Raw genomic sequence first — 57,671 nt, 5'->3', positions numbered from 1 at the left:
AAATATGATACTTTTATCAAGACCGTTTTCTTATTATTACTCATTTATTCAACCTCCTTTATACTATATTTCCCTTGATAGGTTTAAAGGTTCCATCATCATATCCTCCTACAATACCCTTTTTGCTCCACTTTTCAATAGCTTCATTTACTATAATAGTTTAATCTAACCCTATTTCTTGTTAGGCTTTTTATATATCTTATGATATATATTATTCAGAGTTTTTATTCTATATAATTAAAGGCTACTTCTAATACTGGGGTTAGAAGTAGCCTTTATATCCTATCACTATCCAAGTGTGATTTCTTCGGTTTGCTGAACTACATGTTTAGTACTTACCTTAGTAGCTACTAAACTGTCTTCACCTAAAGCATTTGCAGCAATAATATCTGTCATTGCTGAAGAAATTTCATCACTTGTAAGACCTTCTTTTGGTTTAGTGATGGTTAAAATCCTGCGTGAATATCTCTTTATCTTCATCCATCACAATAACGCCATAGTTCCTTTGTATTCTCTCCATCCGCTCATTACTTCCCCCAAAAATAATTGGCAGGAGGAAACCCCTTTTCCCTCTTGCCAACTATTATGTACTACTATGAAATCACTGAGTCTGTTAAACCTTGACCCTGTTCCATATTAAGATTTTCAGCTTGTTTATATTGCTCTGCCATTGTATTTAAATCTTGTGAATGTTCTTGGATCATACGATTCATTTTGTCAATGTCCGTTTGTAAACCTTGAAACTTACGTAAATAAGTAGCTGATGCTTCCCCTTGCCAAGAACCACTTAAATTCTTTACGATTCCCATCATTTGATCCATTAACCCTTTGATTGTATTTCCTTTACCACTAAAATCACCTGCAGTTGCTTGTAACTCTTCTGGGGTTACCTTTAAAATTCCTTCCATATGCTTGACGCCTCCTTATTATTTCACGTATCTGTTATTTTTATAAACACTTCTTAGTAATTTCTATTTCTTGCAACTTCAGCGTTAGCTGATTCAGTCTTTTCATATTGTGCTGCGATTTGTAATAATGCAGCTATATAGTTCTCCACTAACTTATAGAAATTATCCATTTGTCCTTTATCTTTTACAAATGCTGCATGGAAATTGTCATTTGCTTGACCAACCCATTTACTCTTTAAAGCACCTTCAATCGTTTCTAAATTTCCCACTTCTCCTTTAAAGCTTCCATTTAATCCTTTTAGTTCTTCAGCTTTTGCTCTTAATTCTGATGCTGTTACTTGAAAAAATGCCATATTACTTTCCTCCTTGTTTTCTTTGATAACTATATACTATCACAAATTTTTAATTTTCATTATTTTTACTACCAAATGCACTTTTAAGTGTTTGAATAACCAGTTTAGATTATTAAAACGCTCTATAGCCTATCTTCAACGTCACAAAACGTTTGCCATCTACATTATTCATAATATGAAATGGTGGTGTAACCTGTTTTAGGCTTGTAGCTTTCATGAGTTCTAGTAGTGCTGAGTAAGCTTTTTCTGTATTCTCCTCAAAGCGACTTTTAATGCGGATAGACATCATATCGTCTATAGAGAAGTAACTATAAAAACGGAGATCACTAGTCTCCTGTATATCCTCATCTTTAACTGGCACAAAGAATTCTACTTTCATTATCTTCTCCTGTGGCACATTGTTAAGGGCACAAAACACATTACCATTAGGATGTGCTCCTGCTAATCTTACTTGCCTTAAAAATTCTGATAGATGTCTCCCCATATCTTTATAATAAAAGGTATCTTTTTTTGAAATAACATTTTGGTAGCATATGCTATCTCTCATCGAAATCATGTTTACTTTCACCTTCCCTTATTGGTGCATAAATATCTATAACATATTCCCCATACACAGGTAGATAGATATAGTAATAGGGCTTTTGTAACTGTACACCCATCTTCTCTGCTATAACATCTAAAATCAGCTCAGTTGACTTAACCCCTTCTTTGTCATCTTCTTCATCTCTTTCCATATGCCTTATCTTAATACCATCTGGTATGCAGAACTTGTCTTGAAAATAAAAAACTTTATCCTCCGTCAAACTAATCCTGTGATAAATAGGAAAATAAATCGTCATTTCTGTTTTCTCTGTATCCTTATTGGTTTCTTCCCATCTAATTATAAAAGGTCCTGTTACAAATAGGTCATTATCAATAATAAAGCGCTTAAACTCTTTTACTCTGTCACCCCATTCCCTTTTATAACAGTTTGTCTTCATACTTAATACATTTTGAAATTCTAACTTGCCTCTCTTGACAGCCATACTATCCCCCTCTGCTATTTGACCACATGTGTTATGTAATATGTTCTGTAATATGTATCCTTTTTACCTATTAGCCTTCTTATATTCTCTTGATTCTTTTTGTATCATACTATATGGGTTATATAATATATGTTTCTATTCTTTATGCCCCTAATATAAACTCTGTATTTATTCCTATAATATTTAAAATCAGCTTTGCCAAACATAGTATAATAATAATAGGCATATGCTTAATAAAAACACGTATAAATATCCCCCTTGACTCCCATGTAGTAATAACATTTTGTTTATATACAGCTCTAATGCTGATCATACTAATTGCATTTATAATCATCAACATATGTATAGGTGAGTAAATGACTTGCTTTAAAATCCCTCCAGTTATTACATAGGCTATTATATAGGCCATTATGTAGTCCTTATAACCTAATCCATTTTCTTTCATAAGCTTTTTTATAGTTTCTTTCACTACTTCACTTCCTCAATGTTTTTCATTTAGCTCACGTAACTCTTTTCCCTACCTTTTATCTTCCTTGTATACTTTGTATATTCCTATTACCATCCAAAGATAAGTTCTGTGTTTATTCCACCCATGCTGCAAATCATTCTAGTTCCCCACAGTACAATAGGAATTGGCATATGTTTAATAAAAACATGTATACCTATCCCTCTAGCATCCCATGTAGTCAAAACATCTTGCTTATGAATAGCTATGAGTGAAAGTGTGATCATTGTATTTATAACCCAATATATATGTGTGGGTGAGTAAATGACTTACTTAACCATTCCTATCGCTAGTGGATATCCTATTATGTAGGCTATTATATAATTCTTATAATTTAACCTATTTTTTATAGTCTTTTTCATTATCTCGCTTCCCCTTCTACTCATTTGCCTTGTATAGCTCCAGAAATAGCAACAGATTCATTTATAGTGTCTGTCACAGGACCTTTTAAAGTCTGTATTACAGTCTCTGCTTTTTTTGCTTCACTAATTAATTTATCAATATGTATAATTTCTGTTTGCAACACATATGTTTTCTTAGTTACCTCATCAAATGCAGTTACTCTCGTTACAATTTTATTATCTTGCATACTACGTGTTATTGTTTGTGGTAAACCTTCTGGCATATTAGGTTGTTTTCTAACTATATTACTACAAACCTTAGGATTTTTAGCAAAGTCTGCAATATTATAAATGTCACTACCTATACAAATGGCTCCTGTTGCTAAAGAAACATTATTAAAGTAACTTTCTCCTTTTTCTTCACCAAACACTGGTTTGTATACCCAATCCCTCAATGGATTCAACGTTTCATCATATGGTTTATCCCATATACTATTCCATATCTTATTTGCTCCTTCTACTATATTAGATGTTCCTTCAGCACATAAATAAACATTAGCAGCTTCACCTGCACATATAATTCCACTTCCTATAGGAGCTGCAGCACCACCAGTCTGTGTTGTAACATACCCCCCTGCTATCCATCCCCCTGCTTTTACTAATTTTCCAACGCCAAAGGTTCCTGCTCCACCAACAAATTGTAATACCCCTAAGGTTCCATTCTTTAATCTGTCTCCATTTCTCCAATCTTGTAGTTTTTCTTCGTCTAGTAAAATATTATATAACTCTTCTAGCCTAGCTTCTTTCTTGTCAATATTAATGTCTAGTTCATCCATCCTTCTTCCAAAAGCTTCTTTCGCCCTTCTTTTTTCCTCTTCTTCTGAGAAAACAATTTGTAGTGCTGCTGGCTGTGTTGTTTGCATTTTAATTAAATTTGGTATATATGCTCGAGGTGTCCCATATAATTTCTCTAATTCTTCTTCTAGCCTTAAAATTTCACTTATTAAAGTTGGTGGATACTTAGGATCACTAAAATCTATAACTATTGTTGCTTGCGAATTCTTTGTTTCCTCTTCTGCTGTAACACTTAATGTTTCATTATTACTCAGTTTTTGTTCAGTTACTAAATATAATTGCTTGGTATCACTCAAAGCCTTTCCCCACTGCTTTAACTGCTCTTTCTGAAGCCGCATTTCTTTCAGTACATTGTCTATTTCAACCTTTATAGATATAAAGTTCTTTCCATATATTCCAATGCAACCTCTTACTTTATCTATATTATCGATATACTCACCCAGTTGTTTAGCACATTCTGCTATGTCATTGGTACACCCATCTATTTCTCCATACTTTATATCAAAATAAGACATTCCTTATTCCCCTTTCCCCTCACTTTACATAATCCCCATCTATCTCTCTTGCTTTTCACTCTCCTGTTTTCACCAAGATGATTGATACATTATCTTTTGCCCCGGCGTGGTAAACGCTATTCATGAGTGCATCTATCCCTTCTCGTACTGATGCACTTTTATTCATTTTTTTAAGCACTTTTAAAACCTCTCTAGGTTTAATCATCTTATATAGTCCGTCACTACATAAGAGAAATAATGCATCTTCATTTAAGCAGTCTGTCTTAATGGTTATACTTAGCTCTGGGGTTGTTCCTACTGCATTAATTAATTTGCCTCGCTTAGCACTACTTATAATTTCTCTTTCTGTAAACTTCTTCTTAGTCATAATATCGTTTTCCCATACTTCATCCATAGTAAGCTGATTAAGCTTTCTCTTTTCTAACTTATAGATTCTCGTATCCCCCACTTGAAAAATCGCATAGTTTTTTTTGTATAACAATAAAGCCGAAACGGTTGATCCGCATACGGCATTATTGTTATACTTTTCATATATGTATGTATTAGCTTGTTCAATGTAATTTCTTACAGATGTCACTAGTTTGAAGAAATCCTGTTCGTAACGATTCTCTTCTATATTTCTCCACCATATGCGTAGATTTTCTGTAATAGCTCTACTTGCTTTCTCCCCCTCAACATGTCCCCCCATACCATCTGCTACTACAAATAAAGAAACTTCTCCTTTACTAAGTGCCAGTATGCTGTCTTGGTTAACTGCCCTGATTAAGCCCGTCCTTGTATCTCCTGCATATTCCATTGTTCATCTCCTTATGTCAGTGCACTATCTTACTTCTAATTTAAATTCCAATCTACCTAATTTAATAATGACACCTGACGAGATTTCAGTTTCTGTTAGTACTCTATTTCCATTTACATAGGTACCATTAGAAGACTCTAAATCCATTATGAATAGTTTATTATCGCCTCTCATTTCAATCTCACAATGCTTACCTGATACTGACTTATCATAGTCAATAACAAGAGTTGAGTTCTTGCTACTTCTACCTACAATCACACTGTGTGCAATAGGTACTTGAAAAGTCTTAGAAGGCGATTTGATATCCGTTAAGATAAGTGTCTTTCTCTTAGGCTCATCCCAAATTCTACAGGTTCCCTCTTCTCCATCATTTCCAGCCATCTCTGTTGGCTCCTGGATTTCATCTTCTTCATAATTTGCTACTACGTGACTCGAGATAGTTTCAAAGGAATTTTGCTGCTTTTTCTTCTTAAGGAATATCATGATCATGAATCCAATCCCACCAACCACTACTACACCTATTGCTATGCAAATAAGGTAGAATTGCATTTTGTTAGCTGTTTCTACCTTTGAGGTTTCATCTTGGGGAGTTTCTACTACTTCTGAAATTAATGTGGGTGTTGGTGTTACTTGCTCTGCTTCTTTTACCTTAAACGGCATTAATACATCTGCTGTTAGGCTATACACTTCACCTGAATCTTCAAATGTAAGCTTCGAATTCTTGATACTTCCATCCAATAAGTCAGCCTCTGGTATAACTTCTAATCTCGTAATCGTTCTATCTTGTGCTATCTCCTGAACAAGTAACTCTAAATCCTTTACTTCATCCATCAAATAGTACTTGACATTTGATGTTCTCGATAAGGCAAACATATTCTTTAATGTTTCCTCGTTCTTTCCATTACTACAGCCAATGGTGTAAATAGGTATGGCTTTCTCTTTCACCTTAATATAAAGTTCTTCCTTGGTATAACCTAATGCTTTATTATCTACCCCATCAGAGATAATAATAATTCTATTGTAAACCTCTTCTGGTGTAGCAAAATCATTTTTTAACACTTCATATAATACATCCGTGAGATAAGTTTCTTGATCTTTATATGTTATAGACTGTATTGTCTTTTTTAGCTCAATATAGTCTGATATATAGTCTGTTAAATAATGAATCTCCTTGTCAAAAGTCGCAATTCTAACAAGTTCATTGTCCTTTTTCTCAGCAATGAACTCAACTAACATATCTTTGGTTTTCTGCCTATCATCCTTGGATATAGAAAAGGAATTATCAACTAAGACTAAAGTCTTCATTGCTACATCTAATTGACTAATGGCACTAGGCTTTATATGGTCACATAAGTTTACACCGAGCTGATAAGTCACTTGTTCCATCTTTCCTGCAGGTGACTTTACAAATAAAAAGATACTGTCTTCTACTGTACTAGTAGATACAATTGCTGCCTCATTTGTTTTTCCGTCTTTAATTCCTGTTCCCATCACTACTGTTTGCCCACAGCCCATGAATAACATAACCGCTAATAGTAGATAGATGTACTTTTTTCTCATTATCTCACCAACCATTTTTATATTTTGTAACATTGTCTAGTAAGTACGCTTCACTGCAATTTCAATAGCCGCCTTTTCCTTGCTATAAATAAATTGTGTTCGAGATTTAAGACGTCCTGCAATATCTCTTAGATTTTGTGCTGTAGTGATAGTATTACTTTTTAGTATTTCTCCTTTTCCAAGGTACAAATTAGCATTGTCACCTTTCCAACTTGCAGCTATGCTTTGTAAGGTAGTGTCAAAAGATTTGGACCCTAATGTCTCCATCTGTTCAGCAATTCTTTCTAAAATGCTTGCTTGCATCATCATCATTTCAAAATCTACATCTATTTTGTTATATTGGCTCATAATAACCTCCTATACGATTACATTATCCGTTAATGCATTGGCTATATTTTCTACTTCTTTCTCAGTAGTCATATAGTTGCTGGCGATGATTTTTAGATCCCTTGGATGCTCATCTAATCTACGCATCATATCTTGTATATCTTCTTTTTGATCGTTATAAAGCTTTCTATGTAAATCCCCAGCTTCACCTATCCAATAAGCCTTTGTCCCCTCGACTTTTTGCTGAATAGTTTCCATCTCTTGCTTGATAGAACTGACATCCTTTATGACTTCATCTGCTTTAGCTATAAGGATTTCTGGTGTTACTTTTAACGTCATCATACTAGCCATGATTTTAGGTAAATCCATGATACCTTCCTCCTCTACATTCCCTCAATCTTAATATTCTTGATTACTGTGTTTACACTAGATTCACACTTCTCATACTCTATCTTTGCTGTTTTTATACTCTCTACTAAACCAGTCAGAATATCACAAATTTCCTTTAAGGTACTATAGTCTTTATTAAACTGCATCATAAATGCCATATTAGCCGTACCTGACCACATACCATCTAATTCTTTCATATTAGTAAACATATTATCCATCTTTGCCTTTACGGTGCTCAGTGCCCCTTCTAGTGCAGTAATGTCATTTTGCATGATTACTGTATCTGTAGCAATCTGTTTAATCCCCATTTTCTACCTCCTAATCCAACTTAATATCCTTAAGTTCATTTGCTATACTACTAAAATCGTTTTTGTTAAAAGACACTTGAAATGCCCAGCTATCGCCTAATTCACATTTTGAGATAATGCGCTTTTCCCCTTCATTATAATAGGTCAAAACTAGGTTTAGAGCTTGTAGCAGCTGTACATACTGTCTTTGCTCTGTTTCTAATTTCTTAAGCTGACTATTTAGACTATCTCTTATGTCTTCTACCCCTGATATAGATGCTAAAGTTTTCACTACCTTCTCTATTTCCATAATCATTGAATGACGCATGTTTATTTGCTTTTCTATATCTTTATAGGACAGTTGTAATTCGTCTACTACAATATGAAACATATCAAGCTCCTTTCTTTTTTGTTATTTTAACATAACTTTGTGTCATTTTATTTTTTTCAGACCAAATACACATTTAGATGTATAGAATGCATATTTTTATATCATAAACAGGCAGTCCCCATTTCTAATATGGCACTTTCTAAGGGTTAGATTCTTAGGTAAGATCCTCTGATCCTTCTCGCTACAGAGATAAAAGTTATCACTTTTACCTTCTAAAGTCACTCTCTCCTTCTGTGAAACCATCTCACTGATTTCTTCAGTTAATACCTCAATGTTGGTATCCTCATCTAAATTAAAGTCATAGGTTTTATCTATGGATACAATATAAATATCAACCATTATCATAGTGCTTCTCCCCTTGTAATAATGTAGTTATTAATCTCTTCAAGCGGTCTAACACATATACTTCTTTGTAGGTCATCGTTTCATCCCTATATACTAGTACAGCACTTAGTGATGCCATTCCTACTTGGATCTCCACTAGCCTTTCATCGGTATCAAGGTCATATACATTAAGAACTAAATACTCTTTAAGTACCGTTTCTGCTTCATCAAGCTGCACATTTTGAATGCTAACTTCATCAAGCAGTTGCTTAGGAAGCAGCTCCGCCTCTTCTCCAACTAGAATAACCTCTTCTTTATCTATACATCTTAGTCTAATACTATTAGGATCTTCCCACCCCTTTTGTAAGTTGATACACCAATCTGCATGTGGGGTATAATAAAAAGAATGATTTTCTGAAGTAACGGGATTGACAAGACTCAGTAGTCTTGTGGCACGTTTAATGCCCTCACCTATCATTTTAATGCTAGGTGTTAATACTATTTTGTCATTGTCATATACTAATAAATCCTTTTTGTAAAGCTGATAGACTAAGGCATATATCTCCTGTTTACTGAGTTTGGCTGCTCCCATTTCTAAGGTACCAAAGAAATGAGTAATACCATATAAAGCACATAACACAGCAAATTCATCATCTTTAATCACCATAAATTTTGACTCTTTCATCACTATTTCCTCGTTCCTATGCTCTTCTTAATATTACCTCTATACCCTCTAGACAAAGGAACCACTAACTCATTCGTTAATTTAATGATATTGTCTGCTAAGGCAATACTTACTATCTTTCTAGAATTAACAATAAAGCTTCTATGACAGCGTATAAACTGCTCCCCTAACATTTGCTCTAGATTATCTACTGTGTTAATAAATGCGTATTCTTCACTTACTGTACGCAAGTAGAGTTTTCTTTTCCGTGCTTCAAAATAATAGATTTTATCATAGGGAATATACTGAACCTCACCCTTTGTTTCTATTTGAAACACATGTTCAGGATTATGCTCTTCTTGTTTCTCTACAAAATCAACTAAGAACTCTTTAAGTACCCTATTCATTTTTTTGTCTTCTATGGGACGTAATAATAAGGAGGTTGCCTTAATACTTGGTTTCATATACGCCATAGGCGAAATAGTCATATTAGCAATAATAAGTAAGACAGCTTCCTTCTGCTGGTGTCTTACCCTCTCTAGCTGAGAGACTGCATCAATCCCTGTTATATCAAAGACAAGAAGATCAATCCCTTTGCTTTTTTCCATATAACACGCGAAAGATTCGAAAGTTGTATAGAAACGTAAATCCCACTTATCCTCACTAATGATGGGAATAATATCCCCTATGATTTTTCTCATTTTCTTAATCTCTTCACTATCTTCGTTGTACACAACCATAGAAATCATACTCATTTTTCTCCCAAATCTTCTATAGTTTTACCATTGGAATAACTACCTTTTGAGTCTTTTCCTCCTCATTGGTAGATGGTATCATCCCCATACCAGCCTTCTGCACTTTGCTTTGTTGCATATACGGCATATAACTAAATTCGAATACTCTTTGGGCAGATACATTACCACCTAAGTGAATACCTGCTTTAGCTCTCACTAGGTTCTCATAGAGTGGCTTACCAATAACTTCTGTGTACTGGTCTTGGTTATACGCTGATATCCAGAATACATTATGTAAGTAACCCTTGTCTGTAATGTTCTGTAAGAAGCCACTCATATCCTGTACACCTTCACTTGGTTTATAAACACGCTTAATAAATTCCACTACATCAGCTACAAATATAAATATTTTTTGATTTTCTTGCATCTTTTCAAAGATTTCTTCGTCTTCTAGCCCTTCTTTTATCCATTGATTCTTCTTTTGGTTCCTTGGAATAAATAAATCTTTTAGTTTAAGACAATAGGTATATAGCTCTTCATCCGTTGTAATATAATCCATCTCTGGGCTTTGAACCTTAAATGACTCATATTCCTTTTGATAATCTATAATGACTAGCTGAGCCTCTTTGCTTATAGCCCCTAACATGAGAAGCTTCATTAAGTTAGACTTACCGGTTCTTGCCTTACCTGAAATAATGTAGCTATAGGTATGATTCAAGGCTATGCCATAGATGCTTGCATCTGCCATATCATAGCCTAAAGGTAAATAAGCTGGATGCTCTATCATCTTTTGTACATCCTCTAAAGCTGCAAACTCTTTCCACACTGGCTTTTCTGGAATCTCAGGAATTGCCTTTGCACGTTTTCCCTTCCATTCGTTTCTTAGTTCTACACACCTAGCATCTATAAGCTCCATACGTTTATAATCATCTTCTGCTGGTAATGCCAAAGCTGTCTGGAACTCTAGGATGTCTTCTCCAACTTCTGCAAGCCCTCTACCTTTAACCCCTACTTCTGGTAATACAGGTAAATGCATATTTCTCATTACATCTGCATATTGGAACTTATCATTCATCTCTAAGCTAATCACCTTACGAATATTATCTGCTACTCTAGTAGGAATCTCCATAGCACCAAATCCAGAAGAAGTAAGGACTAAGAAAATACCATAACCCACACCATCTCTTGATAGCTGTAATAAGAGGTCGTCATACTTACTATTCGTTTTATTTCTAAAATCAGCCACATTATCTAATGCAATTATAATAGCTGGAAGCTTAACCCCCTTTGCCTTCACATATTGACTATAGCTTCCTCCTCTAAGTAGTGTCTTACGTTCCTCTAAGAGCTGCATGATCATATTAAAGAGCTTCTCTAAACGGCTCTCTTCATTTTCAAATACAATTCCCCCTACTTGAGGTGCCTTCTCAAAGGCTCCTAGCATTTTACTACTATAATCAATACCATAGATATGAATATATTCTGCGGAATAGTTATTAACTAGTTGATAAATGAAGCTTTGTAAGAACGTACTCTTACCACTGGCCACAATACCACAGATTGCTAGATGACCGATTTCAGCTAGGTCTACCTTTAATGGCATCTGAGCTTGATTAACAGGATCATCACAAAGGCCCATCTCTACTTGCAGACTCCACTTATGCTGTTCCCCATTCCACTTGTTACCTTCTATAGCCTCTTCCTTATACTTTTCTAGGTCACTCATATAAAGCTTAAGGGGTAATACAGGTAGCCAAAGCTGTACATTGTGTGTATAGCCATTTTTAGTAGCTGTCTGCTTTAAGTAATCTATAACAACATCTAACTGAGTAGGCTCTTTCATCTCTGGTAGCTTAATATTTTTAATCTCAGCAAGGGCAATGATTCGCCTTGTAACTGCTTCATCAATCTCTTCATCTGCCTTCATACTTCTAAATAAATGAATAAGCCCTATTAATCGTTGAGAGTTATATTCTGATACTGGGTAATCAATCTTTTCTTCTTGCAGCTTAGTATACATCTGTGCTATGAGCTGATCTAGATTGTTATCCATTATCTCATTTAACGAAGTCCTTAACCCATCGGCAATACCACTCATAATGGTTAATAAGGTCATAATCCATTTGACCTTCTTCTCTTCCTTCTGCTTTCTCTTTACCTTGCTGCCAACTAATGCTGCCTTTCCTGTAATAGAAATCATCTTGGCTATATCTGTCTTCTTACTTCCCATATCTTCGTCATAAGTACCACCACTATAACCAGATTGGAAAAGTTCATATAGTTCATCATTACCTACTTGCAAGTAGCAACGTCCAGCTTGGGTAATATACGCCGCATCCGGTTTATGTAGCATATCATTACTATCTTGTCTATCTTGTACGCGCAAACAAAGCCTAAACTTAGAGTTACTCCAGATATTATCATCTACTGTACCACTGGGCTTTTGCGTTGCTAAGATAAGGTGTACCCCTAAGCTTCGCCCTACTTGTGCAACGCTTATGAGTTCTCTCATAAAATCTGGCTCTTCTCTCTTGAGCTCGGCAAACTCATCTATAATGATGAATAAATGAGGGACAGGTAGTGTTGCCTCATTATTTTTATAAAGCCTTGTATAGAGATTAATATTGTTTACACCATGTTCATTAAAGATTCTCTGCCTTCTCTTATTTTCGCTTTTAATAGAAACCATAGCTCTTCTTGTCTGGTTCCCCGAAAGGTTAGAAATCTGGCCTATAAGATGTGGTAAATTAGAAAAGAGATTTGCCATTCCCCCACCCTTATAGTCAATGATAAAGAAGCCTACATCATCCGGGCTAAAGTTAATTGCCAGTGACAAAATATAAGTTTGCAACATTTCAGACTTACCTGAACCTGTAGTCCCTGCCACAAGACCGTGTGGCCCATGATACTTCTCATGTACATCTAAGTAGCAAGGTTTCCCTCCTGACTTCTGTCCTACTAATGCCCTCATATTTTCATAAGTACGATTTTTCTTCCAACGTTCTAATACCTCTAGTTCCTCTAGAGATTGAATCTGATACATATCAAAGAAGCTTAAGGCACTAGGAATCTCACCACCCACTTCTACTTCACTTACTTCTATATTTGCCAGGTTCCTAGCTAGTCTTTCTAGTTCAATTGGGGCAATCTGGTCAAATCTCACCGATACCCGTTCTTCTTGTTTCTCTGTAATTTCATAGATGCCTTTAAATGCCTCATCGTTTTGAATCACATAGGTACAAGCATTAGGAAGCTGCTCATAATGATCTACTAATAAGATAGTAGACATCCCCAAGTTATTGTCACAGTCAAAAATATACTTAGCGATGAGCTCACCTTCTAGAAACTCTGGAGATTCTATAAATAAGATATAATGGGGTTTATAAGCTTTACTCTTTCTATTAAAAGAGCCATTCTCTTCTTGCCTAAACCTTAATATCTTAGTGAGTTCATAGAAAATATCACTGGCCTCTGATTTATTAGTAGCTACAAATCTACTTCGTTTATCCTCTGACCATACATGAGGTAACCACTTAGCAAAGTTCCAGTTCTTCTCAGCCTGATTCTCACTACCATTGTATACAAAGATCATTTTTACATCTGTATAACAGTTATTGGTAGCTATCTGAGCAGCTAAGGTATGTACAACATGAATAGCCCCCTTCTTTTCCACGCCACCAATTATACCTATGAGACTCCTGCTCATCACATCAATGCATACTGGCACCTCTTTTAGCATCTCATAGTTATCTTTAATAAACTTTGGCTTCTGTGCCAAGCTATCATTAATCAAGGTAAAGCGTTCTTTAGGAATGATAATAGGTACTTGAAATGGTATATCCCCTATTCCTATTCTCTGAGTCAAAAAGTCTTGATGTGTAAAGTTTCTCTCCCACAACTTAGGCGTTGCCTCTGTATAGTGGCAACATATAGAAGGTTCAATATAGCGTTCTTTTAAAATCCTGGTGTTCTTTTCATAAGACTCTTTGATAGTCTCTGTACATTTAATGAGATATTCGCTATATGCCTCAAATCTATGTAGCTCTTCTTCTCTATTTTTCTTCTTAGCATAATTAATATTAATAAGACTCCATATGGTTGCAATAAGTGCGCAAGATATAGCTGTAACAAGACCTGTGTACATAAAAATCCCACTAGAACCCCCACTACGCGAAGAACCATAAATGGTTAAACCACATCCCAGTAACATAGGTAGTGCCATAGTCATAGATGGACCAACAATCATGGCCAAAGGTTGTTTCTGCATTTGCTTAGGTGCTGGCGGTACTTCAATTTCTACTGGTTCTGTATCTAATGTACTGATATAACGTGGGGATCTATGAAAAATCACCTTTTGTTTATCAGGCGCTATCTCATCTTCTTCCTCTCCCACTTCTGCAACAATCTCTTCCTCTAGGTGACTCAGCTTACTATCTACTATAACGTTAGGATGGCTTGTATTAATTGCTAGACGATCACCTAGAAATACGATTCTAAGCCCAAATATATCAATACAATCCCCAAAAGCCAATTGCTTACTTCCTTGTACCCGTAAGTGATTCACGAAGGTACCATTGACACTACGGTCTTCTATAACATAGTAACTCCCCTTCTTCACCAAAGTAGCATGACTACGTGAAATAACGCCTAAGTCATCAAAGCAGATTAGATTCTCTTTATTCTTCCCTATAGTCACTTGATTGTAACCCTTTAAGTCAAACTTCTCATATACACTAAAGTAATTGCTTACCTGACGTACAATGATGGTCATTGTCTGGCCATTATCAATTGTCATCTTAAGAACATCTCGGTCTTTAAACTGCTCCCCAAAGTAATCTATGCTCTCCTTAACCAAACTATAAGCATTGCTCCTTACAAATCTCCAGCTATTATCCATGACTTCAAGCTTAACTTCTAAGTTATTAGATATACAGAAAATATCTTTTTTAAGTACCAATTCATAATCTGTATTATCCAGCGAAGGTAGCAAAAATTCCTTAAATGCGTATTCACTATAGACTAATAATACTAAGCTCATTTTCTCTCTCCATATTCTCTATTTCTTAAGTATTCTGCTCACCCATAATCGTCACTTCTAAAACTGTATTACCGATTACAATCTTATCTCCTGTTCGCACTTTAATCCCCTTCTCATCTACATATACCTGCTGCTTCTTGCGGCTTAGCAATGTTCTATTACCACTATAGTCCTTTACATAAACATCATTTACATGTCTAAAGATCTCGCAATGAACAGGTAACGCCATGGAATCTTTTATTATAATGGTGTTTTCTTTGGCACGCCCTATTTTAATAACGTCTTTAAGCTCTATCATGAACTTCCTCTTGGACAACTCAGAACATGCTGTTATCTGAATCATCATCTTATCTCGCTTTGTTTGACGATTATTTAATTGACTTTGGTTATAGTCCACTTCATAAGGCAAGCTCTCTATATTCTCTCCAGCTTCTTTATCACCATATAGATCATTGGCAAGTGCTCTATTTAGGGCATGATCTCTTAGTTTGTCTTCTGCAATCATTTTTAGTTCTTTATCTTTTGCCTTCTTTACTTTTAACCAAATCATCACTATTACCAAGATGGCAATAGCAACGAGTATCTTATAATCACCTAACACAGTTCCCTCCTATTTGATTCTCATAATTTTAAATTGAGTGGCATCTGTTAGAAGGATACCATCATCACTCATACAAAAGTCCATAGGGTTAACAGTGGATAGTAATAATTCCTCACTAGCACCACTACTCATCTTAGGATTAACTGCCCCTGTAGCTTTACCTGCTATCGTCTGCCATGAACCTACTACACCTGTTGCACTTACAGAAGCTTTTCGAAGAACGTTATAGTCTAATACGTACAAGCTTCCCTTATAATATTTAAGTTTTCGTGGTTGGCAGAATAACTCCTCTTCACCATCTCTAAACTGATGTACATTATTTTTTCCTGCTACTACAATCATTGTCTTCATTTTTATATCATAATAATAGATACTTCCATTCTTACTGCTTAGGTACACTCTGTCACCATCTGCTGCTAAACAAGTAAAGGCTTCCTTCACTTCTACTTTGACGGGTTTAGTATCCTTGCTTAAATTAATCATCTCTATATACTTTTCACCTGTAGTAATATCCTCTTTGAGGATACACATGGTACTAGTAGAGGCTACGTCAAAGTCTATGATTTTAGCTTGCTTTGCATTTTGTGTATGTATTTCCTTTAGGTTATTACCTTCTATTTTAAAGATGCCATATTGCTCTTCTTTTTTAGCACTTGTGTACTTAGTACTTAATGCATAAACTTCATTATCAAGTCCCTTTAGTGCTGCTAGCTTTATGTTCTTTGGTTGCATCTGTAAGGTTTCTACTGCATCTCCACTTATCTTTCTAAGTATTCCAGAATCTGCTACATAAGTCGTCTTATCCTTAGTGGTATAGATACTTTGTGCATATTTAAACTGACTTTGTCTTAAAGTGCCATCTTGGTTACCCTTTTTGCCCATTCCTGCATAGACACTTACCGTACTACTTTGTATATAGTTAAGCTGCGCATCATGAATAATACTATAAATATTTTTTTCTCCATCCCAGCCTACTTTACCACCCGCTACTATTGTAAAATTACCAATAGGCACATAGAGCTTTCCATCTATTAACCTTGGCACCGAATTAGCATCAAATTTCAAAGTCGTCATAGTACCATTCTTAGTCTTCTTGGAATACCACTGATTATTGGCCTCAATTCCTATAATCATATTCTCATTTTTTAAATTAATTGCCTTTTTATCAGCAGCCCATTTGATTTCAAAATTGAGAGCTTTTGCTATATCTCCTAAATAGATGTAAATGGACCCATCTTTCATAATAAGCTTTTCCTCTAGCTCTAATGTTTCTCCATTGACGATTACCTTGGGCTGTGAAGCTGCAAAGCTAGTGATGCCTAGTATTGTCAGTAAAAATATTAATAAACCTACTTTTAATAACCTTTTCATATATTCCTCCTCGAACACCTACTCAAACTCTGTATAGATTTCTGGTGGTGTATTTGGCGTTGGCGTTGGCTGTACAGGTATTTCTTGTTTAGGTGCTTCTTCTTTATTTGGATTTTTAACCGATGTTTGAGTTCCAACTTTAGGGGTTGCCGTTGGCTTTGGTGTTGGCTTTGGTGTTGGTTTTGGTGTTGGTTTTGGTGTTGGTGTTGGTGTTGGCTTCTCTTGGACAGGCTTACTTTCTTCTAGTGGTGTTTGTTCTGGTTCTGCTTTTACTTCTTCGTTTTTTACTTCTTCTGGTTTGTTCTCTTCTACCTCCACTGCTTCTGGTTTTATTCCTTCTGCTGCCTTCTCTTGAGTAGTTGTTTCTTTTGGTTCTACTTTCTCAGCAGGCTCTGACTCTTTATATTCTCCCTTTTGCTGCTCTATATAAGCTTGGGTATCGGCTTCCTCTATCTTTGGCGTATGATCATTACTAAATAGGACATAGATGGTGCTAACTATACCTAATACTGCTATTACTAAACCACCTATTATAACGCCTCTTCGTTTGTCCTTAGTCGGCGCCTTAGGTAACTGAACGGGTGTCACTACAGGTAGTTCTTCTTTATCAATCAGAACAGTTTTCTCAATCTCTTCCTCTTGAACCTCCTCTTGTCCTTCTTCCCCTAATGCCTCTTCCATTCTGCTCCAGTTCCTATTATTTAATGGTGGTTCCTCTGTAGCTGGTGCCAAGATGATGGTATCTTCCTCTGTCTCAAGAAGCTTCATTAGTTCCGCCTTCATCTGGGTAGCATCCTGATACCTTTCCTCAGAATTAAATTGACATGCCTTTCTTACAATCTCCAATAGCTTCCCTGACTTTACACCCTCTGGTATAGGGAGCTTCTCTCCTCTGATCCTCTTAGCAAGGGCATTTTCTCTATCTGTATAAACAATAGGTATAGGATATGGTGGCATGAAAGGTATACGGTTACAATTCATAAATTTATACATGACGATTCCTAGAGAATAGATGTCTACTGTGGTGGTGTAATTTTCCCCCTTATAGACCTCTGGCGCCATATAAGTATAGGTCCCTTTTTTAGATAATCCTAATGTGGCCTTTTCAATACTTCTAGCAATGCCAAAATCACCTAGTTTAAAATCGCCATTAGGTGATACAAAGATGTTCTCTGGCTTTATATCTCTATGTACTATATTGTGCTTCTCACATAATTCTAGGGCCGTACAGATATCTATTCCTAATTTGATAAGATTTTTCTTAGTAAAACCATTTTTCTTAATATACTTATTAATAGGTTCTAATAATTCCATCTTCATCATAATATCCCAGCCTAATTTATCTTCATGCTCTATAACCTGATGATCTTCATAACTTACAATATTAGTATTTCCTTTTAATTTGGACATTAGGACGAATTCACTCATGATATCTTGTGCAGATTGTTTAATATACTGCTTTGTTTCCGCAACACTCATACCACTAGACATGAGTTCCTGGAGTTCTGTCTCATCTACAGGAATAACAATTATCTTTAAGGCGGCTTTATAAGTGGTTCCAAAATTAGTTCTCTCAATCTCATAAACCTCTCCAAAACTACCTTTACCGATAAGTCTACTAATTTTCCAATCCCCAAATAAAGGTTCATACTTCTTATACTGCTCGTTCATATTCCCCTCCTGCTTTTTTACAATTGACCAATACTACTCAACCAGCCTTTTCTTACTTCTAATAGCATTATTGTGATATTATCTTTTCCTTTAGCCTTTAGAGCCTGTTCTAACAAGCGTCCCATGGCTATCTCTGTACTTTTACTACTTGCTAGCACTTGGCCTATAGCTTCATTATCTAAACATCCTGTGAGTCCATCACTACAAAGTAATAAAATATCTTTATTCTTTGGTTTTAATTTGAAATAATAAGGCTCTATTACCATCTCCTCCGGTCTTATCCCTAGGTATTGTGTAAGGCCTGAATTTTGCCCACTTTGCCCTTTATTCAGATGAAGCTTCTCCATTAAGGCCTGTTCTGTATGATCTATAGATAACTGCTCTAATCTATTGTCCCTGAATAAGTAAATGCGACTATCTCCTACATTGGCCCCATAAAACAAATCTTTATAAAACCATATAACCGCCGCAGTTGAGCCGCTAGCACTCACTTTCTTTTCATCCATCATCTCACATATTTTACTATTGGCATCTTTAAAATACAGCTCCAAATATCTACTGGCGGTCTTTATCTCTTTGTCTTTCAAGTTTTTCCTATAGTATTCCGCTACCTGATTACTGATTAACGCTGCCTCATCTCCGTAGCATTCTCCGCCCATGCCGTCAAACACAGCATACATTTGAAATTTATCTTTACTTTCTAATCTATAGTCTACATCCTCTGTAAGCTTACCTATATGATGCGCACCATTTAGTAAAAAGTTGTCTTGATTATTTCTCCTAACATTTCCCTTATTACAGGTAACAATAGCAATAATTTTCACTTTATTCATTTACAATTCCTTTTACAAAACTTTTTTGGATCATTAAACCCATTGCTTGTATTATAATACTTTTTATTTTCACTATCTATAGATTTTATAGAATATTGTTTATATTAGTTTATTTTGTCTTGTTTATTCATTTATTTTTTTAATATTAACAACAAAAATATTAACAACCAAAAAGACTCTTTCAATTGAATAATCCCAAAAATATACTATTCAAACATCTAACTATGCATTTGGTCCTATAAATCATATATTAACTTTAAAAAAAGCTATAATGAATGGAGTCATATGAATGGAGGAATAAAAAATGAAAATATCACGTTCTATTTTAAAAGGTATCGCCCTGTTAGGTTTATCCACTAGCTTAGTATTTCCAGCTATGGCAGATAATAATGATGAGGCCTATCAAAAGTATCAAATCTATAATATGAAGGCAGTTCCTAATATTATTAACATTACAGTAGATGCTGTTTATCAAGATGTCAGCGTTCCACCTTATGTCCAAAATGGTAGGACCTTAGTACCTGTACGCATCGTAGCAGAAGGACTAAAGTGCAAGGTCAACTGGGATACAGCCACCAAAACCGTTACTATTGTGAGTGAAGATGAATCTAATGTCATCATTGCAAAGCAAGATAATCGAGCAGTAACCGTTAATGGTGTAGAACAAACACTAGATGTTCCTGTAAGCTATAAGTCAGGTAGGTTATTTGTCCCTCTTAGATTTATCTCTGAGACATTTAACTGCCTTGTGGTTTCAGATTTAGGAGAATACTATAAAGAGATTAAGATTATCACCCCTTCTGATCCTTCCTACGAAGCTTATAAAAATAAACTAATTGAACATTAAAGTATACTATAAAAGCTACTTTTAACACCCAGTATGACCTGTGTTAAAAGTAGCTTTTATTTTCACATTCTCTCCCAAGAAATCTCTATTACAATAGCTTTATTACAAAAAATAGTATGACACCTATGATAAGAAGCACGGCTCCTATGATTTGAAAAGCCATAATAAGTTTTCCTGTATGCTCTTTAGGCACATAAAACTCATTATAATCATTGGCGTTATAATAAATTTCAACTTCTTCTCCAGGATAAAAGGCTTGCTTTGCTTGTCCAAAAGAACTTCTTTTCCTAATGATGTGTTCATCAGCTGTGTATTCATAAACTGGATACCAGGAAAATGTAGCAACACCATCTGTATTAGATGTAGATGCTTCTCTTTGCATATCTACCACGCGTCCTTTAGTTAAAACTTTACACCTTTGGACTTTCTTTTTGTTTCCATGATTAACACCTATGGAAACGACTGTGAAAATCACACCCACTAAGACAATTACTACGTTTATTAGATACATTATACTTTTGGCCGTCAACATTTATCTCTCCTTTGGTACGATTTGTCCATTCACCACTTCTAATTCACCCAGATTTTCTAAAAATCCTTTAAAGCTCATTTCCTCTGTATCTTGGAAACCAATGAAAAATACATTTTCTATACTTTCTGTATTAAAAAAATACAGCTCAGAAGTAGTCAATATTCCCTGTGGATATAAACATCCTATATAATCATATATCTTGTTATCATCTTCCTTACAAACAACTCTTCCAACTACCATAAGCTTTTTTTGGCCGCCCTTAAGAAGTACTACTGAGCCAATTGGTAATAAGTCTTTATACATTTTATTTCCTCCTAAATAGATTATTTTTAATCTTTACCAGCCTAATTTAAAATTACTCCAGTCTATAGAGATATCCAGTCCTAATCCTACTCCTAACCCTGCACCAACGGAACCCTTAACACCTCCGGTTGTAGCAGTGGCACTTGCCTTAGCCCCTGCTCCTCCAGCTTTGCCCGTTACACCAACATCAAATTGTATACCTAGAATTTCAACCCCACCAGATACCTTCCCTGTAGCAGCATAAGCTTCTGCGCCTGCTGTTGCAGTAGCACCATAGGCTGTTGTGGTATTTCCTTCACTATCCTTAACTGTTATTTTCCCTGCAGCGACTTCTGCACTTGCCTTTGCTGTTCCTAATTCACCAGAAGCTTTGGTATGTATGTTATTATTGTCTGAACCTATACTATTTGAAACACTACCTTTTGCTGCTACCGCAGATGCTTGAACTTTTGCATATACTTGAGGACTTAACTTGCCATCTTTATAAAGATTGGCTCCTATAGCTCCAACTGCACCAACTTCACCAACAGTTGCAGACATTTCATTAGTAAAACATCCCACACTCTGCTTGAGCTTACCACTTGCTATATGAGCTTCACCAGAAATGCTAGCTTGTGCTCCTACTGTATCTAAAACATACTTGCCATTGCTATCAGGCTTATAGGTTACCCCTGTTGTTACTTTAGTGTCATATGAAGCTGAAAACAAATCCCCAGATATCTTGGAACTATAAGGGATACCTGCTATGCTCCCTGCCCCAATAATCATTTCACCTTCTGCATAGGAAACTTTCTTAGAACCTCCCGGCTCTTGTGCCTCTTCTCCATTAGGCGCACTATTCTGTGACTCCCCCTCCTCTTTTTTATCTGTAACATTCATATTACTTACTATTTTATTTTCTGTTTTGTTATACAAATTAATAACAGATACAAATCCTCCATTAAAGCCCCTAGTATCATCCGCCAACGTTAGTATCTTTTTTGTATTGGCTTCAAGGGTACTTTTAATATCTTCTATGCCAAATTCCTGATAAGCTATTTTTTTGCTTATTGAGTCAGCCTCTTCATAGAGCTGCTGTAAACACTGTTCTATTTCCTTTAAATCTGTTGTTATCGCATTTAGATTTTGAGGAACAATCTCAAACCTCAATGTGCATCACCCATCTTCTTTTTTAGGATTTTAATTACTTATATTCATTATACCTACTTAAATTCTCTTTTTCATATTTTAAGACGAAATACACATTTAGATGTCTGAATAACATTTAGACGTCATCTTTTGAAGCACTTACATTATAACCTACCTGAGTAATATAATAAACAAATCTAATCATAAAGCAGTAGATAGTTCCGTCATTGTCACAATCAATTATCCACTCATCTACACCCCATCTTTTTGCATATGCTTCCCCCTATATTTGTATTTTCTTATTACTATCTTATTATTTTCTAAATATACTTTTAATTAGAAAAATATATTCAATCAGACCTTTAACATCAATTTTTCTTGCTGACTACACAAAAAGGCTACTTTTAACATTAGCCCTTGCTAGTGTTAAAAGTAGCCCTTTGCATCTAACTATCCAAGTGTGATTGCTTCAGTTTGCTGAACCACATATTTAGCGCTTACCTTAGTAGCTACTAAACTGTCCTCACCTAAAGCATTTGCAGCAATAATATCTGTCATTGCTGAAGAAATTTCACCACTTGCAAGACCTTCTTTTGGTTTAGCGATGGTTATTTTTACTTCTTTACCAGCACCTGTGCCAAAAGTAAGTACAAGGTTTTTCTTTGTAATTTCTGCCATGAGTGTTTCCTCCTTTCTTTAAAAATGAGGTTTAGGATTACTCTTCAATAAGAGAAGTTTCCTCTACCTTCGTTACTGCTTCTAGCTCTTCCTGAAGTAAAGCTGCTACTGCTGTACCTACGCTATAAAGCCCTTCAGCTGTAGCCGTTTTGCTACAATCAGAAATAGTTTGACTGCCCTTTGCTAGATTAAGTACTACTTTGACATTTTTAACATCTGCTGTAATCGCCATGATTCTCACCTCCTTTACTACTTATTCACTTCTATATATGTAGTGGGGGAGGTGACTCCCTAAAATTATTTTTAGTTTTTTACAAAATAAAAAGGTAGGAGACTTAAAGGCTATTTTGCCTTTAAGTCTCCTACCTTTTACTGTCGCTCTTACGATGGAGCAATGACAAATATCTATTACTGAGTTAGAACAGTTCCTGCATCACTTATACAATAGAATATATCACAAGATTATATACTGCTTGAATCATTATAGTTAAACATATGGCATTCCTTTTATTACCTCTACCACTTACATATGAATAAATATAAATTAACCATAATCCTGTAATATATATTTTCTCCAATAGTAGCAAGTCTATATGAATTCCCCATATAATGCCACATAAAATAGGTACTGCAATGGTATTTTCTCTTATGAATTTTATTTTTGACATAAATTCTATTGGAATATAAATACCAAGAATAGTCCGTATTATTGGAAACATAATCCCTACAACCAGTAATGTCCATCTTCCACAAATCTTTTCTACATCAAAACGCTTAATTGGTAGTATGATTTGTTGAATTTGTGTACTAGGAAAGATTATCCCACTCATCATAGATATAACTACAAGTAGTAGCCATTGCATCATAAACATAAAAATTATAACTTTAAAACTATGTAATCTTTTCATGCTATTAATTGTTTCATTTTCTTTATGATGCATACTTTTACCTCTCAATAATACTTTAATATGTACAATAAAGTAGCTACTCTTAACTTATCATGTATATAAAGATTATAAACAATATTTATATGCTAACAAGTTAAGACTTTGCTACTATAAATAATAATTACTCCTTAAAAACTATCTATCCAATTTTCTGGTCTAGATGGTGTAGGCTCTGAAGGTCTTGGTAGAGTAGCAACATAATTGCTCACTGCCTCTGCAGCCTCTTTCACTACCACAGTCGCTATTTTCCCCAATAAAAATCCTCCAACCTTTTTAACTATCGTCGGTACCCCACCACCATTAACTTGTAATAACTGGCTTTCATTCATTTCCTTAAACATATAATTCTCTTCTAATTATTTTAAATTTTAAATAAAATCTTATTAGATTAAATATACAATAACTATTATTTTCTTTTCTACAAAACTCCTCAAGATGCCTTTGTAGGGCTATATCATGAAACTCTTAGTTTAAAAATGCTACTTTTCTATGGCTACACGCCACTACTATAACGCTCCTCATAAGCAAATACTTCATCAAAACTAAAGGCTTCTGCTTGCCACCATTTGCGCAAAATTCCTTGGGCATAGTCAAAGGATTTATTCTTAACACCAGCTAGCTCAAAAGCATAAAGCACCACAGAGTGCTCAAAACGATTGAGGAACATACGAATCACTTCTTGGGCTTTCATAGACACTTTGCCCATGCCAAAAGAACGATGAAATTCACTCAGTACTTCCCTATCTATCAAATTCCCCTCCGCTAAAACAACCTCACTTACTACTGGTAGTAGTGTAGCTTTAGCCTTATCTTCATGATTTTTAATAAAAGTATTCTTATTATGTGTCGGCTTTTCCGCTACCTGGACTTCTGTTTTATCTTCTTCAGCAATTCTATTTTCTCGCTTTCCAAAAGAAGTTCCACTGCTCCCACCTTCACTTTTATCCTCACTTACCTCTTCTAATAAATCACTTTCTAGATAATGCTCACCTAATAAATTACGCAAAATAGCATAAGTCTCTCTAGCACTCTCACTCATACCTGCATACTTAGGATGATAATAAAAGGCCTGTGGAATCTGGTAAAAGGCAACACTGTTAAGTTTTTCTACAGTAATAAGCTCTGACATCTGAATTTCCCCCTCATACTTTCATCAAACGATCTTATTTACTCCTTTATATGTTCGGAAAAATCCAATTCCCTAGAGCTATTTTAACCTTTGACAAGAAAGTGGACTAGCGCCCACATTTCTTCCGCTAGGGAACCCTAGGTTTCCTTCGGCGCTGACAAAAAAGCATGTCAGCTGAGCACTCTCCTGAATACGGCAGGGAATACTTTCCCTGCACCCCTTATAGTCTAGGAAAATTCTATTTTTATACAAAGACAGAACTTTCCTAGACTATAAAAATAAAGCGCTAACCCTGTATCCCTTATACGTGATTAGCACTTTGTTATGTTTTTAGTTTTCCTGCTCTACTTGCTTCTTAATCTCTTCTATCTGCTCACTTGAAAGCTCTGTGGCTTCACATATGAGATCTATTCCTTTTCATAGTCTTCCCATAAATGAAATGAACTATGATAGCTCTTGATACTTTCCTACTATCTACTGTGTTAAATAATCATATAGGTGGTTTGGTACACTATGTGCCATATCAAAAAGAATATTAACGATTGGCTTGTCCTCGCCCTTATCATTTTTAATGGTTGTCTGAGTAATAGCCAGGGGTTCTACATCTCCCATATAGTAAAAATCAGAGCCTTTCCCATCACTCTTTTTAACAAACAACTATACGAAGGCCTGTTTTATCATGTTCTCTAATGGCAATAGTTTCCTTTTTTCAGCTATAAACTTTTTTTAATAAACCTATTTACACTTCATAGCTGGTCTGAATATGGCAAGGAATACTTCCCCTGCACCCCTTATAGTTTAGGAAAGGGAAGGAACTATCCAGTATGCTTATTAAGTATGATTAGGCTTACAGCTTTAACCACAAAGCAGGACGGACGCCGCCTGTACATTTGCCATCACTGATATTGCCTTTCAATATATTATTACCTTGGATCCCTATATTACCATCACCATGAATATATACAGCTTTTACACTAACACGACCAGGTGACCTGAGCCACCACCAACTCCCCCATGTCTCACCCTCAAACCTTGCTATTCGCTTATTGTTATTTTCATCTTTTCTTTCAAACCAATATCTTTGATTTTTTCCTCGGTTATATAGTTTTGAACGGCTATCACCGAAATATTTGCACACTTCCTCAACGCTTAATAAAAATATACTGTCCTTTGTGTCTACTCCACCCTTTGAACCATACCACTGGTTATCAAGATTTTTATTTAACACCGATATTATTCTTGACTTATCAGCTTCGCTGAATTTGTCATAGAACTCACCGTTAAGATACTTTCTTAACGAGCAGTCAGCCCATGTTATCTCTTTATAAGCGTCATGGTAAGCACGTTGTTCTATAATATCTTCGGTTATAAGCAATGCCACATTGTCTTGTATGTCAAGTACACGCCAGTTGTAACCACCAAATGATAGAGTTGAGTCCATTTTAATATCTTCCATTGTGAACCTCTTTCTTATATGTACATCTTATTTATTTTTCCCTAATCGGAAACAACAAGTCTAGCTGCATATCTTCCATTCTAAATCCGCGGTTAGCATTACCCCAGTAATTCAACTGCTCTTCAAATCCTTGTCCTGAACCAGTTTCGTCTGGTGTCCATCTGGGCTCTCCCCATGCATTATCGTATTTGTCGCTTGAATCTACCCATTCCTTCAAAAGACGCCAATCCTGAAAGTCCCATGTCCTTAATACATGTGCAGCGTACATACCACCATTGAACTTCCGTTTTATAAGGTGCCCTGGCACTTCCATGTCATCAGGAATAGAAACCCATATTTCATAAGCCTTCGACGGCTCCCCTACACCTACTGCCCCATCAGAACAGTCAAATCCAAACTGACGTAAATCCGGTTTGATTTTTGTCAGACCTGCTTCCATTACGAACTTATTGATTACATCATTGGCCTTTCCCTCGCATCCTTCGCCCCTAGCACAATAAGCTGCTACAGTCATCGGCGGCAGAAATATAATACGCACGTCCTTGTCCATCATTTTATTAAGCGTTTCACTGGCATTGTTTAATTCTTCCATTGACAATTCCTCCTTGTTTTCCTTAATTTGATTATTAGGAAAAGAAAGCGTATCTATAATAGAAAACAAAGCTTCGTCGCCGATTAATTTTAAATTGACATCGGCTTTTTCGTTAATTTCCTCTGCAAAGCGCATTAATATGGATTTAACGGTGGAAAGCGCTGTGATTTCCTTATCAAGCTGACTTATATTCTGCCTAAAAATTTCTACAATCTCAACTGCATCGGCATTATTAAGTATGCTTATGATTTGCTTTACGGGAACACGTAGCTTACGTAGGACTATTATTTGCCGTAAACGACTTACAGCGCTTTCGTCATAAACCCGATAAGCATAATCTTCTTGCCGCAGGCTCTTTATTAATCCCACCTGCTCGTAATAACGTAGCATTCTTGTAGAAATTCCGTAATCCTTGGATACTTGACTTGCTTTTTGTAGCTCCATGATGTAATCTCCTTTCCTTTTCCTTAACCTTATCATAAAGTACGACACGGTGTCTGTGTCAAGAGCTTTTAGTTTCTTTCCCTCTTAACTAAAAATTTGACATATCTCCCTATACACTTCACCCTAAAAGGCAAAAGATCTTGGTGATGTGTGCATTCAACCAAGATCTCATCTATTGATGTATTAAATAATTTACTAAGTGCAAATAAATTGTCTACTGATGGTAAACTCTGCCCCCACTGCCACTTATAAATAGCCTGAGGACATTCAAACCCAAAATAAGCTTGTAATTCCTTTACAGATAATCCTTTTTGCTTTCTAAGGCGTAAAATATTAGCTCCTGTAGCTTCTAAATCAATGACTGGGAATATATTCATCTGCTACCTCCTAATAATTTAGATAATTCATTATATATTATCTCTAAACGCATTACAAGCCTTTACATTATATATTGCAGCTACATAGCCATGGGAAAAATCCAGCAGTAATAAGTCAGCCTGACAAAACCTTTGTCACGGATTTTATCAATCATTGACGCCTCATACCTTAGCATTCAATCAAAAGAATATTAAAGATTGAGCATTAACTCCTAAAAATTAAGCATTCAACATTTATTTGATCAGAATACTCCTATTTTAGAGCTAATCTCCATCATCACCCTTGATGGAAGGGGACTTAATTTAGGATTTACATGTAACTGCACTATACGCTATTAACTACTCATTTCTATCATAGTCGTACTATTGGAAATTTGGAGTGCTGTATCCACTTCCGACTCAAAGCTTTGGATATCATCTTTCATTCTTTTAATCAGTACCTGTATTTCTAGTGCATCTACAAGTCCATATTCATTGGCAGCTCGGTATGGCTCTGCTATGGCATGATGACTGGCTTCAGTAATCTTTTCTTTTCCTTCCTTACCATAGGCTGTATTAAGTAGTTGTTCTATACTTTCATCTACCTTTTCATTTTCTGCGGTAACCTTCTTTAATGCCACTAAAAATTGTGTACTCAGCTGTTCTAATAAAGCTTTCTCATATTCAATGCTACTTTTCTTATCAATAGCCTCTGCCACTGTCATCTGCTTTCCAGCGATATCTACCATTGTCGTTGCATTAGAAACGATAATAGCTGCCTTAATAGCATTTCTTCTTTTAATGAGGTCCGTAATAGATTGGTAATCTGCTTTGGCATTAACTTTAAATGCCTCTTTGCTAATCTTCCCCTTTACATTAGGCACGGATACCTTTGCAGCCCCTACGAATTCCCCTTCATTGATCTTGCGGTAAATGCGACTATCTAACAATTTTAGTTCATTTAATCCTTTGGTCACTAACATCTGTTCCATATAACACCCTCCCTACGCCATTACACGTTCTATACCTGACTTACTCATAAGTCTATTTTAATCAGTAGGCAAATAGGTTTCATTAAACTCTTAGTTTAATAATGCTGCTTCTCTATGGCTACACCCCACTACTATAACGCTCCTCATAAGCAAATACTTCATCAAAATTAAAGGCTTCTACTTGCCACCATCTGCGCAAAATTCCTTGGGCATAGTCAAAGGATTTATTCTTAGCACCAGCTAGCTCAAAGGCATAAAGCACCACAGAGCGTTCAAAACGATTGAGGAACATACGAAGCACTTCTTGGGCTTTCATAGACACTTTGCCCATGCCAAAAGAACGATGAAATTCACTGAGGATTTCCCCATCTACCAAATTCTCCTTGGCTAAAACCGCCTCTTTTACTACTGGTAGTAGTGTAGCTTTAGTCTTATCATCATGATTTTTAATAAAAGTATTCTTATTATGTGTCGGTTTTTCCGCTATCTGGACTTCGGTTTTAGCTTCCTTAGTAATGCTATTTTCTCGCCTTCCAAAAGGAGTTCCACTTCCTCCACCTTCACTTTTGTCCTCACTTACCTCTTCTAATAAATCACTTTCTAAATAATGTTCATTTAATTCCTTGGCATTATAAATATAGATTTCATTGCACTTATTACAGCCTATGCGTTTTTCCATAATCAGCTCTAGCTCCCTTAGTTCTTTAAAGACACTACTCATCTTGTCCTTCTTAATCCCTAAACGGCTCATTAGTCTCTCTCTACTAATCTTTACAAAGATTTCTCCCTTCTCATTCACCCAGCCACTCTTTACAGATAAGCCTAATAAATTACGTAAAATAGCATATGTCTCCCGAGCACTACCACTCATGTCTGCATACTTAGGATGATAATAAAATGCCTGTGGAATCTGGTAAAAGGCAACACTATTAAGTTTTTCTACAGTAATAAGCTCTGACATCTGAATTTCCCCCTCATACTTTCATCAAACGATCTTATTTACTCCTTTATATGTTCGGAAAAATCCAATTCCCTAGAGCCATTTTAACCTTTAATAAAAATAAAGTGCTAACCCTGTATCCCTTATACATGATTAGCACTTTGTTATGTTTTTAGTTTTCCTGCTCTACTTGCTTCTTAATCTCTTCTATCTGCTCACTTGAAAGCTCTGTGGCTTTACATATGAGATCTATTCCTTTTCATAGTCTTCCCATAAATGAAATGAACTATGATAGCTCTGGGTACTTTCCTATTATCTACTGTGTTAAATAATCATATAGATGGTCTGGTACACTATGTGCCATATCAAAAAGAATATTAACGATTGGCTTGTCTTCACCCTTATCATTCTTAATAGTTGTTTGAGAAATTGCCATAGGTTCTACATCTCCCATATAGTAGAAATCAGAACCTTCCCCATCACTCTTTTTAACAAACAAAGCTATACGAAGACCGGTTTTGTCATGATCTCTAATAGCAATGGTTTCCCTAGACTCAGTGGTTACACCACTCCTGGTCATCCAGCTAAACTGCTTTTTATTAATGAAACAATCCTCGTATTTTGTACTTTCACTAATATCATCTTGTTTATGATAGGTTACAAAAATAGGGCAAGTATTATACTTGATTCGATAACCATACATGGTAGAAGACTCATCACTTTCCCAATTTAAAATACGGCAAACATCCTTTCTAGAATACTTTTGATATCTTATAAAACCTTTTTCATAAGCTTCTAGGGTATAGGCCTTATTAAATCTATCGATTCCATAAGCGATAAGGTCTAAAAGATAGGTTTTAAAATCAGGATTCTTAAGATCACTTTTTAAGCCCTCCGTCATCTTAAAACTTTCATTTTCCACTAAAATACTCTGCGGCTTACCATACTTTTCTTGGTCCTGTTTCTTAAAAAAGTCACCATTTAAATAATGTACACTAGATTCTATAGTTGCCCGTGACATGTCATAGCCATAAGCTTCTTTGATCAGCTGCCTTAAATGACTACTTGCTAACTCCCCTTCTCTGATGAGTACATCAAGTAGCATAAGCTCCTCTATACGCTTACCACTTCCTAATTCCTTGGAGTAGAATTCTAGGTGAGCCCTTTCCACTGATGATAAACTAGACTCTAAAGTCTGTTCAACACTAGCTACAAACTGATAATATGAGCCTGAATACTCGACAAAAGCAAAGGGATCACGGCTTCCATGAATGATAAAATCCATCATCATTGGCACCCTGCCTATTTTGAATTTCAGTAGTTTATACTCTTCTACTAATGCTTTCTTAGTAGCCATATTCGACTTATTAATAGCTTCATAAATACGTTCTTTCGTAATACGGTCAAAATTCACCGTAGAAACTCCTGGTATACTACAACTACCATTACTCATCAGCTTTCTAAGTTGGTCTTTATTAAAAGAACGATCGCCATATAACGCAATAGGGACTAAAAAGTTATTGGCATAGTTGCCGATAAAGTCAATGACCACTACATATTCTTTACCTTCACTTTTTCTAAGCCCACGCCCTAATTGCTGCACAAATACAATAGAGGACTGAGTCGGACGCAGCATGATAATTTGATTAATAGAAGGAATATCTACGCCTTCATTAAAAATATCTACTGTAAAGATGTAATCTAAGTAATCCCCCTCTGGTGCATCCTTTTCCAGCCTTTCAATATCTTCTTCTCTTTCATTTTCGCTACTACTACCATCTAAGGCAACAGTTCGATAGCCTCTACGGTTAAACTGCTCTGACAGCTGCTGAGCTTCTTTAACACCGCTGCAAAAAACGAGACCTTTTATCCTACCATAATCGCAGCCATATAATTTGGCTTTATCTATAATACGCTCTACCCGTTCATCGCAAACCAAATGATTAAAGGCTGTTTTTTCATCGATGACCTGTCCATCTATTTCAAGCTCACTTACCCCATAATAATGGAAAGGACATAACATTTGCTCCTCTAAGGCTTTATTTAATCTGATTTCATAAGCAATGTTGTAATCAAAGGTTTTATAAATATCATAGCCATCTGTTCGTTCTGGCGTAGCTGACATGCCTAGCAAAAACTTTGGCTTAAAGTAATTTAAAATCTTTTCATAACTACTAGAACCCGAGCGGTGAACTTCATCAATGACGATATAATCAAAATGATCCGGCTTAAACTGCTCTAGAATATAATCCTTAGATAAGGTTTGAATCGTAGAAAATAAAAATCTAGCTTCATAATCCTTATTATTACCACTCAGTATCCCCATGGTGACATCTCTGCCAAATATTCTTTTATAACTCCTTAGAGAAGCTCTTGTGATATTTTCCCTGTGTACCACAAATAAAAGCCTTTTAGGATTCACCCTTTTGGCATCAAAAGCAGAAAAATAGGTTTTCCCTGTTCCTGTCGCTGATATTAAAAGGGCCTTATCCTTACCTTCGCTTCTTAGTTTATCAAGGGCTTCTAGCGCTTCTAACTGCATTTTATTCGGCAAAATAGTTTTAGTGGTCTGTACATCATAAACCACTTGTCTGCTAGCTTTGTACTGGTCCTTATAAAGAATTTCATAGTCTGCAAGCCACTGATCAGTAACTGGTATAGCGGACTCAAAGGTACGATTAAACTCCTTCATGGTATATTTCAAAAGGTCTCCATCCTCCGCCGACGATACCTTTAGATTCCATTCCTTATTGTAGCTCAGGGCATTTTGAGTCAGATTGCTACTACCAATGATTAAGGTAAATCTAGTTCCTTTTCTAAAAATATAACTCTTGGCATGAAAATTATCTTCTGTCACTATTTTAAGCTCTATATTAGAAAGAGCCTTTAAACGTCTAAGTGCCTGAGGCTGAGTAAAGTTCTGATACTGTGAAGCAATAATCTTTCCCTTTATCCCTCTCTCCTCAAGTTCTTTTAAAACATTAATAATAGAAGCAATGCCACTATTGGTGATAAACGCCACAGAGAAATAAAAGGCATCACATTCATTTAACTCTTTAATAAGCGTGGTTAATACTCTTTTCTCTTCTTGTCTATCATTAATTAGTAAACTAGGCTGATAGTCTTCTAATGAAGCTTTTTGAAAATTAATAAACCCTGTGTGCAAGCCTTTCTTTAATTCCTCTATGAAGTTCATTCACAATCCCCCTGTAAACGCTTAACAATAGGTAGATCTGCTGGCGCCCAGTCTAAGGTCATCAGCTCCTTTCTTGTAAGCCACTTATGATCTACATGCTCTTTTCTTACAAAGGTCTGACTTTCTACGCGGCAAATAAAACTATGCATGGTAAGAGCAAAGTCAGGATACATATGCTCTACGCTCATGTAATAATCTTCTTCCCTTATGTCTACTTCTAAATCCATTTCCTCTATTAACTCCCTTTGAAGCGCCTGAGCTCTGGTTTCTCCTGGTTCTATCTTTCCACCTGGAAACTCGTATTTATAAGACATATACTCATACTTTCCCTTGTTACGCTGCATACATAAAATTTTATCCTCATACATAATAATAGCTGCAACTACTTCAGTTTTTTTCATTAGCTTTCTTCTCCCATAACGTTCTCTTTTTATATTTATTGTAGCAGCTTATATATAAAAAGGCTATTCCCTCCTATTTTAAAACAAAAAAAGTGATAACCCTGTATTCACTATACTCGGCTATCACTTTTTACCTAATAAAATTATCTATCCCTATAATGTGATCCACATTGTATGATGATAAGTTTATTATCGGCTATTTTATAAACTATTCTATTACATTCATCAATTCGTCTGCTCCAATATCCACTAAGATTGCCTCTTAACGGCTCTGGCTTTCCTATTCCTTCGTACTTATTACGATCTATATCTTTTATGAGCTGATTAATTCTTTTTAGTGTTTTCTTATCTTGAGTTTGCCAATATAAATAGTCTTCCCAAGCCTCTTCATCCCATATTTTAATCATCATCAACCTCAATTAAGTCATGAACTACTCCCGCACCTGTTTCTACACGCTTTGCGGCCTCTATAAGACGATTTTGGTTAACCTCTGAATAAAAAGGATCATTTCCTAACCCGATTTCAAATGGTATTCTATTTTCTCTAATAACAGTTTTCACAAATAAATTAATAGCAACAGATGTATTCATACCTACAGCATTGCAAAATGCGTCAAATTGCTTTTTAACATTCTCATCCATGCGTACACTCAAAGTTGTTTGTGCCATAAAACCACCTCCTACTTTATTATAGTTAATTTTAATACATTATATTTACGTTTGCAATACATTGTTCGTACATTCAATATATTTTTTCCCCATAACGTTCTCTTTTTTTATATTCATTGTAGTAGCTTATATATATAAAGGCCATTTCTAAAATTAGCATTTGCTAGCTTTAGAAATAGCCCTCTTTGGTATAAGTCATGCCTACTCCTGTACAACTGGTGTTATAACCACCTTACCTTCAGCATCTAAAAGTGGTGTTATACCCTCACCTGCTGTACCTGAAATTACTAAATAGTTGACTCCTGTTTCTTGGTCAAGAAGAATAGTAGTTACACCACTAAATCCAAATGCTTCTTCACTGACTACCTTAAATCGTTTTGCTTTCTTATCTTTCTTTACTTTTTGCTCGAACATCATGTGTTCCTCCTTTAAAGTCTAAAACTCCTATTTTGTATTCCCCATACTACTTTATTATGAGTCTCCGAATATATCATCAATATTACAATGAAGTTTTTCACAGTTAACTTATTCTGTTTTCCCAAAACCAAACTGCCTTGCTTGTTCTATCATATGTCCAATATTTCCTTCTCCCGCGAAACGATTTATATCAAAGAAATTCTCATTCATATCAAGCCAATAAAGTGGATGGATCTCTTCTTTTAAATCCACTTCTTTTGCTAATTGCCCCACATATACTTCTACATAACAATCTTGATTGTAGTAGGTAAAATCCATCATATGAAATAACTGAATCTGCCCTTTACTAATACCTGTTTCTTCTTCTAGTTCACGATATGCTGAAATAAACCCATCTTCTTCCGACTCGATTTTGCCACCGACAAAATTATATAAGCCTTTATAAGGATCTTTTCTTCTTTTACAAAACAATAATTTATCTTTATATTGGTTATAAACAATAATGCAGTTATATCCTTGCATAATTCCTCCGTTCATTTCCTCATATGTGTATTTATCCTAGATTAAAGTTAACTGTTCTATTTGTCTTTCACAAATTGTAGGGCATGAGCCTCTCTGTAATCTTCTCATCACCGTGTAGTCTGTACATTAAAATGGGTGACTCAGGATCATATATCTCACAATTTTGTTTTACTTGTATATCATTAAAATTAGCATAACAATAAGCGCAAAAATGCTGACAAGTATTATATTGACCAATATCGATACTCTTAACGCACCCGCACTCTTCTCTTTGTGTATTATCTTTTTTAACGCTCACTTTTGAACCTATTATTTGCTGAATTAGCTTATCATCTATACATTTACTTCTATGAATGCCACATTCAGATAAATCTATTTTCTCAGAGCACGTTTCTAAAGTAATATGAAATTTACTTCCAATATCAACTAAGTTCTTAGCAATACGTGTGGTGTCTTCTTCAGTTAATATTTTTATCTTCAGTAACTTTGTATTATGTTGTGTTTTAGCATATAAATCCAAAAAACTAATAACACATTTCTCCGTACACCCCTGTAATTTTATACATAATTTCTTAAACCATTCATAATGATAAGCTTCAGTATAATAATCATTTATAAAAATAGGATCGTATCGCCAAACTACCTTTTCTTTCCCAATGCGATTTGATAAATCTATAAACGTTTTAATAATATCATTTTTCTTCCTAACGTTCTTCTCAACATCATTCCTATAAGCTGTTAATGTGAATTGAAAATAGTAGGAGTAACCCTTTAGTTCATCTAATCTTATCAGCATTGGTTTAGGATCTTTTGTCCAAAAAACAAAACAATCTATAGTTTGTGGCGTTAAATTAATGCGACTAATCTGCTTTCTGTTAAAGGGATTCATGACATATACGTAACCTACTTTTAGCCTATTATAGAACCATTCACTATAGAATGCTGGTATGTCTGTACGTCTACTCACACTCACTATCATTTCCGTGCTCCTTTTTACTAGAATTACACTCCCAATATAGATTTCTTATGGTTCTACCTTACGCTTCATATGTTTTCATTTGTTCTTTTCCCGAAACGGAAAACAATCTACTAAAAATCACCATCCACTTCTTCTAACATATAAAATGTATTATAATGCCTTTCTAAATCCTCATCTGAAACTTCATAGTTATTATATTTCTGTATTAAAGCATCTGTTTTTGGATGGGGTTGTAATGCTTTTCTTGATGGAATACTAACTCCTTTAAAGGTACTCTCTTTCATATTTCTTTCTAAATATTCCTCATAACGTGTCATCATTAGCCTCCTTTTATCTCAAATATAACGATATAGTTTTTAGCTTTTATCATTTTTATTCTAGATTTCTATTAGTATAATAAAATGCTTATATTAAAAGGTCCTAATCTGATAAGTTTTTCACCTACTAACGTAACTTACGAAACAGGATTAGTAAATTTACTGTTCTTATGTAATACTTCTATCCTTGTCATATCCTTAAAAATCTCGTCAACCTTATCTTCTTTACCCTCATTATATTTAAGACATAGCTGTTTTGCCGCAATTAAGTTTTCTTGTCTCCAATAGGCTAAATCTTTTTTAATCTCCTTTACTACTTTTTTATCTATAACTACTTGTTCTCTATCAGAACTGTAAAGAAATAATTTTTTACCACTGACTACATTTTTAATAACCCGGTCTCCTATTCGTGAATGATTTATCTTCTCTATACTATTAGCCTGCGTTACCTCTTTTTCTATAATCTGATTAACCATAGAATTTTCCGCTAGATTCAATTTGTATGTTTTCACCCATTTTTTAGCCACTAGATAGAACCTAAAAAACAAATCATCCCTACTTATCCTTATATCCTCTTGCTTTATTTCTATCTCATTAAAAATGATATCAATTACTATGTGTGGGTATAAAGATTGCGTTCTTTTATTAAATATAATTTTACTTAACTCATCTCGAATATTTTTATCTTCCCTCATTCTACATCACCCCTTGTTAATAATATTATATAACATTATCATATAATCTACATTTTTTTCTTTAATAAGATATCAACTTGCAAAACCTCCACCATACACATATAATATTTTTATATTACGTACGTAAAAGAGGTGAATTATGTCGCTAACATTTTGTTATTCTTTCCCTGCTGTAAAAGGAAATCAAGCAGGTAGAGATTATTTTGTTATTATGTGCCCACTTAAAGTTTTACCTAAATTATTTATCTTTAATGACGAAGACCTCTCCCCTGAGGCTCGTTCACAACGTACGCTTAATAAGCAACGTATCCCTGAAATATCGGATTATATCCTTCAAAATAGAAATGATTATGTTTTTTCATCATTAACTGCCTCTATGGATGGACAATATGAGTTCATTCCTTTTAACGGAGAACCGTTTCACTCTATTGGAACACTTAAGATTGACATGGATAGTCGCCTCTTGATCAATGATGGTCAACATCGTAAACACGCCCTTGATCAGGCGCTAAAAGCAGATAGTTCTTTAGAAAATGAGACTATCTCTATCGTTCTTTTTATTGATGAAGGCTTAAAACGAAGCCAACAAATTTTTTCAGATCTAAATAAACATGCTATTAATGTATCAAAATCTATTAGCATTACCTTTGATCATAGAGATCCCATTTCAACAATTACTAAAGAAATCATATTTAATAATCCATATCTCTATGAATTTACAGACCTAGAAAAATCTACTTTACCTAAGTTTTCAAATAAACTCTTTACAATTAGTAATTTCTATAAGGCAAACCAACGTATTATTGCTAATTCATCCTATGAAGATCCTCACTTTAAAACATCTATAGATAGTTTTATTACTGGTTATTGGACCTATCTAACCGATCATATAGAAGAATGGCAACTAGTATTTAATAAATCACTTACTCCATATACCATGCGTGAAGAATATATTATCTCTTATGGAACAGTCTTAGAAGCCTTTGGGATCATTGGTAATTACCTTCTTCAAAATAACCTTAAAGATTTTTCTTGTATATTTAAGGATTTAAACACTATTGATTGGAAACGAAATAACTTAACTGAATGGCATGGTCGTGTAATTGGACAAGGTGGTCGTATTTTAAGAAATACAAAGTGCATTAACCTGACTTGTATTAGAATTAAAACACTATTAGGGCTAAGCCTAACTAAACAAGAACAAGCAATTGAACAAACATACTTGGAGGAAAACAATGAATGATGGCTTAATTAAACAATTTGGTATAAAAGCAGTATTGCAAAATAAAAAAGAAGAAATTCAAAAAGTTTATCTAAACGATCAGCGTCCATGGATTTTAGGATATAGTGGTGGTAAAGACTCAACAGCCACCTTACAACTTGTATATAACGCCATTAAAGAACTTCCTAAAGAGCAACGTACAAAGAAAATCTATGTCGTTTCATCAGATACAATGGTTGAAAACCCTTTAATCCTTAACTACCTTCTTAATAATCTTAATAGTATTAATGAAGCAGCTAAACGCGATGGACTAGAAGATATCATTTCAAGTCACTTGGTTACACCAAAAGAAGCTGATACCTTCTGGACTCTATTAATTGGTAAGGGCTATCCTAGTCCACGTCAAAAATTTAGATGGTGTACTGCTCGTCTTAAAATCAATCCTATTGATGCCTTTATTGATGAACAAACCACTAAACATGATGAAGTTGTTGTTGTTCTTGGTGTGCGTCGTGCAGAAAGTCAATCGAGACAACAAAGTATTGATGCTAAAACCATTGAAGGTAAGATCCTAAAAATGCATACTAGCAATCCTAAGGCCTATGTTTATGCACCTATTGAAAACTTTTCTTTGTCTGACATTTGGACTTATCTAAACCACCCACAAATTCCAAATCCTTGGAATGGTGATAACAAGGCACTTTTAAGCCTATATAGAGATGCTAGTGATGAATCTGAATGCCCTATCCAACGTGATGTAGATGCGCCTAGTTGTGGTCAATCTCGTTTTGGATGTTGGATTTGTACAGTGGTTACTCAAGATAAATCTCTTACAGGATTTATTCAAAATGGTTATGAAGAACTCCAACCACTTCTCAAATATCGCAACTGGCTGTATAGTATTCGTGAAAATGAAAAATATCGTCAACGTTGGCGTATGAATGGTTCTATGTACTTCTTAAATACAGCTGATAATAAGAAGAAACAAGGATTAGGTCCTTTTAATCTTTGGGGACGTCAAGAAATGCTTAGGGAACTCTTACAAACAGAAATTGACTATAATAAAATGCTTGTGGATCGCCCTGCTTCTGTTTTTGATTTACCTAAACAGGAATATGTACATCTTATTCAACCTGCTGAACTTCGTCTTATTCGTGAGCACTGGGTAAAAGATGGAGATTGGGAAGATTCTCTTCCACGCATCTATAAAGAAGTAACTGGCCAAGATCTACCTGTTCCAAACTTACAAGAACCTCTACTTCGCAGTGATGAACTCCATCTACTGGAATCTCTTTGTGAGGAACACGACCTACCTTCTAATGTCATCAAAAAACTCTTACAAGTAGAAGATAAATTCTTGGACATTAAACTACGTAAAGGGCTTATGAAAGATATCGATTCTATTCTTCGTCAAGACTGGGTTCACGAAGAAATCTTACAAGAACTAATGGGAGACGAAAATCAAGATGAGACTGAATAAAATATATATTAATAACTTTGGAATCTACAATGGTAAATATGAATATGACTTTAGCGTAACTGATGATAAGAACGTCATCTTAGTAAGTGGACGAAATGGTTCTGGTAAGACCACTCTCCTTAATATCGTAAAGTTTTCTATTTATGGTCCTAAGATGTTCGGTTCTACTACTACAGAAAACAATCAATATCTTTCCTATATTAAAGCCAATCTTAATGCCTTTGCTTTACATGATCAGTCTACTGACTTTGAAATAGGAATTGACTTTAATATGTTCCACGAAACAGAACTAAAAGAATTTAAAATAACACGTTCATGGAAACCCTCTGGTAAAACTTTAAAAGAAACAACTTCTTTATATATGAATAGCCAACAAGTTTCTAGCGATGATTTTCCTATTTTATTAGACTACATCCATAGAAACGTACCTAAAACACTTCTTGAACTTTTCTTCTTTGATGGTGAAAAGATTAATGATATGTTTATGCTCAAAGAAGATTTAACAGATATGCTGAATCATGTTTATAATCTTAATCTCTTTTTAAATCTAAAAAAAGACCTTAAACAATACCGTTCTCTAAGTCGAGTTACTAAGGAACTTAATGAACATGAACTAGCACAAAATGCAGCTGAGGATGCACTAGAACAGGTAGAATCCGAACTTTCCTCCTATGCAGAGTACATCAAAAACAAGACCCTCGAACTTGATACACTTAATAATAATTTCCATATGATTAAAGAAGAATTTGAAGCATTAGGTGGGCTTAACTCTCATGAACAACAACGTTTAAAACAACAAATTACTGACCTTGAACATCAAAAGTCAGACTACGAAGTACGCTACAAAGAGCTTTTAGAATATCTTCCATTCATTATGCTCAACCCACAAATAAAAGAGATTTTAGATGTAGTTAAACAAGAAAACTCTTCTAAAAATCTTTCTGTTTTAAGTGAATGCTTAAATTCTACAGCTTTAATCAATTATCTTAATCAAGAACTATCTAGTGATCAAGTTAACTTCTTTATTTCTAAAATTAATACCTTTGTTGATGCCAACTCAACCTCTGAAATGATCTATGACTTTTCTAGTAAAGAGGAATTAGAACTCGAGCAAGTATGGACACTTGTTAAAGACTGGTCCTTTAAAGATTTTGAAGACTGTGCAGACCAAATTGAACAGATCAATACCTCTATTAGAAATGCTAATAAAGCTCTGGAGGAATCAGCTAACGAAGATTTACAAGAATATATGATCTCTATCTCTACTGTTAGTGACCAAATCGGTATGGCTAAACAAGACCTACAGACTATGCAAGAACATGTGACTGTTCTTCAAAAAAGAAAGCATGAACTAGAAGAAGAATTACGTAAATTAGCTCAAGAACTTAAAGCTATTCGTAAAGAAGAAAACTTAGGTAGTGTCATTGACAAAGTAGAACAAGTACTCGATGCATACTGCACAAAAACTAAAATTTATAAGCAAAAAGAATTTGAAAATAGAGTTGCTACAATGTTCGACTCCCTTATTAGAAAAGATGACTTTATTAAAGAAATTAGAGTAGATGAGGAAACTGGAGAGATTATGTTATTTAATCCTTTAGGGGGCAAGCTTCCTAAAGAAAATCTCTCTGCTGGCGAAAAACAGATCTATATTTTATCTATTCTATTTGGTATTATCTCAATGTCTAAATATAAAGTACCATTAGTATTTGATACATTACTAGGGCGTCTTGATCATATGCATAAAACCCATATTGTAAATTCTTTCATTAAAGAATGTGGTGAACAAGTGATTATCTTAGCAACTGACACAGAAATTGATGAACAATACTTTGAGTTACTGAAACCAATGCTTAGCAGCTACTATAAGATTGATTATGATTCAGTCAACAGAAATGTTTCTCACATCAGAATGCCATTAAATTAAGGAGTATTAACTATGATCTTTAGATTAAAAACCTCAGCTAAGTGTCAGCGTACACTTACTGAATTACACAGTAAAACGAATATTACACCTAACATCTTATGTCGCTATGCTATAAGCCTATCTGTTCTACAAGATACTCCTGTTGATCTAGACAAAGTGAAAGATAGTACTGGACAAGAATTTAATCGTCAGATTTTAACAGGTCGGTATGATAGTATCTTTAAAGCTATTATCATCCAAAATGCTAAAAAGCCATTAACAGATGAAGAATACTTCCCAACTTATATCAAGGCACATATTGAACGAGGGGTAGAATTACTCAAAAATAATTATGACTTAACAGGTAATAAAGATAAATTTCTTATTAATTTAGCCAGAACTCAAGATGGGGGGCATATCTAATGATTTATCTTGATAATGCATCAACAACACCTGTAGCTCCAGAAGTTATTGATGCAATGGTAGAAGAATTACAACACTATGGCAATCCTTCCTCAAAATTTTATCCAGAAGCACTATCTGCCCAAGCGCGCTTAAAAAAATATAGAGAAACCACAGCTAATCTATTTAGCTGTGATCCCTCTAATATTATTTTTAATGCAGGTGCAACAGAAGGCAATAACCATGTGATCATGGGCTGCTTCTATGCTTATCCAGAAAAGAGACATTTTATTACTACTAATGCAGAACATAAATCTGTATTAGAAACTATGCGATTTCTAGAATCCTTAGGGACTGAAGTTACTTATTTACCTGTCTCAGAAAAGTGTACGATTAACCCTGATGACTTAGTAGCTGCCATAAAAGAAGATACTAACTTAGTTAGCATCTTTTTTGCCAATAATGAGGTTGGTAGTTTAAATGATATTGAAGTTCTATCCACAATTTGCAAAGAAAATAACGTTTTATTCCACACAGATGCTACACAAGCTGTGGGAAAAGTGGATATTAATTTAAGTACTGATTATAAAAATGTAGATTTCCTTACTTTCTCCGGACATAAAATCCACGGACCTAAAGGTGTGGGAGCACTTTATGTGGGAAATAATGTATATGGAGTTCGCCATAAATTAACTCCATTACTTCATGGCGGAGACCAAGAATTTAAATTACGTTCTGGCACACAGTCTATGCATAACATTGCAGGACTTGCTAAAGCCTGTGAGCTTGCTAAGGATCACATCTTCTCTATGCCTAGTGCCTTAAGAGCACTAGAACTTGAATTTATTGATGCATTAAATAATACTTTTCCTGAACAAGTGAAGTTCTTTGGTAGCTTAGAACATAAGGTTCCTGGAATACTTTCCTTTGCAATTCACGGGATTAATAATGAGATGTTCTTATCAAATTATTGTGATAAGGTTGCATTATCTACAGGTTCAGCTTGTGCTATTGGTGAACCTTCTTATGTACTAAAAGCTATGGGATTTGAGGATTATACAGATTCTGTTTTACGTATATCTGTTTCTTCTTTAGCAATAAAGATTAATGATTTTATCTCCCTACTAAATGAATATATAAATTTATATACACTATAAATAATTGATCAACTGCTTTAATGCTTGGACAATATAAGCAAAAAGATACTTCATCTATATCTATGAGCTAAATTTCTCTGATTGATAATCTTATCTATTGCATGCTTGACTACATTTAATACTTACACTTTTTTAATATCTTTCTCTTTTATCACTTTTTGTTTTTCATTTATAAACTATCTTCACAAGTACCATTCAAGCTTTATCTTTTCTAATGAATACGTATAAGTATTTTATTTTGCTTCTAGATAGACTGATAACATATAATTAATTTTGTAATAGGAAAACGTTATTTTGGTCTGGTGACTTAGCCAGTCCAAGATAACATCCCCCTAAAACTCATCATCTGTTACCCTTTCCTTAGACACAGTATGCAGCATCAAAATAATACGGGTAGTACTTATATATTTTTAAATACTTTTTTATTTCTGCCTCAGGAACATATGGTAAATGTTTTTTAATAGCTTCAATATTATTATCTGGCAAAAAGCAATTAATTAAATTAATTTCTTTTCCTGTTAATACTGGCATATCGATAACAAACTTTTCTTCTCCTGGCGTATACCATTCATATTGTTTTAATATGTTAATTGGATACCTTTGATCATCAGTATTATCCTCATTATCTGAAATGAAAATAGCATATGTATACATAACAGTTCCATCTGTATACTGGCAATTCAACACTTGGTTATAAATAAATTGAGGTGATTCATCTGGGACGTAATTATTCTTTTCACTTATTGCCGCTCTAACAACATTATTTACTATGTTATATACAGTCTTAAAGATTTCTTTATTATCACACATTTTCTTTTCAATTTTTTTCCCTATTCTATGTGTTTCTTGGAAATTTTCTTTTAACTTTGTATATCTTTCATCAGCATTATTTCCTATACTAGAAGAGAAAATTATTAAACTTCCTTTGGAAGATTTTACTACAACCTTCTCTAAGCAATCTAACATTGAATTATCCAAGAAATCATCATAATCTAACCAAATAATGTTTTTTAAACCTTTATTCCAATTTATACAATTTAATGCATTCTGCATTTCACCAAAGCTAAGTTTAATAAATCCATATGGCTTATTATAAAGATATCTATTGGTAGCAATTTCTGTTAACATCTTAATTATCTCGCTAATAATAGTTCCTTTTTTATCATTAAAATCCCTATTATCTTTTTCTTCAGAAGTAGCAATCTCATCTTTAATTGACTGCAACTCATCAATATTACTTATCATATTTGATAACTCTAAAAATACTACTTCTTTCAAAGGCAAACTAATGCTATTTGCTAGTCTAACAAAAGAAAAATCAAATATTTCAAGTTTTTGCATATTAAGTTCAAATTTCCTAACATCTATACTCCGAATTTCCTCAGTAATACTATTAGCAATATTCTCAGTTAATTTATGTAGTTGCCCACTTTCTATTACATCTTCTTTACTAGCACTGCCATTTTTAATATCTATAACAACTGAATCAATTTCATCTAAATAATATGGTTCTATAAAATCTATCCATCTATTTTTAAGATATTTTAAAACTTGGTCAAGTGCATCATTATTCTTCAAATATCCCCTATTGTCTTTTTCAAAGCTAATAGCTTCCTTAATTGAAAACTCTTTATGAAACATAATAAAATCCTGGTAATAAAACGACCCAAATCCAAGATATCTATATTCATCTAACCTTCCAAAGTATGACATGGATCGAATAATATCACACAATATTTTCCTCTCTATATTCTTTCTTGGTCGTAGTGAATAGTTAATTACATCTCCGCTTCTACTCATCTTCTTCTATCTCTCTTTCGTAAAAATACTCAAATGTCATTAATCCCATCTTCATATTATTATTAGCACCAAAATAAGTTTTTGCTTTTTCAGCTCTCTGCTTTTCAATTTTATAACTAACAGTAGTCATCGGTTTCCCAGGGATAGGAAAATTTCTTGGAAAAACATATAGATAATCCTCCTCTGTCATACTTACTACCTTAGTATCAAAGATAGATATTTCTGGACAATTAAAAATACCTTCTATTGTAAGCCCCTCATTTGAATTAATTATGTCATCTAACCCATTTCTAAACTCAATAAATTCTTTAGTCGCATTTTTCATTTCTAAAAGGGCAGCACGGTAATACTTAGATGACATATCTATACCAGTCTTAGTCGTATTCCACGGTAATTTTTCTAAATCATTTGATTGGAAAAATACATATCCTCTAAATGCTGCATGAGAAGGATGATGAGTTGGCACAGAATCAGTTCCCCATCCTGTTGTCTCACTCTGGTCTGCATATAAAATCATTCTCCCATTACAAAAAATATACCAACCTGATTTTTTGGGATTCCCCATTTGGGCGCATGCAGCAATGATTTTTATATGAACATTATCAATATCTATATTCCTTACTTTGGGCTTAAACTCATTAGTATATATAATCTTTTCATCAATATATTCAATATTATCCCCATTTACTGTCATAACAGTTAATAATTCTTTTAATTTAGTACTACGTCTTCTAAGGTATTCCATAAAATTATTTTTAAAATATGGATTCATAAACGAATTACTAATGCTCGTATATAAATTAGTAACTATAATCTGTGTTCCACATTCTGTATCTTCATTGTTCTCACCTCGCTGAGTTTCTTCAAATTTAAAGTTCCAATCTGGGCCTGTATCCTTTAACCATTCATCAACATCAACATTAATCACAAAATGCTCTGTCTTTGTAACTGATTTTATATAGAACCTTTTCCCAAGTCTAAACAATGCTCTTTTCATTCCTATGCCAAAAACTCCCACACCCTCAACATCTTTATAAGTATCTTCTCCTTCTGTCCCATCAGATCTTCCAAATCTAAAGCAGTAGTCACGTGCTTCTTGTATACTTATACCTCCACAAGTATCTGAAATAGAAAATTGATCCTTATCAAACATAATTTTGACTTGAAATTGATTTGTTGCTGATGACCTAAATCTTTTTGCTCCATCTAATGAATTATCAACCAATTCAACTATAGCTGGTTCAATATCAATATCTCTAGTCAACATAGAAATAAAAAATTTCTTTGTTGGATTAGCATTTATTTTATCTTCCATTTCTCCAAGACTCATTTATTATCCCCCATTTTTTATCTTATCTCTTCTTTTTATCTATTTTTTATCGTTTTTACCTTTTGTTGCTAGGAGCCTCTGGACCATATATTCTTGATATTCCTTCTATATACCCTTACTTCTTTTTAAATAATGTATACTATATGATCACTACGTACTTGGCACACCACAATACTTTTACCTTTCTAATATTTGTATAGATTTTATATACGTACACACTTTCAATAATTAACTGTTTATTTACTTCATATCCATATTCCAAACTCCATTCTAACAATAAAAAACTTATATCTTCTAATTTGTTTCGGAAATATCTTTTTTCATGTTCTTCATATGTATGTAGTTCTCTAAGTTTTTCTGCATTAAGTACTTAAGACCCTAGAATATACTCTTCCTATCTCACTCTCTAAGAAATAGCATTCTAAACTCCATTTCACGGCTACCTATTCCATGAACTGTACAAGATGCGGCTCTGAAAATCAAAAACTCTGAACTACTTTTTGCAACATATTCACTTAATGTTTTCCTATCTACTAAATAACTCCTCTTTTGGTTTATATAGTACTATTAACAGTTCCTCCATATTTTACTTTTTAAAACTTAAATTATTTACTCACTGAAATAGTCAAAATCAATCTTATAGGTTGAAAATGTAGCTACTTCAAATATTCCAACCTGATAGTCTACCATAAGTTTTGTTAAGTCTTCACCATTGATTAACATAATGCTTTTTTGACTTTTGTCAACATACTTTCTAGCTCCTTCACTAAAATCAGAAGTTGTAATAAATACACCTTTTTGTACATTTTCCATCGCCCCAACAAATTGTTGCAATTTGGTCCTATCAACTTTATTATCTCTTGCATATCTCTTCGCTTGGATATAAATTTTATCTAGTCCTAATTTATCTTCATTAATAATACCATCTATCCCACCATCATTTGTTGGTGGCGTTACAAGTCCTGCTTTTGGATCACTTCCTCCGTATCCCATTTTTATTAGTAGCTCCATAACTAAATGCTCAAAAAATACAGGATTTACTTCTAATATTTTACCTAACAACTCTTCTTGAATATGTTGCTTATGTTTATTATATGAAATTTGTAATTCCTCTTCTGGCAAAATATCACTGCCTATACTATTTTTTCTGTTTACCTCAGCATCATTAAAATTTTCTTCACACACCTTATCTTTTAGTATAAATGTTGTTTTCCCTTTTCTCTTATCAAAGACCCTAAAATATTTTATCGGACTAGCTGTAGAAAACTCTATTTCTACTGTATGTTTTCTAATAGTACTATTTACAATACCTTGAGGGTTTTTTGCTCCAAATTCATATAAAGATCTTTCTATTATCTTCTTATAAATCTCTGCACTTGACAAACTCTCATTAGACTCCTCTAAAACTTTAATAATAGCTTGAACTATCGTCATACCTTTCCTCTTTTCTAAATATTCTTAATTTTAATATATTTAACTATTTTACTATTTTTCTATATAAAATTCTACACTTTTAATAAAAAAGGTGTTTTAATATGTAAGCGGTTCAAAAGATGACACCTAAAAAAAAGACACCATTCTGTTAAAACCAAATGGTATCCATTATTAAACTATATTTTATTCATTATACTAATAAGTGTATTACTGGCTTCAACTATTATCATTTATTTAATCCAGTAGTATTATATTTTATTTCTTAATGCAATTTATTTTATCTTAAATATACTTCCATATTTCTAGTGCCTCTATAGCCATATCATTTTGACGTCGCGTAATAGATCCAAAATCCCATATGCTATGGATAGCTGCTATCTCATTAGGGTATGCTAAACCTGATTCTAAGTATATTATTTTTTTAGCTATAAACTCCTTGTTACTTACCCTCTTATTTAAGTCACTTTCCAAAATCAAAAGATTTCCTAATCTATTTACAAACTCTCTATATTCGGGATTATTTCTAACATGTCCCCATTCATTTTGTCTAGCATTTGAAGATGATGGCTTTTGTGGCATTATATGTTCTACATGCTGCCCAGGACTATGTGGAAGAGGTATGACTCCTGATCTTTTTTTCTTTTCTAGTTCACATAAAATATAAAATGCTATATTACTACTTTTCGTACTAAATGTACTGAAGTCTGTATAAAACTTTGTATCGTTTGTTAAGGTTTTCATGTACATAATAGTTTGATCTATATTCGCTGCTCCTCTTCTTAAGTCCTTTGACATCTTTCCAATTTCTCTTTCTAAATTTTCAACTGAGTTCTTTCCCATTGTAAAATATCTAAAGCAAAATACCAAAGTAGCATTAACTAGTCTATTAAACTGTTCACTCTCAGTATTAAATAAAACTGCACTTGCTAGCAATAATGGCAGCGAATGTGAAATATCTAACTGTTTAAATGCCTTTAACTTAGAAATTATATCATCACTCCAATAATTTGTACCTATTAAGTTAATTCTAGCATACCATTCAGCCTCTACCTTTAATTGATCAAGGTATAACATTGGATCATTTTGACTAAGTAATTTAGTGATTACCCTAAATAAATCTATTTTTTTTACTGATCCATTACATGAAGCATATTGAAATCTTAAGTAATCTGTTAAATCTTCTGTTTCAATTGTATCAATAATATAATCCCATTTTGCTTTAATTTCATGTCTTTTTTCTTCATCCACCGCTTTAAATATTTCATTTTTTATTATATCTGAATCAGTTAAATCCTTTCCTCTTGCATTAATTGTTCCAAATATAGTATATGCTGTTTCTTTTTTTGTTACAGTAATTTCTAGCAACATAAAGTATCTTGAAAATACAGTCATATATGCATATAACTTCTTATGTATTTCTTCTTGTTCTAATGTTTCAGGAAAATCCTCTTCTAGTTTACTAGATAAGTACTCATATGCATATCTAAGCCTTTCCTTAGATGAATTACTATTTTGAATGGGATTTATATGTAAATATTGTTCTCTTTCTTGTTTTGATTGACTCTTTAAAATATAATTTCTATACATTTCATCTATAGTTGAATCTAATGATAATCGTGGTTGATACGGTTCACCATATCTATTTTTTTCTATCAACGGTACAATATATGAGTGAATTCCAGATTTTTGCATATAGTTTTCTAATCTTTGCGATATATCTAAAATACCTTTTAAAAAAATGGTACTTACAGTCATACGCTGTTGTCCATCTGTAACCTCAAAACAATTATCACCCTCAATTAATAATATCGTCCCAAAAAAGTGTGGTTGAGCGTCTCTTTTAACCACATAGTTACTATCATATGTGTTATTAACTGTCTGTTTAAAATCTAACCAAAATTGTTCCAATTCATCTTCTGTCCAAGCAAAATTTCTTTGATAATCTGGTACTCTAAATACCCTATCCTCACTTGTGAATAATGAAAGGATATTTCTCTCTTTAGCCGTAAAAAAATCTATGGGTTCCATATACATTTTTCTCCCTTCAAAAATTTATATTAATATACTATATTCCCTACATATATGTGCTTAATTTTAAATAAAAGTAACTAGATTAACTTCTACTTTCTAGTTACTTTTTCAACCCTATTTATCCAACTCCCAAAACGCCTTATCCCTTACATGAAGTGCCCGATCACTATCGCCCATCTTTACTAAACTATAGTGCTTCTCTAAACTCTTAATCTTATTATACAACTCATCTTCCTGTTGTTTCGTATGAGTATTAAAGATATATTTAACATCTTTAGTATTTAAATCCGCTACATTATGCACTACCCACGTTAGGATATAATTCGCGTAATCATTATCTGCAGTAGAGAAATGACTTAATAATTGGGTTGAAAGGATGGTTCCCACACCAAACTCTCTACCTTCCTTTAAAATCTTCTTAAGTGCATTAAAGTCTTTGCTTAGGAAATTATCTGCTTCATCTACTAAAATAAGTTTGTTCAGCTGTCTAATATTCTTATCAATCTTGCTATGCCCTAGTGATTGCATCTGAGAATAGAATAGATCTAATGTGATTGCCACAACTAAGTTTTGAACACTTTCATCATAACCTGCTAGATTAATAACTGTAACACCATCTAATAAATCAAATAGTGGATAGGTTTTTGTCGCATCTGGTTCAAAGATTTCAAAGTCTATTAGATTACTAAATGCTGCATATAAGCTATCTTGCTTGACATCTTCACGATCAATATATCTGTTATAAACATCCTGAAGTGTTGGAGGTGTTTTATCCCATGTAGATGAGTCATTCTTAGCAATTCCTTTTCCTTCATAGGCATCCATGATGAGGTCTTTTAATAAGTTTGATTGAACAACCCCTAATCCAAATCCCTTTGTCAATGTTTCTTTTAAAGTATTGCCTGTATGAAGAGGTAACATAGGCTTTGGATGAGCTGTTTTTACAAGAGCTAGTGGATTGTAAGGTAAATGATATAAATCATATACCTTTGCATTAGTTGCTTTGATAAAGTCTATTTTTTCTTTATTGTAATCCCCTTTGTAGTCAAAGATTAAAATACCAATATCTTTGCCTTCTAGATTATATTTACTTTGTCTATGCAACTGGGTAATCAGTGATTTAGTAAATTGGGTTTTTCCCGTTCCCATTGTTCCTATAATTCCTGTATTAGTATGGAATACTTTATCTGTATCATTTGGATACCACATAACAGGTTGATTATTACTTTGATTTGTACCAAATAATATTTCCATTGGCCTATTAGGGACTGCCTCTGGATCTGATGCAGGTTCTATTTTTTCTTCATCACCATAAGTGGTTGTCTCTTCACTTTCTCCAATGCCTTTCCCATACTTCTCTGTACTATCTTCTTCATCTTTAGGTGTATTTGCTCCTGGTATATAGGTATTAGCCAATAACTGATCTTTTTTAATATCATTAGATGCATTCATCAGTTGATCCATAATACTACTAATGCCTCTTGTCATATAGTTAATGCCATCTTCTTCTGTAAACTCAAGGATCGTTACATCTTCTTCCTTCTTAATATTTCTAAATTGAAGATCTTTCTTAAAAGACACTACAGCTCCTTTTCCAATTAGTTCTTCTAATTCTGTTGAGATAGTGTATTCTTCATTGAGTAATTTTCTTCTGAGATCACTATCAATAATTACATCCCAATTCTGATCATCCCATATTTGATAAAGTTTAAGTTTTTCTATACTTATAACAACTAACTGCATCATAAAATTACGATATATTTTAGTTTTAAGATCCATTTCTTCTGGCGCTTTATCAAGTGTTGTCATAAAGATGGACTTCGTTGTCTTAACTTGTTCAATTGCTTTTTGAATATAGTTGGATGTATTAATACCGATCTTAACTTCTATTGGATAATAATGAACTATTAATTCTCCACATCTATTTTCTAAACCAATTAGCATAATGTCATCACTTGTTGCACCACCATTTTCAAATCCTAGGTTCTTGGCTGAGAAAATACCTTCACTTTTCTTTAATCCAGCTCCACCAGACACACGTAAAATCTCTTCTAATGAAATTGGAACCCATATAATATCTTTGTGGTTAAAATAGGCCATAGATAGTTTAATAGCAGATAGAATACTTATTTTCTCCTTATCAAAGTAAGCCTTACTTGATACAAGTCTTAAAAGCCAATCTCCATTAATAGCATTAAACATATTAATGATTTGTCCTGTATACTCGCTAGCATTAATAACACCTTTTTGTTTTAGATGTTCTTCTATAATACTTTGATATTGTTTTGATTTTCTTGTCACAGTGATAGCATCATATCCACTTGAGGTGGTATATTGATCGCTATAATGAATAATCATAAGGTCTTTACTTGTTTCAGAAGTTTTAAAGAAATTTAGGTCCACCTTAGGCTCTATGAAAGTAACCCAATTAGATGCATTATAAACTTTCTCTAGGTTTTCCTCATCACGTTTATCTAATTCAGTAGTAAGACATTGATCTCTATAATAAGGATTACTAGAGTTAGAGACACGGCTTACACTATTTAAAAATCGAGTCAGTTTAACTAAGCGATTTTCCTCATCTATATATTTCATGCCATAGCCAGTGCGATAACTATCACCGTAATGAACGGATGGTACACCTGAAATAAGTCCTTTTAGTGATACCCCTGTACTGATTTCTGACATATTCCCAATACCTGTATCTGACTTTTGATTCATCTCAATTAAGGTAATATGGGCATATTCATATTCACTAGCATCTATCTCTTTATTATAAAATCTTAATTTTTCTCTAATGCCATTAAGTACGTCATTCTCTGTATAACGATCATTCACATCTAGAGAAATTCCAAACTTATCCTTAATCTCTTCAGTACTTGTATAATTAGAGAATTCATCAAAAATATGAGTAATCTCAGCTGTATTATAAATACTAATATGAATAGGATTTAAGGTTTGTATAGAAGCATTTCGCCTTAATTGCCCTACATAGTAGGCGCAAATTCCTTGTAATACCTCTCTACAATCTCCTGTATTAATAAGATTGATCTTAATCGTTGCATTACGATTTTGGTCAAATAGGTATGAGAAATGTTCTACAAATTCTTCTATCTTCTCTCTTACTAACTTTGAAACAAAACTTCGTGATCCTTTGTACTTCTTGGTACTATTTCCAACATAATAAGCCCATTCAGGTGAGTGCCACTGTTCAATCGGCTTGTACAAATTCTTATAATCATCTTGGATATATGGTAATAAATACACAGCTGACATTTTCTTAAGTAGGCTTTCATCCTTTAAGATCTGTTCATCTACTTCTTCATTAAGCTTTAGTTGATAAGCAACATTCAATGGTGCTAGTGGTGTATATTTAATTTGCTCTTCATTTTCATCATTTGTAATCATGCCTAGTTTCATGATATTTCTAATACTCTTGGGCAAGGCTTCCCCATCATTTACTTGAGCCATACAGTTTATAACAGCCTCTACATAGTTCTCAGCTAATCCCCTCAATTCTTCATTCAAATAGGCCAAACTAGGTAGAATACCTCTCTCTCTAAAGTATCTCATATACTCTAAATAGGCTTTCTTTACCTGCTCATCTATTTCTAGATCTATGACATTAACATTTCCTGACTTGATCTCCCAACATAATCCTTCCTTATTTAATAAAATTTGTTCAAGTTCTAAATGCTCTTTAAAGTCATCCCTTGCATAAAACTCATTTGCCCCATGAACAATCCTATTGTTCCCTTTGTAGATAAGATTCTGCTTACCACTCACTTTTGACTTCCATGCACCTAAGCCTGTAAGAACTAGAGGTTTTCTAGTCTCATCATTAATTGCTAAGTTAAGAATCAGTCCTTCTATATCTAATCTAATAAGTGCATACTTTTCATCTTCTGGTATAAGACCACTTGTTTTCCTTAAAATAACCTTTTCATCCCTTGCTACTGCATAAGTTTCATCGTTCTTTAATTGAATAATCTGTTCCATTTCTTCTCTTTCATTAAGAACGATCTCATCATCTTCATTATTGGTATAGAGGACACAGTCTTGTTGCTTCTTCTTTACCCCTAAACTATAGGTGGTCACCAAAGGTTCTAGGTATACTTTCTCTACATCAATAATACAAACATTCACCTTAGCTTTTGAATCAAATTCGTCACTTACGGTGATCGACTCAAATGTGCAGGTATTCGCAGCATGTGCTACTTGTGCCTCTACCCTTTTCCCTGCTACTTTAATTTCTGAGCAATTCTTTTTAATAGTCTCTTTTTTAGGAAACTTACTTAGGTTGATTCCTATCTTAATATCTTCATGCTTTGAGGGGTTAAAAATAAGTATATCCTTCGTACGTTTTTGAGCCTTAGCAGATCCAACACCTTTAACAAAGAATTCCATGTTTTCTATCAACTTATTACTATTAAGATAAACTTCTATTTCCTTAATTTCTATCTCTTCAATATTCTTCTTTTCTTCAACTGATTTTTCTACCTCTTTAAAGGTAATTTCTTCTTCCCAATTCCCTTTTTCAGCTTCTTTCTTGATACGATCAATCATTTTATCTGTAAAGGTATTATCAAGATCTCTAGCAGGATCTCCGAATCTAATACTTTGATCTATCCTTTCAAAATACTGATTGTTTTCTTCTAAACGCTTTTTAATTTCGCGATCCTTCATCTCTTCATTAAGGATTGGGTCATAAAGCAATCTAAATTCCTTGTAATTTTCTTTTTTAATTTCTCCTGAATTAATTACACTTAGAATTTCTTTGTATTCAAATAGGTTAGAGTTATCTTTATAGGTATCATTTCCCCGTTTATCCAACTCATAAGCTAAAATCTGTTTGTCAACTTTACTCATATTAGAGGAGTCTACTATACGCTTAATATCCTCAAGGATTTGATCTACATGAAAAGGCATACCTTCCTTTTGAAAACTTGCTGTAGCATTTGAAATACTATCTAAGTTTGAGTCATAGATAATAAAGATTCCCGCACCTTGAAATGATTCTTTATCTGTACCTATACTATTTCTTAGAGTTGTTAAAAAGTCTGTTTTAATGTTATCAATGGTTGCTGCAACAATTAATTTCTGTCCATTAATCTCTAGATAAAAGCTTCTGTAGACTATCTCTCCATTATTCTTATATATAAAAGGTCTTGCTATTTCTGATTCACTAAGTTCAAGATATAATCGCTCTACTTGATCACTATTTTCAAACATAACGCTATATTTATAACCTTCTATATCCCCTGTTTCCTCAAAATAACTTATAATCTTTTTCCCTAAGTAATTATAATATTCCTTTAACATATTGAGCATCACCACTATCACTTTTCTTTTCTATTAGATTTAATTTCTCATAATAACCGTTAATCTGTTCCTTGGTCTTTTGGTCCAGCATAATCCCTCGACGTGCAAGTTCTTTAAAGAGATCTTTTAACTTCATCTTCTCTTGATCTTTAATACAGATTTTAGTAAAGAAGATAATGTCTTCTTCTGTTAGGTTTAATGTATAACCTAATGAACGTCTGTTCTTTAGCATATTGCACTTACAGAACTCTATAAACCATTTACTATATCCAGTATATGCCCGTTCTCTAGTAGTTCCTTGAAACTGTGCATCAATGCATTTATATAAGTATGCGATATCATTTAGTAACTCTTCTTCATACTGCTCATCATAGGTGATCTCATCAAAATTAAAGTCTGTAATATTCTGTTTGTAAACATCTATAAGATATTTGATATCCTCATTAAATGTAGTTACTTTGATTTCTTCAATTTCTTCTGCAATACGCTTGTAATCTGCATTTTCATGAGGCTCATGCTTAACCGCATCATCTTGATTAATCATCTCTAGAAGCTTTGAATGTGAAAACAATCGTTTCACATGTGGTTCAAGTTTTCTCCATCCAAAATCATAGTTCTGTCTAGACTTAGTCATTTTTTCCCATTCTACCGTAAAGAAAAGTTCTTCTACCTTATCATAATCGGCTTTAAACATCTGATCTAGCTTAATAGAAAGTTGGGAAATATAGAAGAAATAATAGTAATTAAGTAATTTCTGAATGTATTTCTGAAAGCGCTCTTTCTCTCCTATAATGTATTTAAAGTCTTCTATAAACAACTCACTTACATAGGGTACTAAAGGTATAAAACTAGGTTCATAAGGGGGCCTTTCTTCAAGATCTGGAAGTAATTCATAGATCAGGTCATCTAATACATTATCTGCCTCTTCTTCAAAAGATGCTCTGATTATTTCAGTTTCTCTGTCTTGATTGAGTACATCATATAAAAATTGTGCTATTTTTTTATCATTTGAATTAGCATTAGTATAAAGCATTGCCCGATTACTGAATAATACAAGTTCTTCTTGATCATTGAAATAAACTTGCTTAATAATTTGACGAAGCTGGTATGCTTCTGCCCCTCCATTTATATGTTCTTTAATACGATCTAATATTTCATCCCTTACGATCTCTGCCTTGAGTTTCTTTCCTGTAAGAATCCTTGCATATTCACCTACTACGCCTGTAAAATCAGTAGTTACAAATTTATCCTTTACAATAAAGGGTAAATCTTTAAATAAAATATTACTCTCATGTTTAAAAGGAATTTTATCTTCTTTTGGTTTTTTATCAATATATCTATTTTCAAATGCATCTCTTGAAATTTTATACATAGGCTATTTTATCCTTTCAAACTCAAATCCAAATTTTGATTTCTTCAGTACGTATCTTGAAATATTCTCTGTATTTTTAGATTCTATAACTACCTCTTTTTTCTTATTCCCATAGTTGTATACTCGCTCTATGAGATTAACAAATGAAACAAAATTATTTTTATCTTTCACATTTGGCCTATATCCATTCTTAATATCTCTTATCAATTTGAACAAGGCAAAATCAACATTGATCCGTTCTTTTCTCTTCCCATCTTCATCTGCAATAGCCACTGTGATATATGGCACAAATCTCTCAATAAGTTCGTTGGAATTAATCTCACCTGGTTCTATCCACTCTTGAATTTTAAGCTCCTGACTTACTCTATAATGAAATTGATTAATCCCCACATTAACCCCCACCATTTTCTTTGAACTTCCACCATTCCATCTAAAAATGGCATCCATTAAATTAGTATATAAGTCTTTTAACCCCCTTATATCATTTGCATTATATGAGTAAACACTATTGATAAATTCTGCATAAACTTCATCTTCTATAGCAAGTTTCCCTTTAATCCCATTTAATCTATAGAGCCTAATAAATAGTTCTAATAACGCCTTCTTAGTCTCCCTCTGTTCTTCCGTCCTGAGATTAATGTCCATTTCTTCTAATGCTTTAATATAAACGCTATCATTTAAATGCTCTTTTAATAAGGTTATTACATCATCTAAAATGTTAAATCTTACAATGATTTCATCCACCGATTCACTTCTTATAGACATAGGATCAAGTTTGCTAATCTGTTCTAATACATTAGAGTAGTCGGGATGCGTATATAAAAGATTTGGCAATAACGATTTAATATACGCCTTTGGTCTATCCTCATAGTTTAGATTGATATAAGTGCCTTTAGAAAACTCCTGACCTACTAAAATATCATAAAAGAAATTGAGTAGTGATCTAGTTGAAATAATAATTTTATGCTTGATCATTGCCTCTACTAAAACCTCTATAATAGCAGCTTGTACTTGCTTCTCTTTTAATAGTTCATAATTATGCTTAATAGGGCAACTATTTTCTAATCTACATTCTTTACACTGTTGATACTGCTTATAAAACGGATTCTGCTCATGCTCTGCTACCAACTTATTCATAAGTTGCCTTACATAAAATGAATCAATATGATTTCCCTTTTTAGTAAGC

Annotated in this window: 60 protein-coding genes (2 of these 60 only partly in view); 6 read left to right on the top strand and 54 right to left on the bottom strand. The window is 33.9% G+C overall.

The genetic code is table 11. The annotated features are described in order from the left end of the window. The 24 genes from EKH84_RS04545 to EKH84_RS04435 form a co-directional block, all read right to left on the bottom strand. A protein-coding gene (locus EKH84_RS04545) for a hypothetical protein (protein WP_127065335.1) crosses the window boundary here: on the bottom strand, nucleotides 1-44 show its beginning. It extends 307 nt beyond the left edge of the window; only the first 44 of its 351 coding nucleotides appear in the window; it begins with the start codon at nucleotides 42-44; its stop codon lies off the left edge, out of view. A gap of 14 nt (nucleotides 45-58) precedes the next feature. Then, nucleotides 59-139: an S-layer homology domain-containing protein gene (locus tag EKH84_RS22915; RefSeq protein WP_442861336.1), complete on the bottom strand. Its 81-nt coding sequence runs from the start codon at nucleotides 137-139 to the stop codon at nucleotides 59-61. 149 nt (nucleotides 140-288) lie between these two features. Beyond that, complete coding sequence (locus EKH84_RS04535; protein WP_127065334.1) at nucleotides 289-480, bottom strand: DUF2922 family protein; 192 nt, start codon at nucleotides 478-480, stop codon at nucleotides 289-291. A gap of 113 nt (nucleotides 481-593) precedes the next feature. Continuing rightward, entirely contained in the window at nucleotides 594-908 is a 315-nt protein-coding gene (locus EKH84_RS04530; RefSeq protein ID WP_127065333.1) for a WXG100 family type VII secretion target, read from the bottom strand. A gap of 53 nt (nucleotides 909-961) precedes the next feature. Next, nucleotides 962-1,261, bottom strand: coding sequence for a WXG100 family type VII secretion target (locus EKH84_RS04525; RefSeq protein WP_127065332.1), 300 nt, complete (start codon nucleotides 1,259-1,261; stop codon nucleotides 962-964). A 112-nt stretch (nucleotides 1,262-1,373) separates the two neighbouring features. Continuing rightward, a complete protein-coding gene (locus EKH84_RS04520; protein WP_127065331.1) occupies nucleotides 1,374-1,817 on the bottom strand; it encodes a DUF5085 family protein in 444 nt (147 codons plus the stop codon). After that, entirely contained in the window at nucleotides 1,798-2,286 is a 489-nt protein-coding gene (locus EKH84_RS04515; protein ID WP_127065330.1) for a hypothetical protein, read from the bottom strand. The genes EKH84_RS04520 and EKH84_RS04515 overlap by 20 nt, the downstream gene beginning before the upstream one ends. A gap of 142 nt (nucleotides 2,287-2,428) precedes the next feature. Continuing rightward, a complete protein-coding gene (locus EKH84_RS04510; protein WP_127065329.1) occupies nucleotides 2,429-2,755 on the bottom strand; it encodes a hypothetical protein in 327 nt (108 codons plus the stop codon). Nucleotides 2,756-2,841: 86 nt separating this feature from the next. Next, a complete protein-coding gene (locus EKH84_RS21885; protein ID WP_190283487.1) occupies nucleotides 2,842-3,018 on the bottom strand; it encodes a hypothetical protein in 177 nt (58 codons plus the stop codon). Between the two features lie 155 nt (nucleotides 3,019-3,173). Then, a complete protein-coding gene (locus EKH84_RS04505; protein ID WP_127065328.1) occupies nucleotides 3,174-4,502 on the bottom strand; it encodes a hypothetical protein in 1,329 nt (442 codons plus the stop codon). A gap of 55 nt (nucleotides 4,503-4,557) precedes the next feature. Beyond that, nucleotides 4,558-5,298: a PP2C family protein-serine/threonine phosphatase gene (locus tag EKH84_RS04500; protein WP_127065327.1), complete on the bottom strand. Its 741-nt coding sequence runs from the start codon at nucleotides 5,296-5,298 to the stop codon at nucleotides 4,558-4,560. 24 nt (nucleotides 5,299-5,322) lie between these two features. After that, the gene (locus EKH84_RS04495; protein ID WP_190283486.1) at nucleotides 5,323-6,858 is read right to left on the bottom strand and encodes an FHA domain-containing protein; all 1,536 of its coding nucleotides are present in this window, start codon (nucleotides 6,856-6,858) and stop codon (nucleotides 5,323-5,325) included. A gap of 36 nt (nucleotides 6,859-6,894) precedes the next feature. Further along, nucleotides 6,895-7,206, bottom strand: coding sequence for a WXG100 family type VII secretion target (locus tag EKH84_RS04490; protein ID WP_127065325.1), 312 nt, complete (start codon nucleotides 7,204-7,206; stop codon nucleotides 6,895-6,897). Nucleotides 7,207-7,215: 9 nt separating this feature from the next. Continuing rightward, nucleotides 7,216-7,554 (bottom strand): WXG100 family type VII secretion target, encoded by a 339-nt coding sequence (locus EKH84_RS04485; protein ID WP_127065324.1) that lies wholly within the window; start codon nucleotides 7,552-7,554, stop codon nucleotides 7,216-7,218. A gap of 14 nt (nucleotides 7,555-7,568) precedes the next feature. Continuing rightward, a complete protein-coding gene (locus EKH84_RS04480; RefSeq protein WP_127065323.1) occupies nucleotides 7,569-7,883 on the bottom strand; it encodes a WXG100 family type VII secretion target in 315 nt (104 codons plus the stop codon). Nucleotides 7,884-7,893: 10 nt separating this feature from the next. Continuing rightward, entirely contained in the window at nucleotides 7,894-8,253 is a 360-nt protein-coding gene (locus tag EKH84_RS04475) for a hypothetical protein (protein ID WP_127065322.1), read from the bottom strand. A gap of 96 nt (nucleotides 8,254-8,349) precedes the next feature. Beyond that, nucleotides 8,350-8,598 carry an EsaB/YukD family protein gene (locus EKH84_RS04470; RefSeq protein ID WP_127065321.1) on the bottom strand — a complete coding sequence of 83 codons (249 nt, stop codon included), beginning with the start codon at nucleotides 8,596-8,598 and terminating at the stop codon, nucleotides 8,350-8,352. Next, a complete protein-coding gene (locus EKH84_RS04465; RefSeq protein WP_127065320.1) occupies nucleotides 8,585-9,262 on the bottom strand; it encodes a hypothetical protein in 678 nt (225 codons plus the stop codon). Before EKH84_RS04465 ends, EKH84_RS04470 begins: the two co-directional genes overlap by 14 nt. A 2-nt stretch (nucleotides 9,263-9,264) precedes the next feature. Continuing rightward, the gene (locus tag EKH84_RS04460; protein WP_190283485.1) at nucleotides 9,265-9,990 is read right to left on the bottom strand and encodes a LytR/AlgR family response regulator transcription factor; all 726 of its coding nucleotides are present in this window, start codon (nucleotides 9,988-9,990) and stop codon (nucleotides 9,265-9,267) included. Nucleotides 9,991-10,012: 22 nt separating this feature from the next. Then, nucleotides 10,013-15,013: a type VII secretion protein EssC gene (essC, locus tag EKH84_RS04455; protein ID WP_127065318.1), complete on the bottom strand. Its 5,001-nt coding sequence runs from the start codon at nucleotides 15,011-15,013 to the stop codon at nucleotides 10,013-10,015. Nucleotides 15,014-15,038: 25 nt separating this feature from the next. Beyond that, nucleotides 15,039-15,614, bottom strand: a complete 576-nt coding sequence (locus tag EKH84_RS04450) for an FHA domain-containing protein (protein ID WP_127065317.1) — start codon at nucleotides 15,612-15,614, stop codon at nucleotides 15,039-15,041. A 9-nt stretch (nucleotides 15,615-15,623) separates the two neighbouring features. Further along, on the bottom strand, nucleotides 15,624-16,985 hold the full coding sequence (locus EKH84_RS04445; protein ID WP_127065316.1) for a copper amine oxidase N-terminal domain-containing protein: 1,362 nt from the start codon (nucleotides 16,983-16,985) through the stop codon (nucleotides 15,624-15,626). Between the two features lie 18 nt (nucleotides 16,986-17,003). Continuing rightward, nucleotides 17,004-18,656, bottom strand: coding sequence for a serine/threonine-protein kinase (locus EKH84_RS04440; protein ID WP_127065315.1), 1,653 nt, complete (start codon nucleotides 18,654-18,656; stop codon nucleotides 17,004-17,006). Nucleotides 18,657-18,673: 17 nt separating this feature from the next. Beyond that, nucleotides 18,674-19,489, bottom strand: a complete 816-nt coding sequence (locus tag EKH84_RS04435) for a PP2C family protein-serine/threonine phosphatase (RefSeq protein WP_127065314.1) — start codon at nucleotides 19,487-19,489, stop codon at nucleotides 18,674-18,676. Nucleotides 19,490-19,793: 304 nt separating this feature from the next. On the opposite strand from EKH84_RS04435, the gene EKH84_RS04430 reads away from it, so the two are divergent. Further along, a complete protein-coding gene (locus tag EKH84_RS04430; protein WP_127065313.1) occupies nucleotides 19,794-20,336 on the top strand; it encodes a copper amine oxidase N-terminal domain-containing protein in 543 nt (180 codons plus the stop codon). Nucleotides 20,337-20,424: 88 nt separating this feature from the next. Here EKH84_RS04430 and EKH84_RS04425 read toward each other — a convergent pair whose 3' ends face one another. The 23 genes from EKH84_RS04425 to EKH84_RS04315 form a co-directional block, all read right to left on the bottom strand. Further along, the gene (locus EKH84_RS04425; RefSeq protein ID WP_127065312.1) at nucleotides 20,425-20,868 is read right to left on the bottom strand and encodes a DUF3592 domain-containing protein; all 444 of its coding nucleotides are present in this window, start codon (nucleotides 20,866-20,868) and stop codon (nucleotides 20,425-20,427) included. Continuing rightward, entirely contained in the window at nucleotides 20,869-21,171 is a 303-nt protein-coding gene (locus EKH84_RS04420) for a DUF4176 domain-containing protein (protein WP_127065311.1), read from the bottom strand. A 33-nt stretch (nucleotides 21,172-21,204) separates the two neighbouring features. Then, a complete protein-coding gene (locus EKH84_RS04415) occupies nucleotides 21,205-22,320 on the bottom strand; it encodes a hypothetical protein (protein ID WP_127065310.1) in 1,116 nt (371 codons plus the stop codon). A gap of 429 nt (nucleotides 22,321-22,749) precedes the next feature. Next, on the bottom strand, nucleotides 22,750-22,977 hold the full coding sequence (locus EKH84_RS04410) for a DUF2922 domain-containing protein (protein WP_127065309.1): 228 nt from the start codon (nucleotides 22,975-22,977) through the stop codon (nucleotides 22,750-22,752). Nucleotides 22,978-23,014: 37 nt separating this feature from the next. Next, nucleotides 23,015-23,209 carry a DUF1659 domain-containing protein gene (locus EKH84_RS04405; protein ID WP_127065308.1) on the bottom strand — a complete coding sequence of 65 codons (195 nt, stop codon included), beginning with the start codon at nucleotides 23,207-23,209 and terminating at the stop codon, nucleotides 23,015-23,017. Between the two features lie 205 nt (nucleotides 23,210-23,414). Beyond that, nucleotides 23,415-23,918: a hypothetical protein gene (locus EKH84_RS04400; RefSeq protein ID WP_127065307.1), complete on the bottom strand. Its 504-nt coding sequence runs from the start codon at nucleotides 23,916-23,918 to the stop codon at nucleotides 23,415-23,417. A 134-nt stretch (nucleotides 23,919-24,052) separates the two neighbouring features. After that, the gene (locus EKH84_RS04395) at nucleotides 24,053-24,265 is read right to left on the bottom strand and encodes a class IIb bacteriocin, lactobin A/cerein 7B family (protein ID WP_127065306.1); all 213 of its coding nucleotides are present in this window, start codon (nucleotides 24,263-24,265) and stop codon (nucleotides 24,053-24,055) included. Nucleotides 24,266-24,417: 152 nt separating this feature from the next. Beyond that, on the bottom strand, nucleotides 24,418-25,053 hold the full coding sequence (locus EKH84_RS04390; RefSeq protein WP_127065305.1) for a DnaD domain protein: 636 nt from the start codon (nucleotides 25,051-25,053) through the stop codon (nucleotides 24,418-24,420). 474 nt (nucleotides 25,054-25,527) lie between these two features. Beyond that, nucleotides 25,528-25,710, bottom strand: a complete 183-nt coding sequence (locus EKH84_RS04385; RefSeq protein ID WP_127065304.1) for a DUF3427 domain-containing protein — start codon at nucleotides 25,708-25,710, stop codon at nucleotides 25,528-25,530. 190 nt (nucleotides 25,711-25,900) lie between these two features. Continuing rightward, nucleotides 25,901-26,509 (bottom strand): DUF6273 domain-containing protein, encoded by a 609-nt coding sequence (locus tag EKH84_RS04380; protein WP_127065303.1) that lies wholly within the window; start codon nucleotides 26,507-26,509, stop codon nucleotides 25,901-25,903. Between the two features lie 31 nt (nucleotides 26,510-26,540). Next, complete coding sequence (locus EKH84_RS04375) at nucleotides 26,541-27,545, bottom strand: MerR family transcriptional regulator (RefSeq protein ID WP_127065302.1); 1,005 nt, start codon at nucleotides 27,543-27,545, stop codon at nucleotides 26,541-26,543. Between the two features lie 68 nt (nucleotides 27,546-27,613). Next, nucleotides 27,614-27,922, bottom strand: a complete 309-nt coding sequence (locus tag EKH84_RS04370) for a helix-turn-helix domain-containing protein (protein ID WP_127065301.1) — start codon at nucleotides 27,920-27,922, stop codon at nucleotides 27,614-27,616. Between the two features lie 335 nt (nucleotides 27,923-28,257). Continuing rightward, nucleotides 28,258-28,893, bottom strand: coding sequence for a hypothetical protein (locus tag EKH84_RS04365; RefSeq protein WP_127065300.1), 636 nt, complete (start codon nucleotides 28,891-28,893; stop codon nucleotides 28,258-28,260). 118 nt (nucleotides 28,894-29,011) lie between these two features. Then, a complete protein-coding gene (locus tag EKH84_RS04360) occupies nucleotides 29,012-29,854 on the bottom strand; it encodes a replication initiator protein A (protein WP_127065299.1) in 843 nt (280 codons plus the stop codon). A 295-nt stretch (nucleotides 29,855-30,149) separates the two neighbouring features. Next, entirely contained in the window at nucleotides 30,150-33,029 is a 2,880-nt protein-coding gene (locus EKH84_RS04355) for a DUF3427 domain-containing protein (RefSeq protein WP_127065298.1), read from the bottom strand. Continuing rightward, nucleotides 33,026-33,430 carry a (deoxy)nucleoside triphosphate pyrophosphohydrolase gene (locus tag EKH84_RS04350; protein WP_127065297.1) on the bottom strand — a complete coding sequence of 135 codons (405 nt, stop codon included), beginning with the start codon at nucleotides 33,428-33,430 and terminating at the stop codon, nucleotides 33,026-33,028. Before EKH84_RS04350 ends, EKH84_RS04355 begins: the two co-directional genes overlap by 4 nt. 143 nt (nucleotides 33,431-33,573) lie before the next feature. After that, on the bottom strand, nucleotides 33,574-33,837 hold the full coding sequence (locus EKH84_RS04345) for a Txe/YoeB family addiction module toxin (RefSeq protein WP_127065296.1): 264 nt from the start codon (nucleotides 33,835-33,837) through the stop codon (nucleotides 33,574-33,576). Continuing rightward, nucleotides 33,830-34,099, bottom strand: a complete 270-nt coding sequence (locus EKH84_RS04340; RefSeq protein WP_127065295.1) for a type II toxin-antitoxin system RelB/DinJ family antitoxin — start codon at nucleotides 34,097-34,099, stop codon at nucleotides 33,830-33,832. The genes EKH84_RS04345 and EKH84_RS04340 overlap by 8 nt, the downstream gene beginning before the upstream one ends. Nucleotides 34,100-34,300: 201 nt before the next feature. Then, nucleotides 34,301-34,513 (bottom strand): DUF6440 family protein, encoded by a 213-nt coding sequence (locus EKH84_RS04335; RefSeq protein WP_207669756.1) that lies wholly within the window; start codon nucleotides 34,511-34,513, stop codon nucleotides 34,301-34,303. A gap of 111 nt (nucleotides 34,514-34,624) precedes the next feature. Further along, nucleotides 34,625-35,053 (bottom strand): NUDIX hydrolase, encoded by a 429-nt coding sequence (locus EKH84_RS04330; protein ID WP_243118638.1) that lies wholly within the window; start codon nucleotides 35,051-35,053, stop codon nucleotides 34,625-34,627. A 52-nt stretch (nucleotides 35,054-35,105) separates the two neighbouring features. Then, complete coding sequence (locus EKH84_RS04325) at nucleotides 35,106-36,017, bottom strand: DUF1848 domain-containing protein (protein ID WP_127065293.1); 912 nt, start codon at nucleotides 36,015-36,017, stop codon at nucleotides 35,106-35,108. Nucleotides 36,018-36,127: 110 nt separating this feature from the next. Beyond that, nucleotides 36,128-36,334 (bottom strand): hypothetical protein, encoded by a 207-nt coding sequence (locus tag EKH84_RS04320; RefSeq protein ID WP_127065292.1) that lies wholly within the window; start codon nucleotides 36,332-36,334, stop codon nucleotides 36,128-36,130. A gap of 137 nt (nucleotides 36,335-36,471) precedes the next feature. Next, the gene (locus EKH84_RS04315; protein ID WP_127065291.1) at nucleotides 36,472-37,029 is read right to left on the bottom strand and encodes a hypothetical protein; all 558 of its coding nucleotides are present in this window, start codon (nucleotides 37,027-37,029) and stop codon (nucleotides 36,472-36,474) included. A gap of 139 nt (nucleotides 37,030-37,168) precedes the next feature. Between EKH84_RS04315 and dndB the strand changes: the two genes are divergently transcribed. From dndB to EKH84_RS04290, 5 genes are read left to right on the top strand one after another with little or no spacing between them, the layout of a single operon-like run. Further along, the gene (gene dndB, locus EKH84_RS04310) at nucleotides 37,169-38,272 is read left to right on the top strand and encodes a DNA sulfur modification protein DndB (RefSeq protein WP_127065290.1); all 1,104 of its coding nucleotides are present in this window, start codon (nucleotides 37,169-37,171) and stop codon (nucleotides 38,270-38,272) included. Continuing rightward, on the top strand, nucleotides 38,265-39,731 hold the full coding sequence (gene dndC, locus EKH84_RS04305; protein ID WP_127065289.1) for a DNA phosphorothioation system sulfurtransferase DndC: 1,467 nt from the start codon (nucleotides 38,265-38,267) through the stop codon (nucleotides 39,729-39,731). The genes dndB and dndC overlap by 8 nt, the downstream gene beginning before the upstream one ends. Then, complete coding sequence (dndD, locus tag EKH84_RS04300; protein ID WP_127065288.1) at nucleotides 39,718-41,658, top strand: DNA sulfur modification protein DndD; 1,941 nt, start codon at nucleotides 39,718-39,720, stop codon at nucleotides 41,656-41,658. The genes dndC and dndD overlap by 14 nt, the downstream gene beginning before the upstream one ends. 12 nt (nucleotides 41,659-41,670) lie before the next feature. Continuing rightward, on the top strand, nucleotides 41,671-42,060 hold the full coding sequence (gene dndE, locus EKH84_RS04295; RefSeq protein ID WP_127065287.1) for a DNA sulfur modification protein DndE: 390 nt from the start codon (nucleotides 41,671-41,673) through the stop codon (nucleotides 42,058-42,060). Continuing rightward, complete coding sequence (locus EKH84_RS04290) at nucleotides 42,060-43,196, top strand: cysteine desulfurase family protein (RefSeq protein ID WP_127065286.1); 1,137 nt, start codon at nucleotides 42,060-42,062, stop codon at nucleotides 43,194-43,196. The genes dndE and EKH84_RS04290 overlap by 1 nt, the downstream gene beginning before the upstream one ends. Before the next feature lie 360 nt (nucleotides 43,197-43,556). On the opposite strand, the gene EKH84_RS04285 is transcribed toward EKH84_RS04290, so the two are convergent. The 7 genes from EKH84_RS04285 to dptF form a co-directional block, all read right to left on the bottom strand. Then, complete coding sequence (locus EKH84_RS04285; protein WP_330547586.1) at nucleotides 43,557-44,996, bottom strand: O-methyltransferase; 1,440 nt, start codon at nucleotides 44,994-44,996, stop codon at nucleotides 43,557-43,559. After that, nucleotides 44,989-46,326 carry an ATP-binding protein gene (locus EKH84_RS04280; protein ID WP_127065284.1) on the bottom strand — a complete coding sequence of 446 codons (1,338 nt, stop codon included), beginning with the start codon at nucleotides 46,324-46,326 and terminating at the stop codon, nucleotides 44,989-44,991. The genes EKH84_RS04285 and EKH84_RS04280 overlap by 8 nt, the downstream gene beginning before the upstream one ends. Nucleotides 46,327-46,935: 609 nt before the next feature. Beyond that, nucleotides 46,936-47,760 carry a restriction endonuclease gene (locus EKH84_RS04275; RefSeq protein WP_127065283.1) on the bottom strand — a complete coding sequence of 275 codons (825 nt, stop codon included), beginning with the start codon at nucleotides 47,758-47,760 and terminating at the stop codon, nucleotides 46,936-46,938. Nucleotides 47,761-48,042: 282 nt separating this feature from the next. After that, the gene (locus EKH84_RS04270) at nucleotides 48,043-49,788 is read right to left on the bottom strand and encodes a DUF262 domain-containing protein (protein ID WP_190283484.1); all 1,746 of its coding nucleotides are present in this window, start codon (nucleotides 49,786-49,788) and stop codon (nucleotides 48,043-48,045) included. 117 nt (nucleotides 49,789-49,905) lie between these two features. Continuing rightward, entirely contained in the window at nucleotides 49,906-55,113 is a 5,208-nt protein-coding gene (gene dptH / locus EKH84_RS04265; RefSeq protein ID WP_127065281.1) for a DNA phosphorothioation-dependent restriction protein DptH, read from the bottom strand. Further along, nucleotides 55,094-56,485, bottom strand: a complete 1,392-nt coding sequence (gene dptG, locus EKH84_RS04260; protein ID WP_127065280.1) for a DNA phosphorothioation-dependent restriction protein DptG — start codon at nucleotides 56,483-56,485, stop codon at nucleotides 55,094-55,096. Before dptG ends, dptH begins: the two co-directional genes overlap by 20 nt. Nucleotides 56,486-56,488: 3 nt before the next feature. Beyond that, nucleotides 56,489-57,671 carry the 3' portion of a DNA phosphorothioation-dependent restriction protein DptF gene (gene dptF / locus EKH84_RS04255; RefSeq protein ID WP_127065279.1) on the bottom strand. 557 nt of this gene lie beyond the right edge of the window, so the window shows 1,183 of its 1,740 coding nt (coding positions 558-1,740); the start codon falls outside the window, past its right edge — the gene reads right to left on this strand; the stop codon is at nucleotides 56,489-56,491.

The organism is Cellulosilyticum sp. WCF-2, from assembly GCF_003990395.1.
Taxonomy (GTDB): Bacteria; Bacillota; Clostridia; order Lachnospirales; family Cellulosilyticaceae; genus Cellulosilyticum; species Cellulosilyticum lentocellum.
The sequence above is the reverse complement of the archived record's forward strand: the minus strand, read 5'-3'. Positions and strand labels throughout refer to the sequence as shown.

Excerpts from the sequence above, each read along its gene's own strand:
- EKH84_RS04535 (WP_127065334.1), bottom strand. The coding sequence starts at position 480 with ATGAAGATAAAGAGATATTCACGCAGGATTTTAACCATCACTAAACCA.
- EKH84_RS04530 (WP_127065333.1), bottom strand. The coding sequence starts at position 908 with ATGGAAGGAATTTTAAAGGTAACCCCAGAAGAGTTACAAGCAACTGCA.
- EKH84_RS04525 (WP_127065332.1), bottom strand. The coding sequence starts at position 1,261 with ATGGCATTTTTTCAAGTAACAGCATCAGAATTAAGAGCAAAAGCTGAA.
- EKH84_RS04520 (WP_127065331.1), bottom strand. The coding sequence starts at position 1,817 with ATGATTTCGATGAGAGATAGCATATGCTACCAAAATGTTATTTCAAAA.
- EKH84_RS04515 (WP_127065330.1), bottom strand. The coding sequence starts at position 2,286 with ATGGCTGTCAAGAGAGGCAAGTTAGAATTTCAAAATGTATTAAGTATG.
- EKH84_RS21885 (WP_190283487.1), bottom strand. The coding sequence starts at position 3,018 with ATGATCACACTTTCACTCATAGCTATTCATAAGCAAGATGTTTTGACT.
- EKH84_RS04505 (WP_127065328.1), bottom strand. The coding sequence starts at position 4,502 with ATGTCTTATTTTGATATAAAGTATGGAGAAATAGATGGGTGTACCAAT.
- EKH84_RS04500 (WP_127065327.1), bottom strand. The coding sequence starts at position 5,298 with ATGGAATATGCAGGAGATACAAGGACGGGCTTAATCAGGGCAGTTAAC.
- EKH84_RS04495 (WP_190283486.1), bottom strand. The coding sequence starts at position 6,858 with ATGAGAAAAAAGTACATCTATCTACTATTAGCGGTTATGTTATTCATG.
- EKH84_RS04490 (WP_127065325.1), bottom strand. The coding sequence starts at position 7,206 with ATGAGCCAATATAACAAAATAGATGTAGATTTTGAAATGATGATGATG.
- EKH84_RS04485 (WP_127065324.1), bottom strand. The coding sequence starts at position 7,554 with ATGGATTTACCTAAAATCATGGCTAGTATGATGACGTTAAAAGTAACA.
- EKH84_RS04480 (WP_127065323.1), bottom strand. The coding sequence starts at position 7,883 with ATGGGGATTAAACAGATTGCTACAGATACAGTAATCATGCAAAATGAC.
- EKH84_RS04475 (WP_127065322.1), bottom strand. The coding sequence starts at position 8,253 with ATGTTTCATATTGTAGTAGACGAATTACAACTGTCCTATAAAGATATA.
- EKH84_RS04470 (WP_127065321.1), bottom strand. The coding sequence starts at position 8,598 with ATGATAATGGTTGATATTTATATTGTATCCATAGATAAAACCTATGAC.
- EKH84_RS04465 (WP_127065320.1), bottom strand. The coding sequence starts at position 9,262 with ATGAAAGAGTCAAAATTTATGGTGATTAAAGATGATGAATTTGCTGTG.
- EKH84_RS04460 (WP_190283485.1), bottom strand. The coding sequence starts at position 9,990 with ATGATTTCTATGGTTGTGTACAACGAAGATAGTGAAGAGATTAAGAAA.
- essC (WP_127065318.1), bottom strand. The coding sequence starts at position 15,013 with ATGAGCTTAGTATTATTAGTCTATAGTGAATACGCATTTAAGGAATTT.
- EKH84_RS04445 (WP_127065316.1), bottom strand. The coding sequence starts at position 16,985 with ATGAAAAGGTTATTAAAAGTAGGTTTATTAATATTTTTACTGACAATA.
- EKH84_RS04440 (WP_127065315.1), bottom strand. The coding sequence starts at position 18,656 with ATGAACGAGCAGTATAAGAAGTATGAACCTTTATTTGGGGATTGGAAA.
- EKH84_RS04435 (WP_127065314.1), bottom strand. The coding sequence starts at position 19,489 with ATGAATAAAGTGAAAATTATTGCTATTGTTACCTGTAATAAGGGAAAT.
- EKH84_RS04430 (WP_127065313.1), top strand. The coding sequence starts at position 19,794 with ATGAAAATATCACGTTCTATTTTAAAAGGTATCGCCCTGTTAGGTTTA.
- EKH84_RS04425 (WP_127065312.1), bottom strand. The coding sequence starts at position 20,868 with ATGTTGACGGCCAAAAGTATAATGTATCTAATAAACGTAGTAATTGTC.
- EKH84_RS04420 (WP_127065311.1), bottom strand. The coding sequence starts at position 21,171 with ATGTATAAAGACTTATTACCAATTGGCTCAGTAGTACTTCTTAAGGGC.
- EKH84_RS04410 (WP_127065309.1), bottom strand. The coding sequence starts at position 22,977 with ATGGCAGAAATTACAAAGAAAAACCTTGTACTTACTTTTGGCACAGGT.
- EKH84_RS04405 (WP_127065308.1), bottom strand. The coding sequence starts at position 23,209 with ATGGCGATTACAGCAGATGTTAAAAATGTCAAAGTAGTACTTAATCTA.
- EKH84_RS04400 (WP_127065307.1), bottom strand. The coding sequence starts at position 23,918 with ATGCATCATAAAGAAAATGAAACAATTAATAGCATGAAAAGATTACAT.
- EKH84_RS04395 (WP_127065306.1), bottom strand. The coding sequence starts at position 24,265 with ATGTTTAAGGAAATGAATGAAAGCCAGTTATTACAAGTTAATGGTGGT.
- EKH84_RS04390 (WP_127065305.1), bottom strand. The coding sequence starts at position 25,053 with ATGTCAGAGCTTATTACTGTAGAAAAACTTAACAGTGTTGCCTTTTAC.
- EKH84_RS04380 (WP_127065303.1), bottom strand. The coding sequence starts at position 26,509 with ATGGAAGATATTAAAATGGACTCAACTCTATCATTTGGTGGTTACAAC.
- EKH84_RS04375 (WP_127065302.1), bottom strand. The coding sequence starts at position 27,545 with ATGGAGCTACAAAAAGCAAGTCAAGTATCCAAGGATTACGGAATTTCT.
- EKH84_RS04370 (WP_127065301.1), bottom strand. The coding sequence starts at position 27,922 with ATGAATATATTCCCAGTCATTGATTTAGAAGCTACAGGAGCTAATATT.
- EKH84_RS04365 (WP_127065300.1), bottom strand. The coding sequence starts at position 28,893 with ATGGAACAGATGTTAGTGACCAAAGGATTAAATGAACTAAAATTGTTA.
- EKH84_RS04360 (WP_127065299.1), bottom strand. The coding sequence starts at position 29,854 with ATGTCAGAGCTTATTACTGTAGAAAAACTTAATAGTGTTGCCTTTTAC.
- EKH84_RS04355 (WP_127065298.1), bottom strand. The coding sequence starts at position 33,029 with ATGAACTTCATAGAGGAATTAAAGAAAGGCTTGCACACAGGGTTTATT.
- EKH84_RS04350 (WP_127065297.1), bottom strand. The coding sequence starts at position 33,430 with ATGAAAAAAACTGAAGTAGTTGCAGCTATTATTATGTATGAGGATAAA.
- EKH84_RS04345 (WP_127065296.1), bottom strand. The coding sequence starts at position 33,837 with ATGATTAAAATATGGGATGAAGAGGCTTGGGAAGACTATTTATATTGG.
- EKH84_RS04340 (WP_127065295.1), bottom strand. The coding sequence starts at position 34,099 with ATGGCACAAACAACTTTGAGTGTACGCATGGATGAGAATGTTAAAAAG.
- EKH84_RS04335 (WP_207669756.1), bottom strand. The coding sequence starts at position 34,513 with ATGTTCGAGCAAAAAGTAAAGAAAGATAAGAAAGCAAAACGATTTAAG.
- EKH84_RS04330 (WP_243118638.1), bottom strand. The coding sequence starts at position 35,053 with ATGAACGGAGGAATTATGCAAGGATATAACTGCATTATTGTTTATAAC.
- EKH84_RS04325 (WP_127065293.1), bottom strand. The coding sequence starts at position 36,017 with ATGATAGTGAGTGTGAGTAGACGTACAGACATACCAGCATTCTATAGT.
- EKH84_RS04320 (WP_127065292.1), bottom strand. The coding sequence starts at position 36,334 with ATGACACGTTATGAGGAATATTTAGAAAGAAATATGAAAGAGAGTACC.
- EKH84_RS04315 (WP_127065291.1), bottom strand. The coding sequence starts at position 37,029 with ATGAGGGAAGATAAAAATATTCGAGATGAGTTAAGTAAAATTATATTT.
- dndB (WP_127065290.1), top strand. The coding sequence starts at position 37,169 with ATGTCGCTAACATTTTGTTATTCTTTCCCTGCTGTAAAAGGAAATCAA.
- dndC (WP_127065289.1), top strand. The coding sequence starts at position 38,265 with ATGAATGATGGCTTAATTAAACAATTTGGTATAAAAGCAGTATTGCAA.
- dndD (WP_127065288.1), top strand. The coding sequence starts at position 39,718 with ATGAGACTGAATAAAATATATATTAATAACTTTGGAATCTACAATGGT.
- dndE (WP_127065287.1), top strand. The coding sequence starts at position 41,671 with ATGATCTTTAGATTAAAAACCTCAGCTAAGTGTCAGCGTACACTTACT.
- EKH84_RS04290 (WP_127065286.1), top strand. The coding sequence starts at position 42,060 with ATGATTTATCTTGATAATGCATCAACAACACCTGTAGCTCCAGAAGTT.
- EKH84_RS04285 (WP_330547586.1), bottom strand. The coding sequence starts at position 44,996 with ATGAGTAGAAGCGGAGATGTAATTAACTATTCACTACGACCAAGAAAG.
- EKH84_RS04280 (WP_127065284.1), bottom strand. The coding sequence starts at position 46,326 with ATGAGTCTTGGAGAAATGGAAGATAAAATAAATGCTAATCCAACAAAG.
- EKH84_RS04275 (WP_127065283.1), bottom strand. The coding sequence starts at position 47,760 with ATGACGATAGTTCAAGCTATTATTAAAGTTTTAGAGGAGTCTAATGAG.
- EKH84_RS04270 (WP_190283484.1), bottom strand. The coding sequence starts at position 49,788 with ATGGAACCCATAGATTTTTTTACGGCTAAAGAGAGAAATATCCTTTCA.
- dptH (WP_127065281.1), bottom strand. The coding sequence starts at position 55,113 with ATGTTAAAGGAATATTATAATTACTTAGGGAAAAAGATTATAAGTTAT.
- dptG (WP_127065280.1), bottom strand. The coding sequence starts at position 56,485 with ATGTATAAAATTTCAAGAGATGCATTTGAAAATAGATATATTGATAAA.